Raw genomic sequence first — 48,641 nt, forward strand, 5'->3', positions numbered from 1 at the left:
CCGAGCGGAAGCGTTGCGCAGGGGGATGAGCGGCATGGATGCCGCGAGAGGCGTGTGGGGCCAGGGATGGCCCCTCACGCCGGGCCCCCGGCGCAATGATGGAGCGAGGGAAGTTTGGCGAAGCCAAACCCGGATGCAGGGGCAAGCGTTTTTGGTTTCTTTTTTGGCGACTGAAAAAAGAGACTCGCCGGGAGGCGAAACAGAAACTCGCAGCCCGCTCGACAATCAGCCTGGTTCAGGTGGTTCTAGCAACACTGAATGCAGACATAGCCACATGCTTTGCTAGGCGCTTGCGCCTTCCTCGATCACATAGCCGCCTGTTGGGCTTCGCTCAGCGCCAACCTACGGGAGTGCGTGGGTGTTTCGTGCAGGCAAGAAAAACCCGCCATCGAGGCGGGTCATATGGCGTCCAGTAGGATGGGGCTGCAGCACGGGCTCAGGCCTGCATCGCCCCGCCATGCACATCCATCGCCGCCTGGCGCAGGGCTTCGGAGCGGGTCGGGTGGGGGTGGCAGATCAGCGCGATGTCTTCCGCCGAGGCCGAGAATTCCATGGCCACGCAGTACTCGCCGATCATCTCGCTGACGCTCGGGCCGACCATGTGCACGCCCAGCACCTCGTCCGTGCGCTCGTCCGCCAGTACCTTCACGAAGCCCTCGGTCTCGTGGTTGATCTTGGCCCGGCTGTTGGCGGTGAAGGGGAACTTTCCGACCCGGTAGGGCCGTCCCTCGGCCTTCAGTTGTTCCTCGCTCTTGCCCACGGTGGCGACTTCCGGGCGGGTGTAGATCACGTTGGGAATCACGTTGTAGTTCACCTCGGCGCCTTGGCCGGCGATGCGCTCGATGCAGACGATGGCCTCGTCTTCGGCCTTGTGCGCCAGCATCGGGCCGGAGGTGACGTCGCCTATCACCCAGACCCCCGGCGCGCCGGTCTGGTGGCGATCGTTGGCGAGCATGCCGCGTGAGTCGGTGGCCAGGCCCACGGTCTCCAGGCCCAGGCCCTCGGTGTAGGGGCGGCGGCCGATGGCCACCAGTACGTAGTCGGCCCTGAGGGTTTCCGCCAGGCCGCCGGCGGCGGGTTCGATGGCGAGTTCCACGGCGTTCTGGTCGACCTTGGCGCTGGTGACCTTGGAGCTCAACTTGAAGCTCATGCCTTGCTTGGTCAGGGCGCGCTGCAGGGTCTTGCCGGTTTCGTCGTCCAGGCCCGGGCAGATGCGGCCCAGGTATTCCACCACCGTCACCTGGGCGCCCAGGCGGCGCCAGACCGAACCCAGCTCCAGGCCGATCACCCCGGCGCCGATCACCACCAGGTGCCTGGGCACTTCCGGCAGGGACAGGGCGCCGGTGGAGTCGAGGATGCGCTGGTTGTCGATGGTCACGCCGGGCAGTGGGGTGGGCTCCGAGCCGGTGGCGATGACGATATCCTTGGCCTCCAGGGTCTGCTGCTGGCCGTCGGCAGCGGTCACCACCACCTTGCCGGCGCCGTCGATGCGGCCCCAGCCCTTGATCCATTCCACCTTGTTCTTGCGGAAGAGGAATTCGATGCCCTTGGTCAGGGCCGTCACGCTTTCCGCCTTCTGCTTCATCATCTGCGCCAGGTCGAGGCTGGGTTTTACCTGGATGCCGAGGGTGGCGAATTCCTTGCCGGCGGCCGCCTCAAAGAGCTCCGAGGCGTGCAGCAGGGCCTTGGAGGGCATGCAGCCGACGTTGAGGCAGGTGCCGCCCAGGGTTTCCCGGCCCTCGACACAGGCCACCTTCATGCCCAGCTGGCCGGCCTTGATCGCCGCGTTGTAACCACCCGGGCCGCCGCCTATCACCACCACGTCGTATGCACTCATGGGATCTACCTCGATCGATAAGTCGAAAAGGGGAATGCAGAAGCCTAGTGGACAACCACCAGCCTTCCAGCCGGGCAACATCCTGCTTGGATTACGGTCGTAATATTATTGGGGTCATATTTCCCGTCAAGGGCGGGAGTGGAGAGGCGGGGCTTACCAGCCCAGGCGCAGGCGGCTTTCGAAGCAGCGTGGTTCGCCGCTGAGCGGGTCGTCGAAGGCCAGGCCCCGGGCCAGCAGCTTGAGGGGGCGCTGGTAGTCGTCCGGCTCGCCCTGGTCGGTGAGCCGCGGGTAAAAGCCGTCATTGCAGATGGGCGCGCCGAGGGCGGCGAGGTGCACGCGCAGCTGGTGCTTCTTGCCGGTGATGGGGTAGAGGGCGTAGCGCCAGAGGTCGCCGTTCTTCTCGATGACTTCGAGACGCGTGCGGCTGTTGGCGACGCCGTCCACCTCCTGCATGCGGAAGAACGGCTCGCTGGCGTCCAGGCGGGTTTCCCGCAGCAGCGGGAAGTCCAGGCCGGAAAGGGCGGGGGCTATGGCTTCGTAGCGCTTGTGCATCTGCCGCTCGCGAAACAGCGCCTGGTAGCGCCCGCGGCTGGCCGGGTTGGCGGAGAACAGCACCAGGCCGGCGGTGTGCCGGTCGATGCGGTGCAGCGGCACCAGGTGCGGATTGCCCAGGCGTTTGGTGAGGCGCGCCTGCAGCGTCTCCTCGACGTATTCGCCGGCCGGCATCACCGGCAGGAAGTGCGGCTTGTCGGCCACCACCAGGTGGTCGTCGACATGCAGCACGCTTTCCTCGAAGGGAATCGGCTTCTCGTCCTTCACCTCGCGGAAGTAGTGCACCCGCAGGCCGATCCGGTAGGGGTGGTCTGGGCCCAGGGGCCGGCCCTCGGCATCCAGCACCCGGCCACGCGCCATGCGTTCCAGCCAGGTCTCGCGGGAGATGGCGGGAAAGTGGGCGCAGAGGCAGTCGAGCAGGGTCGTCCAGTCGCCCTGGGGCAGGTGCAGGGTACTGGGGCGGATGTTCGGCGCGCTGGACATGGAATGTATCGACGAGTTTCAAAGGCAGGGCATTAGGCCGCAGCTAACTGACCCGAGTCAAAGGCAGAGGATAGAATGCACCGGTCGTGTGCCGGCGGGCAGGAGCCCCGCTGCGATGGGAGGCCCATCGCAGGCACACGAAAGGACATTCGTTCAAGAGAGGACCGTTGTATGTACGTCAAGCCGATTTCCCTCAGTCTCGCCCTGGCCGGCCTGCTCCTTGCCGGCTGCAGCTCGACCGACAAGCCCGCGGCGCCCGCCGCCATCGCCCCGGCCGCCGCCGAGGAAACCTCCAGCGCTGCTGCACCATCCGGCTCCTGCGATTCGGCGGCCGTGGCTTCGCTGGTGGGCAAGACCGCCAATGTCGCCCTGGTCGAGCAGGCCAAGCGCCAATCCGGCGCCGAGACTGCGCGCGTGCTGCGTCCCAACGACGTCATGACCATGGACTACAACTCCCGTCGCCTGAATATCGACGTGAATGAGACCGACGTAGTCAAGCAGTTCACCTGCGGCTAGAGCAGCCGGAGCAGCACGACGCCCAGGGCGATGACCCCGCAGGCCAGCAGACGGATCGGCGGCAGTGGTTCCTTGAGGACCAGCGCGCCGATCAGCAGGGCGAACAGCACGCTGGTTTCCCGCAAGGCGGAGACCAGCGCCACCGGGGCCCGGGTCATGGCCCAGATGGCGATGCTGTAGGCCGCCAGCGACATCGCCCCGCCCGCCAGACCCCCGCGCCAGTGCGGACCCAGCTGCAGAAAGGTGCGCGGGCCGCGGGTCAGGGCGACCACCAGCGTCATCACCAGGGCATTCACTGCGAACAACCACATCGAATAGGACAGCGCATCGCCATTGCGCCGCGCGCCGGTGGCATCGGCCAGTGTGTATCCGGCGATGAACAGCGCGGTCATCAGGGCGCAGCCCAGCAGCGAGCTATTGATGCGCGCGGCACCCCGGCCGCCACGGACCGCCATCAGCCAGATGCCGCTGACCAGCACCAGCAGTCCCAGCAACTCGCCACCGCTTAGCCTGTCTTCCAGCAGGGCCACCGACAATCCTGCCACCAGCAGCGGAGAACTGCCGCGCGCCAGCGGATAGACCTGGCCCAGGTCACCATGCTGGTAGGCACGGGCCAGGTAGCTGTTGTAGCCGATGTGGAGGAGGGCAGAGAGTCCGATCCATGGCCAGGCCGCCAGCTTGGGTGGGGCCACGAAGGGCAGCAGCGCCAGAGCGACGACCCCGGCGGCGATCTGGATCAGGGCGGCGGTGAGGAGCCGGTCCAGGCCGATCTTCAGCAGGGCATTCCAGCCGGCATGCAGCGCGGCGGCGGTGATGACCAGGAGAAAGACCGGGGTTTCCACTGTGAGGGCTGTCCTTGTGCTCTCGACGCAGGTGCGGGGAATACCGCCACATGATCGTAGGGTGCGCTGTGCGCACCGAAGTCTCCGTGCGTTGCCTGGTGCGCGCGGCGCACCCTACGCGAACACCTCCCCGCCATGGACATAAAAATGACCACGACACAGGTAAGGGCCTAGGACGCCTGCTGCATCGTGGTCACCGGGGCCTAGCACGACCCCTGAACTAGAGTTGCTTGAGCATTTCCTCCAGGTGCACGTAGTCCATATGGTGGGCCGCGGCGACGCTGCCGTTGGTGAGGCGCCCCTTGGCGACGTTGAGGCCGTGGCGCAGGTGCAGGTCATCTTCGAGGGCCTTGCGCGTGCCTTTCTGCGCCAGGGCGATGACGAAGGGCAGGGTTGCGTTGTTCAGCGCCAGGGTCGAGGTACGCGCCACGGCGCCGGGCATGTTGGCCACGCAGTAGTGCACCACGCCATCGACCACATAGGTGGGTTCGGCGTGGGTGGTGGCCCGCGAGGTTTCCGCGCAGCCGCCCTGGTCGATGGCCACGTCCACCAGCACCGCGCCGTCCTGCATCCGCGCCACCATTTCAGCGGTGACCAGCTTGGGTGCCGCCGCGCCGGGGATGAGCACGCCGCCGATGACCAGGTCCGCCGCCAGCACCTGCTCGCGCACCGTGCCATGGGTGGAATAGAGGGTGGTAATGCGGTTGCCGTAGAGAGAGTCCAGGCGGCGCAGGGCATCCACGCTCTTGTCCAGCACCGTGACGTCGGCGCCCAGGCCCACGGCCATGGCCAGGGCATGGGTGCCCACCACGCCGCCACCGAGTATCACCACCTTGCCGGGGGCAACGCCGGGTACGCCGCCGAGCAACACGCCGCGGCCGCCCTTAGCTTTCTCCAGGCAGCTGGCGCCGGCCTGAATGGACATGCGCCCGGCCACCTCGGACATGGGCGCCAGCAGTGGCAGGCGGCCATGGCTGTCGGTGACGGTTTCGTAGGCGATGCAGGTGGCGCCGGAGGCGATCAGCTCTTCGGTCTGGGGCCGGTCGGGGGCCAGGTGCAGGTAGGTGAAGAGGGTCTGCTCGGGGCGCAGGCGTGCACGTTCCTGGGTCAGCGGTTCCTTGACCTTGACGATCAATTCGCCTTTCTCGAAGACCTCGGCGGCGCTGCCGGCCACCTTGGCGCCGGCCGCCAGGTAGTCCTCGTCGGCGAAGCCGATGGCCGCCCCGGCCCTGGTCTCCACCCAGACTTCATGCCCCAGGCGGGTCAATTCGGCCACGGATTGCGGGGTCAGTCCGACCCGGTACTCGTGGTTCTTGATCTCCTTCGGCACTCCGATACGCATGGCGACCTCCAGGGTTCTTGTGTCCTTTCAACAAGTGTAGAAACCCGGCCACCGCGCCCCCGCCGAATAGTGGCGGCTTTTCAGGGAATCTCCCTGAAAAGGTCGAGGGAAACAGGGGGTCGCGTTCCCGGATTCAGCCTTCCTGGTCCTTTTGCTTGCCCCTGTGGACGCCGCCGAGCAAGTCCACTGGCAGGGGAAAGACGATGGTGGTGGTCTTGTCGTTGGCGATGGAGCCCAGGGTCTGCATGTAGCGCAACTGCATGGCGCCGGACTGACGGCTGAGCATTTCCGCGGCCTGCATCAGTTTCTCCGAGGCCTGCAGCTCGCCTTCTGCGTGGATGACCTTGGCCCGCCGCTCCCGTTCCGCCTCGGCCTGGCGGGCGATGGCACGGACCATGGATTCATTGATGTCGACGTGCTTGATCTCGACGTTGGAAACCTTGATGCCCCAGGCGTCGGTCTGGGCGTCCAGGGCATGCTGGATATCGACGTTGAGCCGTTCGCGCTCGGCCAGCATCTCGTCCAGTTCGTGCTTGCCGAGCACCGAGCGCAGGGTGGTCTGGGCCAGTTGGCTGGTGGCCATGAGGAAGTTCTCTACCTGGATGATGGCCCTTTGCGGGTCGATGACACGGAAGTAGACCACCGCGTTGACCTTCACCGAGACGTTGTCGCGGGAGATCACATCCTGGGGCGGCACGTCCAGCACCACGGTGCGCAGGTCCACCCGCACCACCTGCTGGATGGCCGGGATGATCAGCACCAGCCCCGGTCCCTTGACCTTCCAGAAGCGTCCGAGCTGGAACACCACGCCGCGCTCGTATTCGCGGAAGATGCGGATGGCCGACACCGCCAGCACGATCAGCAGGAACAGAAGGGTGGCGAAGCTCAGCGGAAAGGCCATGTTCAGTCTCCTTGGGGCGGGCGTTCGTCCGCCGTCACGTCCAGCATCAATCCATTGCGCGCCAGCACGCGCACGCGCTGGCCGCTCCTCAGGGGGGCTTCGCTGCGTACCTGCCAGCGCTCGCCCTGCAACTGCACCCAACCGCTGTATGGGTCGTTCGCGACCAGGTCGAGCAGGGTCGCCTGGCTGCCCACCAGCATGGCATCGCCGCTGACCAGCGCACGCCGGCGGGCGCGGACGGCCATGGCGATGATGCCGAAGATCAGCAGCGCACTGGCAACCGCTGTGGTGATGATCACCGACAGCGGGATGCCGAAGCCTGGCACCTCGGTGTCGATCAGGATCACCGCGCCCACCACGAAGGCGGCGATGCCGCCGAAGCCGATCACGCCGAAGCTGGGCATGAACGCCTCGGCCGCCATGAATAGGATGCCGAGCAGGATCAGGGCGATACCGGCGAAGTTCACCGGCAAGAGCTGCAGCGCATAGAGGGCGAGGATCAGGCAGATGCCGCCGATCACGCCGCCGACGCCGCTGCCGGGGTTGGAGAACTCGAAGATCAGCCCGTAGACACCGATCATCATCAGGATCAGCGCCACGCTGGGATTGGTGATTACCGCCAGTATCTGCGCCCGCCAGTCCGGCTCGCGCTGGATCAGCGGGGCACCGACGGTGGCCAGAGTGAGTTTCTGCCCGGCGATCTCGATGGTCTTGCCGTCCAGTTGCCGGAGCAGGTCGTGGACGTCGTGGGCCAGCAGGTCCACCACTTTCAGCCGTTGCGCGTCGGTGGCCGAGAGGCTGACGGACTCGCGTACCGCACGCTCCGCCCACTCGGCGTTGCGCCCACGCATCTGCGCCAGGCCGCGGATATAGGCGGCGGCGTCATTGACCTGTTTGCGGGTGAGGGTTTCCTGGTTGCTGGACTGCTCTGCCTTGTCGTCCTTCGTCTCGTCCTTGCCGCCGCTGGGCTTGTCGCCCTCCGGCTGGCCGGGCATGCCACCAATCTGCACCGGCGTCGCCGCCCCCAGGTTGGTGCCCGGTGCCATGGCAGCGATATGGCTGGCGTAGAGGATGTAGGTGCCGGCGCTGGCCGCCCGCGCGCCGCTGGGGGCGACGAAGCTGGCTACCGGCACCGGGCTGGCGAGGATCGCCTTGATGATGCTGCGCATGGAGGTGTCGAGGCCGCCGGGCGTGTCGATCTGCAGCACCACCAGTTGCGACTTGTCTTCCTCGGCGCGCTCGATGCCGCGGGTCAGGTAGTCGGCGGTTGCCGGACCGATGGGACCATCCACCGTCAGCACCGAAACGCTGCCTGCGGCCAGCAGCGTACCGGGCGACAGCAGGGCCAGGCACAGGAGCCTGCGCAGCAGACGGCGGATCATGGGGGCCTCCCGCTATGCCGTGTTCACTTACAGCATAGTTGAGGGCCTAGGTCGGGAATTTTGCTGCCTTGATGAGACTGCCCTTTGTGGGAGCGAATTCATTCGCGATGGCCGGTGGCCGGCAGGCGGCCTCTTTCGCGAATGAATTCGCTCCTACAGGGTTCCTTCCCGCAAGGTTGCTTACAACGCCGCGCGGAACAGCGGCTTGCACGCCTTGGCGATCTGCTCGATATGGCGCTGGTCGGTACCACAGCAACCACCCATCACATTCAGGTGCGGCAGGCGGTGACGCAGCTGCGCGTACTGGGCACCGAGTTCCTCGGGGTCGCCGCTGTCCAGGGCGACGGCTTCATTGAGTTCGGCGTGGCTCTTGCGCGAGGCGTTGGCGCGCAGCCCGTGGATACGTTGGACCCAGCGGCTCCCCGGCAGCAGGACATCCTCGAAGTGGTCGGGGTGGGCGCAGTTGATCATGTAGTAGGCGGGGTAGGCGGCGGTGGCGTTGTCCACTTGTTCGATGGCTTCCTTCAGTCCCTGGCCGGTGGGCAGCTTGCCGTCGGTTTCCAGGGTGAAGGAAATCGCCACCGGCATCCGTGCCTCGCGGGCCGCCAGTACGATGCCCAGGGCTTCCTCCACGTAGTTCATGGTGATGGCCGTGACCATGTCTGCGGCGGTCCCGGCGAACAGCTCGATCTGCTCCCGGTGGTACTGCTGGGCCTGGAATTCGTCCATGGCTTCATCCGGCACGTAGCCATCGCCGCGTGGGCCGATGCAGCCGCTGATGACCACTGGCGTGCGACCGCTTTCCACTTCCGCGCGCAGTTCCTCCAGCAACTGGATGGCCAGGCGATTGATCTCGGCCAGCCCCTGGGGGGTGAAGCCGAGGTGGCTGGCCCAGTCCGGGTTGGCGCGCCAGGTGGGGCTTTCCAGGATCAGGCCGGTGCCGTAATGGCTGGCGATGGCACAGTAGGCGCGGAAGTACTTGCGCAGGGCTTCCTGGCCGTCGGGGTAGTTGAGCAGGACAAAGGCGGCGAAGTCGGGCAGGGCGATGCCCTCGTGGAAAACCAGGGTGGTCTCTATGCCGCCATCAGTAAGGAACAGTTCGCCCTCCAGCTGGGGCAGGGCGCTGCGATATTGGGCCATGGCATTGCTCCGTGACCTGTGAACGTTCGCTGTCCGGAGTGACCTTGGGTCGAAGGCAGGGCGGGCAGCCGGATTGGCCTCGGGCTGGTTCCGCATTTGTTCGGGGGTGGCCCGCAGGCGCTGCGCCGGGCGGGGTTTTGCGCCCAGTGCGTAAGGAAAAAGGCTAGCACCGGAGTGGGGCTTGGCAGGGGTGGGCTGATGGGTGGGGATTCTTACTTGTGGGGGCGATTTCAATCGCTGAGCGGGACGAAGTCCCGCCCGCCGGACTTATCAGGGGCAGCTGCGCTGCCCAAAGCGAATGAATTTGCCCCCACAGGATAGGACCGGGCCGCCCGTCACTGCTCGGCGGACGCCCCGTTGCGCTGATGCCGATACGCGCTCACCGCCTCGTACACCGCCTTGCGCAGGCGGTTGATGCCACCGATGGGGCGGTGCTCGGGCAGGCCATGCCAGGGGTTGAAGGAGAGGTTGTCGCAGGCGAGGTTCTGTTCGCGGCTGTCGAAGTCCTGGGCCGGCACCTTGATCCTGGCCAGGGTCACGAAGGGCGAAATGTCCTCGTCCCATTCGACGCTGGTGTCCTCGATCGGCATGTAGTGTTCGGGGTTCTGCTGCTGCACCTGGAGGGCGAAGCAGGCCGGTACGCGGTCCAGGGACAATTGCTGGTAGAGGGCGTTGCGCAGGAAGTTGGGCAGCGCGGTGTTCTGCCCGGGCAACTGATAGGGAGGGCAGCTCTGCGGGTCGGGGATGACCCGGTATTTGATGTTCGCCTCGCCCAGCTTGTAGGGCGAGATGGAGCTGTAGGTCGTGTTCACCAAGCTATCCGGTGCGGGCGCCAGGGTCTTGAGGGCGATGATCAGGTGGCGGATTTCCCAGCTGCGCGGGTCCCAGCTGGGGAAGAAGGCGGTGACCTTCTCGCCATTGGACTGGGCGTTGAAGTTCTGCCGGTACTCGGCCACGTCGCGGACGAAGAACACCGGGTGGTTGAACATCACGAAGTCCTGTTCCCCCGTGTGCGCCGGGCTGGTCATCAGCTTCGTGCCTGGCACGTCGAGCAGCTTGATGGCCATGCCGCGGGCGTCGCGCACGCGGTCGAATTGCGGGAAGGCGTTGCCGTTGGACAGGCGCATCCAGGCCTGCCAGGTCTTCCCCGGCTCGGCGAAGACACCCGCGCGCAGGTCGCCAGCGATCTCCGGAAGCACCGTCACCTCGGCCTTCACGCAGCCGTGGGACTTGGCGTGGGCATCGCGCAACACGCGGGTGTTGTCGCGGTGCTGTTCGACGATGCGGATGGCGTCGTTGATGATGGCCTGGGTTTGCGCGGCCTCACCGGCGGGTATCACTTCGTCGGTGGACACCGGGCCGGAGAATTTCCAGCCGTAGTAGGCCTCGCCCGCCAGCCAGCCGAGCAGGCCGACCGCCAGGAGGACGAGGAGGAGCTTGCCGAGTACTCGGCCGAACCAGAGCCAGAAGCGCTTGAGCATGGGGGCGTGGGTCCTTTGTCTGCTTCAGTGGGGGCGAGCGCTCAGCCTTCGCAGGCCGGGCCGGGCGTCCACGGCCGGGCTTCGACCTGGGTTAGCTGACCTTCCAGCTGCGGGTTGCCCAGCACCTTGAGGTATTCGATCAGCGCCAGGCGCTCGTCTGGCTGCAGGAAGCGGCCGATCACACCGCCCTTGCGACAACCGTCGCGGAACTCGTGGCCCTGGTTGCCGTTGCCCTTGATGGAGGTGTCCAGCAGGAAGCTGCCGGGGAAGGCGGTCGTCTGGAAGCCGACGAATTTCGGATCGTACTCGAAGCTGCCGACATGGAACTGGCTCGCCCGTTCGGTGACCGGCGAGAACAACTGGAACAGGCTCGGCACCGAACCGTTGTGGAGGAAGGGCGGGGTGGCCCAGATGCCGTCCAGCGGGCGCGCCTTGTAGCCACGCTTCTCCTGCACGCCGATGGCCAGGCCGAAACCGTCCATGGCGGCACGCTCTTCAGCGGCAATTCCAGCCTGCTTGTAGGCCTGGTCTTCGACGAAGGCGGTGATGTACGCAAGGCCCTTGGCGCTGGAGATGTTGCTGAAATCCACCTGTTCCAGGCTGGTGCCGAACAGCTTGACGTCCAGCTTGGCCAGTTGCTCCCGGGTCCAGCCCAGCTTGCTGATATCGAAGCGGTGATCGGCGATGTTGTCGGCAGTGGTGGAGTCGGTGCCGACTATGTCGACGGGCACTATGCGCATGTGCCATTCCGGGGCGCGGCCGGGGGCCATGCGTTGCTCCGGCGGCACCACATTGGGCGCGTGGCAGTAGGCGCAGTTCTCGACGAACAGGGCGCGGCCCTGGCTCGCACGGGCCAGGTCCACCTTGCCGAGGACCGCTTCGGGCCAGGTCGGCGGGGTCAGGCGCTTGAGGGTTTCTTCCAGGGTGTGGAGGTCGCGCACGCGCACGCTCGAGGCGTAGCGATCGCCTTCCGGCACGGTGACGCCGCCGGGCTGGAACAGGTGCAGGGTGGCGCCCACGCCCAGGGCCTCGCCGATATTGCGCGCCATGGGCTGCATGGCCGAGCCGTTCCACTGCACCCAGTCGAACTTCCAGATTTCCCAGAGGTGCGGGTAGCTCACCGGGGCGTCGGCGACCCGGTAGTTGGACGGGCTGATGGCGTCGCCATAGACGCTGTTGGCGATACGGCCGAACGCGTCGGTACGGCCGAAGCCTTCCTCGGTGGGGTAGAGGCCGCGGTGGGTATCGTTCCAGGCCGTGCCCAGCAGGCGGTCGAGGACCTGCTTGAAGTCGGTGCGCAGCTGTTTCTTGCCCTCGGGGTAACGCTCGCCCAGCACCGCCTCGGCGAAGCGGCTGAACTTGAGCGGATTGTAGTAGGTGAAGGCCATGCTCATGCCCAGCGCCTGGCCGAAGCTGCCGCCGCGCAGGGTGGGCACGGTGGACGCGAGGGAGTGCAAGGCGGCGCCGCCGTCGATGCGCACGGCCTGGCCCTGGAAGCGCAGCTCGCCGGTGTGGCAGGCGGCGCAGCTGATGTCGAGGTAGTGCGTGCCGGTCTTGGCGTCCTGGTGGCGGGTCAGGCCCACGGGCAGGTTGCCGGGATTCTGCGGTGTGGCTTTCTGCTGCGGGTCGACAAGGAATCCGAAGCGCGCCAGGTACTCGGGGCGGGCGAACTTGTCGCGGGAAAAGGGCAGCTCCAGTGCAGTGAACCAGTCGTAGCGCAGGCCCTTAACCAGGGTGCCCTGGGGCGTGTAGTAGTAGGTCTGGCGCTCCTGTTCGCCCCACTGCTCGAGGTAGTGCAGCTGGCTTGGCGACTGGTAGGCGGGCAGGTTGGGGTTGGCGATGTAATAAAGGACGATCGCCAGGCCTGCCAAGAGCAGGAAGAGCGCCAGCAGAAGGACACGACGTAGGGCGCGCATCAGATACATCCTTGTAGCTTGTTTGAAATTTCCTACCTTATGCCAATCAGACTGGGTATTGGCAAGGTGCCATTACAAAAATGTCTTAAGACCTTGTGTAGAGCACCACGGCCGCGCGCTGCTTGCCCTGGCCGAACCGGCTGATGCGTTCGAACTCCCGATGGGTGACCGGCACATGTTGGCAGTCCTGCGGGCGACGCAACAGGCTGCGCTCGGCATTGGGGTCGTGGAGGTAGACGAACGTGCGGTCATAGTCGGTGACCAGCACCCAGTGGGGCGCGCGGCTGCGGCTGCGGCGGTGACCGTCCACCAGGACCAGGGGTTGTCCGCCGGCCTCCAGCAACGGCGCCAGGTCCAGATCGTCGCCGAGGTGCTGCTCTATGTCCGTATCCTGCAGCGCGTTGCAGAAGTCCTCGTGGGCCTGGCGGATGATCTCCCGCTTGCCAGGGTTGCGCACGCTTTCGAGGAACAGGGGCTCCTGCTGGCTCAGGTGCAGCCTGACCCGGTAGCCCCGGCGCCAGGCCGCCAGGGCCAGGCCGTGAGGGCTGCAGCCGCCATGTCCGCCAGGCATATGCACGCTGCTGGCTTCGCGCCAGAGGCGCACCTCGTCCTGGTGATTGCCCGGGGGGCCGCCATCCAGAGCACCCATGGCCATCATCAGGCAGGCCGGGCCGCAGGTGAATTCGGTGGTCTGGTGGTAGTAGGGGACATGCCGTTGCAGGGCCTGGGGATGGCGCGCCACGCGCTTCTCGAAGCGCAGGGCTTCGCGGTGGTCGGGGAAGAAATCCTGCAGCAGGCCCAGGTTGTTGTAGCCGTTGCGCTCGAACAGCGCCACGGCCGGGCGATGGTCGGGGCAGACCTCCAGCCGCAGGTAGGCGCATTGATGCTCGTGGGCGCTGGCTTCGGCCGCTTCCAGCAGGCGCTGGCCGATGCCGTTGCCACGGGCGCGTGGGTCGGTGGCGATGGAATGGAGCCGGGCGAAGGTACTGTCCTGGCGGAACAGCACCAGGGCATAGCCGAGGATGCGGCCGTCACCCTCGGCCACGGTCAGGCTGGCATTGGCCTCGACCATCATCCAGCGGAACTGCTGCCGGCCCAGGCGGGTGGCCTCGAAGCAGCGGCCCTCGAGCTCCGCCAGCGCCGACAGGTCGTCGAGCGTGGCGGGACGCATAAGCAGGTTCATGGCAGGTCCTGCAAGGCAGGGAAGGAATCGCCCGAGTATTGGCCCGGATTGCAACGCTGTCGAGACGTTTGCCCGGTACAGGAGCCCCGCTAAAGCTCGAAGAGGAATTGGCCTTATAGAGAAACGTTCCAAAGAACGTCAAAGTTCTTGCTAGCGTTACAAATGCCTGTTCCAACCTATTGTTTTAATTGATAAATCAAATTTTTGACGTCAAGGAAGGTTAATCTTGGAAGCCATTCCGTCCGCACCGCGACGTCTCCTGCTGGTGGATCCTTGCGACCACTGCCGGTTGATCCTTCCCCACCTCGAGGAGGCTGGCTGGTCGGTCTCCAGCCAGAGCCTGGACCAGGCCTTGGCGGCGAGCTACGACATCGGCCTGCTGCGCTTGCGCGGCGAGCACCTGGAACGCCCTGAAGGGGTCAAGCACCTGATCAGCCGCAGCGGCACCGAATGGATTGCCCTGATCGACCCGGCGAACCAGTCGGGCCCGAGCCTGGACGAATTCATCGGCGAGTGGTTCTTCGATGCCCTGGCCGTGCCGGTGGATCTGCCGCGGCTGCAGGGCCTGCTCGGCCGCGCGTTTGGCATCGCCCGCCTGCGTGGTATCGGCAATCGCCGTGGCGACCAGCACGAGCTACTGGGCCAGAGCCGGCCGTTGCGGGATCTGCGCAAGCAGCTCGCACGCCTGGGGCCGAGCGACAAGCCGGTGCTGATCCACGGCGAAAGTGGCAGCGGCAAGGAGTTGGTGGCGCGCACCCTGCACCGTATGTCGCGACGGGTGGCTGGCCCATTCGTCAGTTTCAACTGCGGCGTTCTGCCGGAACAGGAAACCAGCAACCTCCTGTTCGGGCACCAGGGCAAGCTGGCTTCGGCAAACGGCGGCACCCTGTTCCTCGATGCCATCCACGAACTGCCCTTGGGCCAGCAGGAGCGCCTGCTCGCCTGCATGCGGGGCAAGGTACTGCACCATGCCGACGGGGAAGCGGTGCCGCTGGATGTGCGAGTGCTGGCTTCCAGTCGGGAAGAGCTTGGCGATCTGGTCGAGCAGAGGTGTTTCGATCCTGGTCTGCGCCAGTGGCTGGAGCAGAACCGGCTGGTGATTACGCCCCTGCGCAAGCGCCAGGGGGATATCGCCCTGTTGGCCAGCTATTTTGCCGACCTCTACAGCCTGGAGGCCGGGCGCCGGCCCAGCCACTTCAGCGAGGAAGCCCTCGCCGCCATGTCGCGTCATCGCTGGCCGGGCAATGTGCGCGAGCTGGCCAGCCGGGTGCGGCGCGGTTATGCCCTCGCGGAATGCGGGCAGATCAAAGCGGACGACCTGGGCCTGCAGAGTGCGCCGGTGGAGGGCGCCCCGCTGGGCACGCTGGAAGACTACAAGCGGCGGGCGGAATATCAGGCGCTGTGCGATGCGCTGGCCCACTACAGCAGCAACCTCAGTCATGCCGCCAGGGTTCTGGGCGTGTCACGGCCGACCTTCTACCGGCTGCTGCACAAGCATCAGTTGTTGTAGGTGGCCCTTCTTCCTGTGGGGGCGAATTCATTCGCGAAGGGCGGCAAAGCCGCCCCATGGAAGTCCACAGGGCAGGACTTCGTCCTGCTTTGCGATTGAAATCGCCCCCACAATCTCAAGACAACAGATGCCTTTGGCTCACATCCCGTTGGCGAAGGCCGGGATGCTCATGTCGATGGCTTCGCGCACCGGCTTCAGCGCGTCAGCGTAGCGGGCGAGGATATCCAGGTCGTAGTCCATGCGCGCGCGGATACGCTGGTCGTCTTCGCTCACGGCGTCCGCTTCGTTCAGTACCTTCTCCACACCGCGGATGATCAGGTGCTCCGGCAGGTAGCAGAGGCGGCAGTTCTTGTAGCTGGACGCGCGCAGTTCGCTGATGGGGTAGCCGCCGCCGATGCCGGAGGACACGCCCACCAGCAGGCCCGGCTTGTGGGCCAGTTCGGCCTTGCTGGCGAAGATGAAGAAGTTCTTGATGGCCGGGCAGGCCATGCCATTCCACTCGGGGGCGATCACCACCACCGCATCGGCGTCTCGCAGCTGCTGCTGGTACCCGGCCCAGGGGCCGGTGTCTTCGGCCGGCCACAGGGGCAGCGGTCCCTGGCCGAGGTCGATGATGCTGCAGGAGCTGGGGCTGGCCTTGTCGAGGTCGATCAGGCGCTGGCGGATGAAGCGGGCGACCTTGCCCGATTGGCTGTTGGCGCGGCTGGAGCCGGCGATCAGGACGATGTTCAGCATCTTTGGGTTCCTTGTTGAGACCGCGGGCAGGCTAGCTGGCCGATTGCGGCTCGGCAAGGGCATGGGCGCCAGGGTGGGATAGGGACCACAGAGGATAAGAAACAGGTGATGGGCTGGCCGGCCGGCTCGGAGGGGCCGGCGCGGGTCACCCCTCTCCCGCTTGCGGGAGAGGGGCTGGGGGAGAGGGTCGCGGACCTACGCGCGGAACTGGTCCATCAACCCCTGCTGGTGGTTGGCCAGGCGGTTGAGGGCCTGGCTGACCTGGGCCGATTCCTCGGCCTGGCCGGAGAGCGACTCGGTGACGTCGCGGATGGCCGCCACATTGCGGTTGATCTCCTCGGCCACCGCGCTCTGCTCTTCGGCGGCCGAGGCGATCTGCAGGTTCATGTCGGTGATCACCGTCACCGCATCGCCGATGCGTTGCAGGGCGGCGACCGCCTGCTCCACCTGCTCGACGCTGCCCTGGGCCTGGCGGTGGCTGCTGTGCATCGAGCCGACCACTTCACGGGTGCCGTGCTGCAGGCCTTCGATCACCTGGCGGATTTCCTCCACCGAGTCCTGGGTACGTCGGGCCAGGTTGCGTACTTCGTCGGCCACTACCGCGAAGCCGCGCCCGGCCTCGCCGGCACGGGCCGCCTCGATGGCGGCGTTCAGGGCCAGCAGGTTGGTCTGCTCGGCGATGGCGCGGATCACTTCCAGCACCGAGCCGATCTGCTCGCTGCTGGCGGCGAGGCTCTGCACCTCGTCCATGGCCGCGCTCATCTCGCTGGCCAGTTGGTCGATGGCGCTGGTGGTTCGGCCGATCACGCCGAGCCCCTCGCGGGTGGCGTGGTCGGCGCCACGGGCGGCTTCGGCGGCCTGGGCGGCGCTGCGCGCAACGTCCTGGGCGGTGGCGCTCATCTCGTTGGAGGCGGTGGCCACCTGGTCCACTTCGCGGTACTGCTGCTGCATGCCGGCGCTGGTCTGGCTGGCGATGGCGGCGGACTGGTCGGCGGTGCTGCGGGCGTCCTGCACCGAGCGTTTGACGTCGGCGATGACCGGCTGCAGCTTGTCGAGGAAGCGGTTGAACCAGCCGGCCAGTTCGCCCAGCTCGTCCTGGCGGACGTAGTCCAGGCGCCGGGTCAGGTCGCCTTCGCCGCTGGCGATGTCCTTGAGCATGCCGGCGACGGCCAGGATCGGCCGGGTCACGCCCCGGGCGGTGAGCCAGATCAGCAGGAGGCCGGCGATGGCCGCGACGAGGCCGATCAACAGGCCCACCAGGTTGGCGGTCTGGTTTTGCTGGTCGAGCTTCGCTTCCAGTTCAAGGGCCGGCGCCAGCAGCACTTTTTCGGGTACTTCCAGCAGCACGCTCCAGGGCGCGGCAGTGGGGATCGGCTTGAACGGCTCCATCACCCGCAGCATGCCGTCGTGCTCCATCTGCACGGACTTGCCGGCCTGCAGGTTGCCGGTCAGTTCGCCGGCCTTGTCGCCGAAGGCCTTGTCCAGCTTGGCGCTGAGCCGGGTGGTGTCGCGGCTGTGGCCGGCGAGCAGGCCGGCGGGGCTGATGATGCTGACGTGGCCATTGCCATCGAACAGTTCGCGGTTCCCGGCCAGGCTCAGTTGCTGCAGGCTTTCCAGGCTGATGTCCAGGCCCATGACGCCCACGGTCTTGCCGTTCAGTTGCAGCGGGAAGGCGATGCTGGTCATCAGGGTCTGCTTGCCGCCGACGTTGTCGAAGTAGGGATCGAGCACACAGGCCTGGCCGGTCTTCATCGGGCAGGTGTACCAGGCGTTGTAGGGGGCGCCGCTGGGGCCGGTGCTGCTGTCGGCGAGCAACTCCTCGGTCATGGATTCGGACTCGAGCTTGCCGGGTGAGGGTTGCGACCAATAAAGGGAGAAACGGCCCTTGTCGTTGCTGCCCATCTCGGCCTGGCCTTCGAAGAGTTCGTCCTTGCCGTCCAGGGCGTTGGGTTCGAATACCAGGTAGAGACCGAGGATCTCCGGGTTGGCCTCCAGGCTGGTGCGCACCTGGCGGGTAAGGTCCTCGCGCAGGTCGAAGGCATCGAGGAAGCGCTTTTCCGCCTGCTCCTTGAGGAACAGTACCTGGCGCGAGAAGCCCTTGCCGTACTGGTAGTTGTCCATGAAGTAGCGCTGGATGCGGATCGCCTGCAGCTCCGCCCGGGCCCGCAGGCGCAGGCGCGCGCTCTGGTCGAGCATCTGGCTGCTGTCGGCTTTCACCAGCCCGGCGCTGCGCTTGGACTGGTAGAGGGACGAGCCGACCAGCAGGGTCACGATGGCCAGCAGGCAGAGGCCGGCCAACAGGGTGATCTTCCACTGGATGGACAGGCGAGTGAACGGCATGGAGTTTTCCTTCTGTCTCGTCGGAACTTCATTCGTTGTCGGCATCAGTGGCGATCTCTTGACGCAAAGACGACGAATAGCCGTGCGGAATGCACGAGGGTGCAATTTGCAGGCAAGAATTATGCACAGTCCGCCCAATATTCCGAACGCTTTTGACAGGGGGCCTCGGTTTCGGCAGAGTGCGCGCTTTTTTTCCGCGGCAGGGCCGCGGGCGGCGTGATCGGGAAACCTGAGGAGAGGCGATGAATGCGGTAGTGGCGGCGGTGGGGATAATGCTCGTCCTCAGCCTGTGCCGGGTACATGTGGTGGTGGCGCTGATCGTTGGCGCACTGGCGGGCGGACTGGTCGGCGGCCTGGGCGTGGAAGCCTCGCTGGCGGCCTTCAACAAGGGCCTCGGCGGCGGCGCCACCGTGGCGCTGTCCTACGCGCTGCTGGGCGCGTTCGCGGTGGCCATCGCGCGCTCCGGCTTGGCCCATGCCCTGGCGGACAAGGCCCTGGCGCTGGTGGGCCGGCAGGAAGCCAACGGCGGCGGCGCGCTGAAATGGCTGCTGGTCGCCCTGTTGCTGTGCGTGGCCATTGCCTCGCAGAACATCCTGCCCATCCACATCGCGTTCATCCCGCTGCTGGTGCCGCCTCTTCTATATGTACTGACGCGCCTGTCGATCGACCGCCGGCTGATCGCCTGCGTGATCACCTTCGGCCTGATCACCCCCTACATGTTCCTGCCGGTGGGCTTCGGCAATATCTTCCTGAACGAGATACTGCTGGCGAATGTGGTGAAAAGTGGCGGCGACGTTACCGGTGTGAGTGTCACCCAGGCCATGTTGATACCGGCCCTGGGCATGGTGTCCGGCCTGTTGATCGCGCTCTTCAGCTATCGCCGCAAACGCAGCTATGACCTGGAGCGTATCGCCCAGGCCGAGCAGGTGAGCGTGGCCTACAACTCGATGAGCCTGGGGGTGGCCGGCGTGGCAATCCTGGTGGCCTTCGCGGTGCAGCTGTGGCTGGACTCGATGATCATCGGCGCGCTGCTGGGCTTCGTGATCTTCTCGCTGTCGGGCGTGGTGCGCTGGAAGGAAGCCGACGACCTGTTCACCGAGGGCATGAAGATGATGGCCATGATCGGCTTCATCATGATCGCCGCCTCCGGCTTCGCCGAGGTGATGCGCGAAACCGGCCAGGTGGCGACCCTGGTGGAGACCTCGGCCGGCTGGATCGGCCACAGCAAGGCACTCGGTGCATTGCTGATGCTGCTGGTGGGCCTGCTGGTGACCATGGGCATCGGCTCGTCCTTTTCCACCGTACCCATCATCGCCGCGATCTTCGTGCCGCTCTGCCTGCAACTGGGCTTCAGCCCGCTGGCCATCGTCAGCATCGTCGGTACCGCCGGTGCCCTGGGCGACGCCGGCTCGCCGGCTTCCGACTCGACCCTGGGTCCGACCGCGGGCCTGAACGTCGACGGTCAGCACAACCATATCTGGGACACGGTGGTGCCCACCTTCCTGCATTACAACCTGCCGCTGCTGGCCTTTGGCTGGGTCGCGGCCATGGTGCTCTGATCCGCGCCGCATCTGGCGCGCCTGGTGGATTGCCTGGGCGGGCTGGTGAAGCAAGTATCTGATCGGCGATCCGCCTCTGTAGGAGCGAGCTTGCTCGCGAAGCTGTTCGCGAGCAGCACGGAGGGTGGATCGGCGAAGCGCCATACACCCTCGCCCCGACCCGCGCCATGCCGCGCCGAAAACACTTCGCACTTTCCCAGGCACCCCGCGGACTAACCCAGTAGGTCCCCAACACCCGTGGCCCCGCCATGGCCTCTCAGCGCCAACTGGAAAACCGCACCCTGATCCTCCTGCTGGTGGTGGTATCCCTGGCCTTCTGCTGGATACTCCTGCCCTTCTACGGCGCCGTGTTCTGGGCCGTGGTGCTGGCGGTGATCTTCTCCCCTCTGCAGCGCGAGCTGGCCCTGCGCCTGGGTGGGCGCGGCAATCTTTCGGCGATGGTCACCCTGGCCATCTGCCTGTTGGTTGCGGTGCTGCCGGTCCTGCTGATCGGCCTGCTGCTGGTGCAGGAAGGCGCGGACTTCTATCACCGGGTCGAGTCCGGCGAGCTGGATATCGGCGCCTACGTCAACCAGTTCAAGGACCTGTTGCCGAATTTCCTCCAGCGCCAGCTGGACCGCTTGGGGATCGACAACGTCAATGGCCTGCGCGATCGCATCGTCAGCGGCATGCTGCAGGGCAGCCAGTTCCTCGCCACCAAGGCGTTCGCCATCGGCCAGAACACCTTCGAGTGGGTGGTGGGCTTCTTCGTGATGGTCTACCTGCTGTACTTCTTCCTGCGCGACGGTTTCGACGTGGCGCGCAATGTGCGCATGGCGGTTCCCCTCGGCGAGCAGCACAAGCGCCGGCTGCAGATCAAGTTCACCCGTGTGGTGCGCGCCACGGTGAAGGGCAACATAGTGGTCGCCATCGCCCAGGGAGCGCTGGGCGGCCTGGTGTTCTGGGTACTGGAGATTCCCAGCCCGGTGTTCTGGGGTGTGATGATGGCCTTCTTCTCCTTGCTGCCACTGGTGGGCGCCGGGTTGATATGGGGGCCGGTGGCGCTGTTCTTCGTGATCAACGGCGCGCTCTGGCAGGGCGTGGGGTTGGCGCTCTTCGGCATCCTGGTGATCGGCCTGGTGGACAACCTGCTGCGGCCGATCCTGGTGGGCAAGGACACGCGAATGCCCGACTACCTGGTGCTGATTTCCACCCTCGGCGGGTTGGCGCTGTTCGGCCTCAACGGTTTTGTCATCGGCCCTCTGATCGCCGCGCTCTTCGTGGCGAGCTGGGACCTGTTCACCGAGACTCGCGGCAAGGTGCAATTGCCGCCGTGAGGCACAGGCGCCACCCTGGAAAACACCCGCCCACAAAAAACCCGGCGCCTGGCCGGGTTTCTTGTTTCTGCAGTGCTGCCTCAGTTGGCCAGGGCCACCAGGCCGGAGTGATGGACCAGGTCCAGCAGCGGCTGCGGGTAGACGCCGAGGAAGAACGCCAGCAGGGCGACGAACAGCAGCATGATGCCGCCGGCGCGCTGGGCCCAGTGCAGTTCCGCGTCGTGGCGGCGCAGGTTAGGCTCGACCAGGAACAGGGTCACCATGACGCGCAGGTAGTAGAAGATGCCGATCGCGCTGCCCAGGACCAGGGCGCCCAGCAGCCACCAGAGGCCGGATTCGACACCGGCGGCAATGACGAAGAACTTGCCGATGAAACCTGCGGTGAGCGGGATACCGGCCAGCGACAGCATCATCACGGTGAGCACGGCGGTCAGGTACGGACGGCGCCAGAACAGGCCGCGGTACTCGTACAGGGCGTCACAGTCACGGCCGCTGTAAGGAGTGGACATCAGGGTCACCACGCCGAAGGCGCCAAGGCTGGTCAGCACGTAGGTGGCCAGGTAGACGCCGATGGCTTCCACGGCCAGGCCCTTGCTGGCGATCAGCGCCACCAGCAGATAGCCGAAGTGGGCGATGGACGAGTAACCCAGCAGACGCTTGATGTTGTTCTGCACCAGGGCCAGCAGGTTGCCGAACAGGATCGAGGCGATGGCGATCGCAGTCAGCAGGTCGTTCAGCCAGCCGCCGGCAGTGGCCGGGGAGAGCTGGTACAGGCGCAGCAGCACGGCAAACACCGCGACCTTGCTGACAGTGGCCAGGAAGGCCGCCACCGGCGCCGGGGCGCCTTCGTACACGTCCGGGGTCCAGAGGTGGAAGGGCACCAGGGACAGCTTGAACGCCAGGCCGATCAGCATCATGCCGATGCCGAGCTGGGACAGAACGCTGGAGCTGCCGGCGGCGGCCAGCTGGCTGAAGCTCAGGCTGCCGGCGTCGGCGTAGAGCAGGGCCATGCCGAACAGCAGGAAGGCGGAACCGGCGGCCGAGAGCACCATGTACTTGATGCCGGCTTCCAGGGAGCGCTTGTTGAAGAAGGCGTAGGCCACCAGGCCGAAGATCGGTACCGAGAGCAGTTCCAGGCCGATGAACAGGCCGGCCAGGTGCTGTGCGGTGACCAGCACCAGGCCGCCGGCGGCGGCCAGGAGGATCAGTAGGTACATCTCTTCGCGGTTGCCCGGGTAGCCCTTGCCGGACTCACCACCCAGGTAGGCGTGGATCAGGGTGACGCAGGCGAGGGTGCCCGCCAGGACCAGGGCCATGTAGTAGGCGCCGAAGTTGTCCACCATCATCAGCGGGGTCACCTCCAGCGGGGCGACCTTGAGGGCAGGGAGGATGGAAACCAGGGCCAGGTTGAGACCGATGACCGAGAGGCCGAAGGTCCAGGAGTGGTGACGCTTCCAGGCGATGGCCAGCATGACCACCACTATGGTGGCGCAGGTGACCAGCAGCGGCAGCAGGGCGATCAGGTGTTGAGTCGTGAATTCCATAACCTACTTACCGGGCAACGAGTTGATTGACGGCGGAATCCAGCCACTGGTGCACGCCATGCATGGTCGCAGCAGAGGTATCCAGCACCGGTTGCGGGTAGATGCCGAGCAGGACCAGCAGGCCGGCGAGGCCCAGGACCATGGTCAGCTCGCGGTATCTCAGGCCTTCGTAGACGCTCTCGGTCTTGGCCGGGCCGAAGTAGGCGCGGTGGATCATGATCAGCGAGTAGACCGAACCGAACACCAGGCCAGTGGAGGCCAGTACGGCGATCCAGGGCACTTGCTGGAAGGCGCCGATGAGGATCAGGAACTCGCCGACGAAGTTGCCGGTGCCGGGCAGACCCAGCGCGGCGGCGGCGAAGAACAGGCTGACGCCCGGCAGGTAGGGCATGCGGCTCCAGATGCCGCCCATCTCGCGCATGTCGCGGGTGTGCAGGCGCTCGTAGAGTTGGCCGCACAGGATAAAGAGTGCGGCGGCGGAGAGGCCGTGGGCGATCATCTGCACGATGGCGCCCTGCAGGGCGATCTGGCTGCCGGAGTAGATGGCGATCAGCACGAAGCCCATGTGGGACACGCTGGAGTAGGCCACCAGGCGCTTGATGTCGGTCTGGGCGAAGGACAGCAGGGCACCGTAGACGATGGCGAACACGCCGAGCCACTGGGCGATCGGCGCGAACTCGGCCGAGGCGTTGGGGAACAGTGGCAGGGCGAAGCGGATCATGCCGTAGGCGGCGGTCTTCAGCAGGATGCCGGCCAGGTCCACGGAACCCGCGGTCGGCGCCTGGGCGTGGGCGTCGGGCAGCCAGGAGTGCACCGGCACCACCGGGAACTTCACCGCGAAGGCGGCGAAGAAGCCGAGCATCAGCAGGTACTCGGTACCGGGCGCCAGTTCGGCCTTCAGCAGGTCGGCGTAGTTGAAGGTGAATACGCCGGTGTTGCTGTAGTTCACCAGCACCAGGCCGAGGATCGCCACCAGCATGATCAGGCCGCTGAACTGGGTGTAGATGAAGAACTTGGTGGCGGCGTTGATGCGCGACTTGCCCTTGCTGCCACTATGACCCCAGAGCGCGATGAGGAAGTACATCGGCACCAGCATCATTTCCCAGAAGAAGAAGAACAGGAACAGGTCGATGGCGAGGAACACGCCGACCACGCCGCCGAGGATCCACATCAGGTTGAGGTGGAAGAAGCCGACGCGGTTCTGGATCTCGCGCCAGGAGCACAGCACGGACAGCACGCCGAGCAGGCCGGTGAGGACGATCATCAGGATGGAGATGCCGTCCAGGGCCAGGTGGATGGTGATGCCGAAACGCTCGATCCACTGCACCTTGAACTCTTCCGCCCACACCGGATCGGTACCGGGGGCAGGGGCCAGGGTGAAGTCGCTGGTCGCCCACAGCCAGAGGCCGAGGACGAACAGCAGGGTCATGGTCAGCAGGGCGATCCAGCGGGGCAGGGTGGTGCCGAAGCGCTCACCTTGCCAGCAGAGCAGGCCGCCGATGAAGGGAATCAGGATTAGCCAGGGCAGAATCATGACGGGCTCAATTCCTTAAGTAGATTCAGGTCAGCAACACGGCGCCGAGCACGAGCACGGCCCCGCCGACTATGGATACGGCGTACCAGCGCAACTGGCCGGTCTGGCTGCGGCTGAGCGCGCTGTTGCCACCCCTTACCACGCGCGGGATCAGGCCGATGCTGCCGTCGATGGGATCGCGGCGGAGCAGGCGGCAAGCCAGCAGGTACGGTTTGACGAACAGCAGGTCGTAGAGCCAGTCGAAGCCCCAGGCGGCGAACCACCAGGCACCGAGGAAGCGGCCCGGGGCGCTCTGGGCGACGGCAGTGACGAAGCGGCGCTTGCCGAGGAAGAGCATGGCGGCCAGCAGGATACCCGCCAGGGCGATGGCGCCCGAGGCGATTTCCAGGCTGTGCTTGGCCTCGCCACCGGCATGGCCGACGCTCTCGGGCAGCACACCGGCCAGCGGCGGAGTGATCAGCGCGCCGACGAAGGTGGAGAGCACCAGCAGCACCACCAGCGGCAGGCTGTGGGCGATGCCGTGGCCGGCGTGGGCCTCGGTCCTGGCCTCACCATGGAAGACGATGAAGATCAGGCGGAAGGTGTAGATCGAGGTCAGGAAGGCGCCGGCCAGGCCCGCGTAGAGCAGGGCGGAATGGCCACTGGCGAAGGCTTCCCAGAGGATCTCGTCCTTGGAGTAGAAGCCCGCGGTGACCAGCGGCAGGGCCGCCAGGGCCGCACCACCCACCAGGAAGCAGGCGTAAGGCAGCGGCAGCTTCTTCCACAGGCCGCCCATCTTGAAGATGTTCTGCTCATGGTGAAGGGCGTTGATCACCGCACCGGAGGCAAGGAACAGCAGGGCCTTGAAGAAGGCGTGGGTCATCAGGTGGAAGATCGCCGCGTCCCATGCACCCACGCCCAGGGCGAGGAACATGTAGCCGATCTGGCTCATGGTGGAGTAGGCGAGGATGCGCTTGATGTCCGTCTGCACCAGGGCGGCGAAGCCGGCCAGGACCAGGGTCACGCCGCCGACGATGCCGACCAGTTCGTGGATCTCCGGGGTCAGCAGGAACAGGCCGTTGGTACGGGCGATCAGGTAGACGCCCGCGGTCACCATGGTGGCCGCGTGGATCAGCGCGGAGACCGGGGTCGGGCCGGCCATGGCGTCGGCCAGCCAGGTCTGCAGCGGCAGCTGGGCGGACTTGCCCACTGCGCCGCCGAGCAGCATCAGGGTGGCGACCCAGAGCCAGGCGTCACCGGCCTGGTACTTCTGCGGGGCCAGCACCATCAGCTCCTGGATGTTCAGGGTGCCGAGGTGGAAGAACAGGATGAACAGGCCGATGGCCATGAACACGTCGCCGACGCGGGTGACGATGAAGGCCTTCAACGCCGCGTTGCCGTTGGGCGTGTGCTGGAAGTAGTGGCCGATCAGCAGGTAGGAGCACAGGCCTACGCCTTCCCAACCGAAGTAGAGGAACAGCAGGTTATCGCCCAGTACCAGGAACAGCATGCTGGCGATGAACAGGTTGGTGTAGGCGAAGAAGCGCGAGTAGCCCTCGACACCGCTCATGTACCAGGACGCGAACAGGTGGATCAGGAAGCCGACGCCGGTGACCACGCCGAGCATGGTCAGGGACAGGCCGTCCAGGTAGAGGGTGAAGCTGGGGGCGAAGCCCGCCACGCTCATCCACTGCCAGAGCGTCTGGGTGTAGACGCCACCCGGGGGCGGGGCGACGTTGAACTGCCAGATGATCGAGGCGGCAACCAGGGCGGACAGGCCGACCGAGCCGACGCCGATGACGGCAGCGGTATTCTCCGAAAAACGCCCGCGGGAGAAGGCCAGGATGAACCAGCCGAGCAGTGGGAACAGGCAAGTGAGGAATAGAAGGTTCATCCGCGCATCTCGCTGGCAGCGTCGATATCGAGGGTATGGAAGCGGCGGTACAGCTGCAGCAGGATCGCCAGGCCGATGCTGGCCTCGGCGGCTGCCAGGCTGATCACCAGAATGAACATGATCTGGCCGTCAGGCTGGGCCCAACGGGCGCCGGCGACCACGAAGGCGAGGGCGGCGGCGTTCATCATGACTTCCAGGCTCATGAGCACGAAGAGGATGTTGCGCCGTACCATCAGGCCGATCAGGCCGAGGCAGAACAGCACGCCGGAGAGCGCCAGGCCGTGTTCCAGTGGGATTCCAGTCATGGCGTTACTCCTTTGCTTCGTGGCGGCCGAGGTGGAAGGCGGCGACCAGGGCTGCCAACAGCAGCATGGAGGCCAGTTCCACGGCCAGCAGATAGGGGCCGAACAGGGCGATGCCGACCGTCTTGGAGTCCACGGTGGTATGGCCGATGGTGGCGCCGCTGGCATTGCCGAACAGCACATACAGCAGCTCGACCAGCAGGGCGGCGGAGAGCAGGGCAGGGCCGGTCCAGATGCCGGGCTTGAGCCACTTCTTCTCTTGCTCGGCGATGGCCGGGCCGAGGTTCAGCATCATCACCACGAAGACGAACAGCACCATGATGGCGCCGGCGTAGACGATGATCTCCAGGGCGCCGGCGAAGGGCGCGCCGAGGGTGAAGAAGCACATCGACACCGCCAGCAGCGAGACGATGAGGTTGAGCAGGGCATGCACCGGGTTGGTGTTGGTGACCACCAGCAGGGTGGAGGCCACCGCCACGGCGGCGGCGAAATAGAAGGCGAATTCCACGCACGTCTCCTTAGGGCAGCAGGCTCTTCACGTTGATCGGCTCGGCCTCGTTCTGCGCGGCGCCTTTCGGCTTGCCGGCAATGGCCATACCCGCCACGCGATAGAAGTTGTAGTCCGGGTTCTTGCCGGGACCGGAGATCAGCAGGTCTTCCTTCTCGTACACCAGGTCCTGGCGCTTGAACTCACCCATCTCGAAATCCGGGGTCAGCTGGATCGCGGTGGTGGGGCAGGCTTCTTCGCACAGGCCACAGAAGATGCAGCGGGAGAAGTTGATGCGGAAGAACTCGGGGTACCAGCGACCGTCTTCGGTCTCGGCCTTCTGCAGGGAGATGCAGCCGACCGGGCAGGCCACCGCGCAGAGGTTGCACGCTACGCAGCGTTCCTCGCCATCGGGGTCGCGGGTGAGGACGATGCGGCCGCGGTAGCGCGGCGGCAGGTACACGGGCTCTTCCGGGTATTGCAGGGTGTCACGCTTGCGGAAGGCATGGCTGAAGATCATCACCAGGCTTCGCAGCTGGGTGTAGGTGCCATGCACGACGTGGATGATTTCTTTGATCATGGTGTTTCTCCTTACTGGGCCGCCAGCACGAACGCGCCGGTCACCAGCAGGTTGATCAGGGTCAGCGGCAGGCACACCTTCCAGCTGAAGGCCATCACCTGGTCATAGCGCGGGCGCGGGATGGAGGCGCGCAGCAGGATGAACAGCATGATGAAGAAGGCGGTCTTGAGCGCGAACCAGATGAAGGGGATCTGCGGCAGGATGCCGAACGGGCCATGCCAGCCACCGAAGAACAGGGTCACCAGCAGGGCGGAGATCAGCACGATGCCGATGTACTCGCCCACGAAGAACATGCCCCATTTCATGCCGGCGTATTCGATGTGGTAACCGTCGGCCAGTTCCTGTTCCGCTTCCGGTTGGTCGAACGGGTGACGGTGGGTCACGGCGACGCCGGCGATGATGAAGGTACAGAAGCCGAAGAACTGCGGAATGATGAACCACAGGTGCTGGGCCTGGTATTCAACGATGTCGCGCATGTTGAAGGAACCGACCTGGGCCACGATGCCCATCAGCGACAGGGCCAGGAACACCTCGTAGGAGATGGTCTGGGCCGAGGCGCGCAGGCTGCCGAGCAGGGCGAACTTGTTGTTGCTCGACCAGCCGGCGAAGAGCACCGCGTACACCGCGATACCGGCCATGGCGAAGAAGAACAGCACGCCAATGTTGAGGTCGGCCACGCCCCAGGTGGGGGTGACCGGGACTACGGCGAACGCGATCAGCAGGGCACTCATGGCGATGATGGGCGCCAGGGTGAAGATCAGCTTGTCGGCGAACGGCGGGGTCCAGTCTTCCTTGAAGAACATCTTGATCATGTCCGCGCCCAGCTGGAAGGCGCCGAAGGGGCCGACCCGGTTCGGGCCGTAGCGGTCCTGCCAGAGACCCAGCAGGCGACGCTCCACCCAGGACAGCAGCGCACCGCTGACCACCACGGCCAGCAGGATGACGATGGCCTTGATGACGGCGATGACGATGTCGATCAGTTCGGGCGTCAGCCAGCTCATTGCGCGGCCTCCTGTACGGCGGTGACGACGGCGCCGGCGATGGCGGCCGGAATGCCCGGCAGGCCGGCGGGCAGGCCGACCAGGCCGATACCCAGTTCTTCCTTGACGGCCAGCGGCAGACGCAGGGTCTGGCCGTTGACGGTCAGGGCGAGCAGGGCGCCGTCATTGACGCCGAGGCGGTCGGCTTCGTCCTTGGCCATGGCCACGTAGGCCTGCGGGATGCGCTCCTGCACCGGGGCGGCGCGGGAGCTGTTCTCCTCGCTACCGAACAGGTGGTGCAGCGGCACGGCCTGCCAGGTGCCCTGGGCCGGGTTGAAGGCGGCATTGACGCTGAACCAGGGAAGGGCTGCGCCCTTGGCCTCGATCAGACGCACGCCCGGATCGCCGGCGCGCAGGTGGCCGCCCACTTCGTCCTGGAACTTGTTCCAGGCTTGCGGCGAGTTCCAGCCCGGGGACCAGGCGAAGGGGATCTGCTGACGAGGCTCGACGCTGCCGGCATAGCCTTCCATGGAGAAGGCGAAGGGCGAGTCCTTGTCCTGCGGCTGGCGCGGCTCGTGCACGCTGATATCGGCGCGCATGGCGGTGCGGCCACTGTAGCGGTGCGGTTCGCGGGCGAGCTTCATGCCCTTGATGCGGAACGAGGCGCTCGGCGCGGCATCGCGGATGGTGGCCAGCAGCGGGCTGCTGTCGGCGCAGGCGGCGGTGACCTGGTCCAGCTGGGTCCAGTCGACGGACTTGCCCTGCAGGGTGCTGTGCAGCGCGTGCAGCCAGCGCCAGCCCTCGCGGACCAGGATGCTGTCGTCGTAGTAGCTCGGGTCGAAGACCTGGAAGAAGCGCTGGGCGCGGCCTTCCAGGCTGACCAGGGTGCCATCGCCTTCGGCGAAGCTGGCGGCCGGCAGCACCAGGTGGGCGCGCTCGAGGGTGGCGGTCTGCTGGTGGTCGGCAACGATGACGACCTTGGCGGCGGCCAGGGCGGCGTCCACCTTGGCGGCGTCGGCGCGGCGGTACAGGTCGTTCTCGAGGATGACCACGGCGTCGGCCTTGCCGGAGGTCAGCGCCTCCAGTGCGGCGTCGAGGGACTCGCCACCGAACAGGGCCAGGCCCAGGCTGTTGGCTTCCGGCACCACCAGACTGAGGGAACCGTTCTTCTCACGGTTCTTCAGGGCGCTGGCGATGTTGGCGGCGGCTTCGATCAGGGCCTTCTCGCCCAGGGACGCGCCGGAGACGACCAGCGGGCGCTTGGCGGCCAGCAGGGCATCGGCGATGCGCTTGACCAGTTCGGCCGCTTCGCTGTCCAGGCCATCAACGGCAGGGGAGCTCGGGTCGATGGCGTGGGCTACGGCGAAGCCGATGCGGGCGAGGTCGGCCGGGGCGGCGTGGACGCTCTCGGCGGCGACGTCATCCAGGCGGGTGGCAGTGACGCTGGCGATGAACAGCGGGTTCAGCGCGTCCTGGGCGACGTTCTGCACGGCGGCCATGTGCCAATCCTGGATCTTCATCGAGGCGGCGATATCGGTGGCCTTGCCCTTGACCGCCTGGCGCAGGGCGAGGGCCATGCGGGCGGCGGTCTGGGTCAGGTCTTCGCCGAGGACGAAGATCGCGTCGTGCTTCTCGACGTCGCGCAGGGTGGGCACCGGCAGCGGGCCGTTCTGCAGGATGTCGCGGATCAGGCGCAGGTTGGCGAGCTCGGCGGCGGCGATGCCGGAATAGTAGTTCTCGGTGCCGACCAGCTCACGCAGGGCGAAGTTGCCTTCCAGGCTGGCGCGGGGCGAGCCGATGCCGATCACGCGCTTGCCTTTCAGCAGTTCGGCAGCCTTGTCGAGGGCGGCGTCCAGGCTCAGCTTCTGGTTGCCCAGCAGCGGCTGGCGCGGACGGTCTTCGCGGTTGACGTAGCCGTAGCCGAAGCGGCCGCGGTCGCAGAGGAAGTACTGGTTCACCGAGCCGTTGAAACGGTTCTCGATGCGGCGGATCTCGCCGTAGCGTTCACCGGGGCTGATGTTGCAGCCGCTGGAGCAGCCGTGGCAGATGCTCGGGGCGAACTGCATGTCCCACTTGCGGTTGTAGCGCTCGGAGTGGGTCTTGTCGGTGAACACGCCGGTCGGGCAGACCTCGACCAGGTTGCCGGAGAATTCGCTCTCCAGGGTGCCGTCTTCGACGCGGCCGAAGTAGACGTTGTCGTGGGCGCCGTAGACGCCGAGGTCGGTGCCGCCGGCGTAGTCCTTGTAGTAGCGCACGCAGCGGTAGCAGGCGATGCAGCGGTTCATCTCGTGGGAGATGAACGGGCCGAGCTGCTGGTTCTGGTGGGTACGCTTGGTGAAGCGGTAGCGACGGGCGTTGTGGCCGGTCATCACCGTCATGTCCTGCAGGTGGCAGTGGCCGCCTTCCTCGCACACCGGGCAGTCGTGCGGGTGGTTGGTCATCAGCCATTCGACGACGCTGGCGCGGAACTGCTTGGCCTCTTCGTCGTCGATGGAAATCCAGGTGTTGTCGGTGGCGGGAGTCATGCAGGACATGACCAGGCGACCGCGTTTGTCGTTCTCGTCGGTGTACTGCTTCACCGCGCACTGGCGGCAGGCGCCGACGCTTCCGAGCGCCGGGTGCCAGCAGAAGTAGGGGATGTCGAGTCCGAGGGACAGACAGGCCTGCAGGAGGTTGTCTGCACCATCGACTTCGAGCGTCTTGCCGTCTACGTGGATAGTGGCCATGGTTCAGTCTTCATCTGCCCGTGTGACCGGGCTTTGGCTAATGGAATCAGTGTGCGCACGGGGCCGGGTGAGCGGCCGCCATGGCGAATTCTTCTGCTCAGGCGCCGACGGGGATCGGTCGCGCTGCCGGGATCTCGCGGGCGATGCCTGCTTCGAACTCCGGACGGAAATACTTCATCGCACTGCCCAGCGGCTCGACGGCACCCGGTGCGTGGGCGCAGAAGGTCTTGCCTGGGCCGAGGAAGTTGACGAGCTGCTCCAGGGTCTCCAGGTCACCCGACTGGCCTTCGCCGCGCTCCAGGGAACGCAGGAGCTTCACGCTCCAGGGCAGGCCGTCGCGGCAGGGAGTGCACCAGCCGCAGGACTCGCGGGCGAAGAACTCTTCCATGTTGCGCAGCAGGGAGACCATGTTGATGCTGTCGTCCACGGCGAGCGCGAGGCCGGTACCCATACGGGTGCCCACCTTGGCGATGCCGGCGGCGTACATGGGGGCGTCCAGGTGCTCGGGGAGCAGGAAGCCGGTGCCGGCGCCGCCTGGCTGCCAGGCTTTCAGCTTGTAGCCGTCACGCATCCCACCAGCGTAGTCCTCGAACAGCTCACGAGCCGGAACGCCGAAGGGCAGTTCCCAGAGGCCGGGGTTCTTCACCTTGCCGGAGAAGCCCATGAGCTTGGTGCCCATGTCTTCGCTGCCCGGGCGGGCGAGGGTCTTGTACCAGTCCACACCGTTGGCGACGATCGCCGGCACGTTGCACAGGGTCTCGACGTTGTTGACGCAGGTGGGCTTGCCCCAGACGCCGACGGCGGCGGGGAAGGGCGGCTTGGAGCGCGGGTTGGCGCGGCGGCCTTCCAGGGAGTTGATCAGTGCGGTCTCTTCACCACAGATGTAGCGGCCGGCGCCGGTGTGGACGAAGAGCTCGAAGTCGAAACCGCTGCCGAGGATGTTCTTGCCCAGCAGGCCGGCGGCCTTGGCTTCCTCGATGGCGCGGTTGAGGTTGTTCGCCGCGTCGACGTATTCGCCGCGCAGGAAGATGTAGCCGCGATAGGCCTTGAGGGCGCGGGCGCTGATCAGCATGCCTTCCACCAGCAGGTGGGGCAGCTGTTCCATCAGCATGCGGTCCTTCCAGGTGTTGGGTTCCATTTCGTCCGCGTTGCACAGCAGGTAGCGGATGTTCATGGATTCGTCAGCCGGCATCAGGCCCCACTTCACGCCGGTGGGGAAGCCCGCACCGCCGCGGCCCTTGAGGCCGGAGTCCTTGACCTGCTGCACGATGTCGGCCTGGGCCATTTCGGTCAGGGCCTTGCGTGCGGCGGCATAGCCGTTCTTCTGCTGGTATTCGTCGAGCCATACCGGCTGCGCGTCTTCGCGCAGGCGCCAGGTCAGCGGATGGGTTTCTTCGCTGCGGGCGATACGGTTGGCCGGGCCGATGGAGGTGAGGGTCTTCATTGATAGGCCTCCAGCAGCTGGGCAACGCCGTCAGGCTGGACGTCGCCGAAGGTGTCGTCGTCGATCATCACCGCCGGGGCCTTGTCGCAGTTGCCCAGGCAGCAGACCGGCAGCAGGGTGAAGCGGTTGTCGGTGGTGGTCTGACCGAGGCCGATGCCGAGCTGCTTCTGCATTTCGGCGACGACGGACTCATGGCCGCCGACGTAGCAGGTCATGCTGTCGCACACGCGGATCACATGGCGGCCGACCGGCTGGCGGAAGATCTGGCTATAGAAGGTGGCCACGCCTTCGACGTCGCTGGCGGGGATGCCGAGGATCGCGCCGATGGCGTCGGCGGCGCCGTCAGGCACCCAGCCACGCTCCTTCTGGACGATCTTCAGGGCTTCGATGGACGCCGCGCGCGGGTCCTCGTAGTGATGCATTTCGTGCTCGATGGCCGAGCGCTCGGTTTCGCTGAGGGCGAAACGGTCGGTCTGGATAAGGGTGCTCATGTCAGCGGTCCACGTCAGCCATTACGAAGTCGATACTGCCCAGGTAGGCGATCAGGTCTGCCACCATGCTGCCGCGGATCACCGAGGGGATCTGCTGCAGGTGGGGGAAGCTGGGCGTCCGGATCCGGGTGCGGTAGCTCATGGTGCTGCCGTCGCTGGTGAGGTAGTAGCTGTTGATGCCCTTGGTCGCCTCGATCATCTGGAAGGCTTCGTTGGCCGGCATGACCGGGCCCCAGGAAACCTGCAGGAAGTGGGTGATCAGGGTTTCGATGTGTTGCAGCGTGCGCTCTTTCGGCGGCGGCGTGGTCAGCGGGTGGTCTGCCTTGTACGGGCCTTCGGGCATGTTCTTCAGGCACTGGTCGATGATGCGGATGCTCTGGCGCATCTCTTCAACGCGGACCATGCAGCGGTCGTAGGCGTCGCCGTTGTGGGCCAGCGGAACCTCGAACTCGAAGTTCTCGTAGCCGGAATAGGGGCGGGCCTTGCGCAGGTCGAAGTCGCAGCCAGTGGAACGCAGGCCGGCACCGGTGACGCCCCACTCGAGGGCTTCCTTGGTGTTGTACTGGGCGACGCCGACGGTACGGCCGCGCAGGATGCTGTTCTTCAGGGCGGCCTTTTCATATTCATCGAGGCGCTTGGGCAGCCATTCGACGAATTCCTTGACCAGGCCATCCCATCCACGGGGCAGGTCGTGAGCGACGCCGCCGATGCGGTACCAGGCCGGGTGCAGGCGGAAGCCGGTGACGGCCTCGATCACCTTGTAGGCGCGCTGGCGGTCGGTGAAGGTGAAGAACACCGGGGTCATGGCGCCCACGTCCTGGATGTAGGTACCCAGGAACAGCAGGTGGCTGGTGATCCGGAAGAACTCGGCCATCATCACGCGGATGAAGTCGACGCGCTGCGGCACCTTGATGCCGGCGAGCTTCTCCACCGCGAGGACGTAGGGCAGGTTGTTCATCACCCCGCCGAGGTAGTCGATGCGGTCGGTGTACGGAATGAAGCTGTGCCAGGACTGCCGCTCGGCCATTTTCTCGGCGCCGCGGTGGTGGTAACCGACTTCCGGCACGCAGTCGACGATCTCTTCGCCGTCCAGTTGCAGGATGATGCGGAAGGCACCGTGGGCGGAGGGGTGGTTCGGGCCGAGGTTGAGGAACATGTAGTCCTCGTTCTCGCCGTGGCGTTTCATGCCCCAGTCTTCCGGGCGGAAGCGCGCAGCTTCTTCTTCGAGCTGGTGCTTGGCCTGGGTCAGGCTGAAGGGATCGAATTCGGTGGCGCGCGCCGGGTAGTCCTTGCGCAGCGGGTGACCTTCCCAGGTGTTGGGCATCATGATCCGCGACAGGTGCGGGTGGCCGGCGAAGGTAATGCCGTACATGTCCCAGACTTCCCGCTCGTACCAGTTGGCGTTCGGCCAGATACCGGTGACGGTGGGCAGGTTGAGGTCGCCCTCGGACAAGGCCACCTTGATCATTACGTCACTATTACGCTCCAGCGACATCAGGTGGTAGAACACCGTGAAGTCGGCGTTCGGCAGGCCGCGGCGCTGGGTGCGCAGGCGCTCGTCGACGCCATGCAGGTCGTACAGCATGACGTAGGGGCGCGGCAGGTTGCGCAGGAATTTCAGGACGTCGATCAGCTTGTCGCGGCCGACCCAGATCACCGGCATGCCGGTGCGGGTCGACTGGATGGTGAAGCTTTCGGCGCCGAAGCGGGAATTCAGTTCTACGACGACGTCTTGGTCGTCTGCCTTGTAAGGCGGAATGGACAGAACGGTGTCTGCAGTCATGGTCTCGGTCGCTATTCGTCAACGTAAAGAATGAGCCTGGGGGCTTCCGGGGAAGAACAGGCTCAGACTTCGTCGGGGCTGCGCAGGTTTGTGACCTGAATACGCTGTTCGCGGCGCTTTTCCCGCTCGGAGGGCATGTCGGCACGGTAGATGCCTTGGTCCCCCACGACCCAGGATAGCGGCCGGCGCTCCTGGCCGATGGATTCCTGCAGCAGCATCAGGCCTTGCAGGAACGCCTCGGGGCGGGGCGGGCAACCGGGAATGTAGACGTCCACGGGGAGGAACTTGTCCACGCCCTGAACGACCGAGTATATGTCGTACATGCCGCCGGAGTTCGCGCACGAACCCATGGAGATCACCCACTTGGGCTCCAGCATCTGCTCATAGAGGCGCTGGATGACCGGTGCCATCTTGATGAAGCAGGTCCCGGCGATGACCATGAAGTCCGCCTGGCGCGGTGATGCACGAATGACTTCCGCACCGAAGCGCGCGATATCGTGCGGCGCGGTGAAGGCGGTGGTCATCTCCACGTAGCAGCAGGAGAGGCCGAAGTTGTACGGCCACAGGGAGTTCTTGCGACCCCAGTTGACTGCGCCGTTGAGAACATCCTCGAGCTTGCCCAGGAAGATGTTCTTATGCACCTGATCTTCTAGCAGCGGGTCGGAAACGGTCTCCCGTTCGCCGATCGGATACTGCTCGTAAGTCGCATCCGGATCGATCCGAGTAAGTTTGTATTGCATTGCCAAAGCCTCATTGTTTTAGCTTCGCCTGCCGCTTGCGACGACCTTCGGGAGCCCAATCGAGCGCCCCGATGCGCCAAAGGTAGACAAGACCTGCCAACAGAATTGCTATGAAAATGGTTGCTTCGATGAAACCGGCCCAGCCGCTTTCGCGGACGGAGACGGACCAAGCGAAGAGAAAGAGGGCTTCGACGTCGAAGATCACGAAGAGCATCGCGACCAGATAGAATTTTGCGGAGAGGCGGAGGCGGGCGGTGCCGGTGGGGAGCATGCCGGATTCGAAGGGGTCGTTCTTGCTACGACCGATGGCCTTGCTGCCCAGCAGGCTCGAGACCCCGATCATGAAAGCGCAGAGGCCGACGACGCCCAGCAGGAAAATGGCGAAACCCCAGTTGTGGGACATGATGGCAGTAGCTTCCGACATGCCGGAACTCCTTAAGACAAGGAACGGCGTTCACTCGTGTTTATAGGTTTAATGCCGGGTATCAATGATTGCCCGGCAATCGATTCCGACAATTTTATGCCTGACCGGGTGTACAAGTAAATTTTTCAGGCCAAAAAATTGCCCGCGCAGCCGGATCTCGCGCCTGCATCTCCCTTGTAAGCCACGAATGGCAAGGCTTTCAGCGTTTTGTTAGGCCTTGGTCGGATTGCGGCCTTATGTCGCAGTGGGGGCCCGTCAGAGCTAGTAATGATAGGCATTAGCATTTGATTGGTGGTTAATTAGTCACTACACGGAATTTATCCGCTGGAACTAAGAAACTGCCTAATCAAATATGCTTCCGGTCCTCCTAAGTTGTTCCATGAGTCCTTTCATATTTGCGACAAATCCATCTGTTTTTAGTACTTAGTGCTTTTCCTGGGTGAAGAAAAAAGGCCGACCATCGCTGGTCGGCCAAGAGCTTCGAGGGGGATTCAGAGCAGCCTGTGGCCGTCCTCGCGGGTGATGACCACGGTCGAGGAGCGCGGGCGCTTGCCCGGGCCGTCCGGCCAGGTGCTGAGCAGGTTGGTGGCGGTTGAGCCTTCGCCCGGGTGCTGGATATTGATGAACAGTGTGCGGAAGTCCGGCGTCGCCGTAATGCCGGTCACCTCAGCGCCCAGCGGGCCCACCAGGAAGCGCTTCAGTTCGCCGCTGCGCGGGTCAGCGACGAGCATCTGGTTGTTGCCGAACGGGCCGGCGCTCAGCTGGCTGCCGCTCATGTCGGTCTGGATCCACAGGCGACCTTCATCGTCGAACCAGAGGCCGTCCGGGCTGGCGAGGATGTTCTGCGCGCCCAGGGCGTTGCCATTGGGGCCGCGGCTGTCGCTTTCCGGGCCGGCGAGGAGGAAGAGGTTCCAGTCGAAGCGCCTGCCGCTGTGGTCGCGGCTGTTTTCGCGCCAGCGGATAATGTGGCCGTAGGTGTTGGCCGGGCGCGGGTTGGCGGCGTCGGCGGTGGTGCGTGCGGTGTTGTTGGTGAGGGTGAAGTAGACCTCGCCGTTGTCCGGGTTCACCGCACCCCATTCAGGGCGGTCCATGCGGGTGGCGCCGACGATGTCGGCAGCGAGGCGGGTATTGATCAGCACCTCGCCCTGGTCGGCGAAACTGACACCGGCGGCCTGGCAGGCCTTGAGGAAGTTGCTGTCGTTGAGGTCCAGGGCCAGCCAGTCGCCGCTGCCGTCGGCGTTGAAGCGCCCGACGTAGAGGGTGCCTTCGTCCAGCAGGCGGCCGTTGGCTTGGCCGGGGCGGTACTTGTCGCGGCTGACGTACTTGTAGATGTATTCGTTCTGCGAGTCATCGCCGGAATAGCAAACCACCGGGCGGCCCGATTTCACCGGGGCGAAGATCAGGCCTTCGTGGGCGAAGCGGCCGAGTGCGGTGTGCTTGACCGGGGTGGACTCCGGGTCGAAGGGGTCGATCTCGACTATCCAGCCGAAGTGGTTGGGTTCGTTGCGGTAGTCGCCCTTGGCGTCGGCCGCCTTGCGGGTGGCGTCGAAGCGCTCGAACTCGTCGCCGGTGAGGGTTTCCCAACCGAAGCGGCTGGCATTGCGCAGGCCATAGCGCTTGAGTTCGCGGGGCAGGTCGGCGTCGCGGGTAGCGAAGTAGCCGGCCCAGTTTTCCTCGCAGGTCAGGTAAGTGCCCCAGGGGGTGAAGCCGTTCGAGCAGTTGTTCTGGGTGCCGCGGGTGGCGGTACCTTGGGGGCTGTAGCGGGTCTGCAGCAGATTGTGGCCGCGGGCCGGCCCGGTGATTTCCATGTGCGTCGCGGCAGTGATGCGGCGGTTGCGGCGGCTCGGCACCACTTCCCACTCGCCGCCTACATTGCGGCGGATCTCTACCACCGAGACGCCGTGAGCGTTGATTTCCTTGCGTACTTCCTCGGCGCTGGCGCGTTTGCCGTCCACCAGGGTCGCGCCGTTGGGATGCAGCAGCGGGGCGTCGATGTATTCATGGTTCAGCACCAGCAGCCCATGGTCCGAGCGCTTGCCCGGACCGCGGCGGGCGTCGATGGGGAAGAAGTGCATGCCGTCATGGTGCATGCCAATCTGCTCAGCCTGGTCCTGGGCGCTATTGCTGGCGTCATCGGCGAAGGCCGGGTAGCGCCCGGTGATGGGGGTGCCCCAGGGAATGAAGGCCGTGGCCTTGTAGCCCGGCGGCACCGTGATCGTGTCGGCGCGGCCGGTGGGGATTGCTTCGAAGGGCAGGCGCGAGCGGGGCTTGAAGGGGAAGCCCTTGGTCTCCGGGTCGGCTGCCAGGACTTGGCCTGGGATGGTTGCGCCGAGGAAGGCCAGGGTGCTCATGGCGGCACCGCCGATCAGCAACTGGCGGCGGTTGAGTCCACCGATCAGGTCGTTGATGTGCGGGTTGTCGGAGGTGTTGCTGGGCAACTCGTCGCCGTTGCCAAAGAGCACGGCATTGTCGTTTTGTTGGTTCAAGGCGGGTCTCCATACGGGCCAATCGACGGAGCCCTGACGCTAATGCCTGAAAGCGACGGAAGCATGACAAAGACGTGGACATGTTGTTGCGAGGGAGGCGGCACGCATATCGCCATGCTTCAGTTGCGCACCAGTGCTTGGGTCCGCTGGTCGATGGCGAAGATCAACGCACCGCCGGCCAGCGCTTCGATCACCTTGTCGCGATCGGCGCTGGCCAGGACCAGGCAGCCGTAGCTGCGGCCTGGCACGCCGTGGCGGCGGATGAAGTCGTCCTCCATATAGGCGTTGGCGTGGACGACGATGGCGCGCTCTTCGGCGTTGCTGTTGCTTGGCGACAAGCCTGCCAGCCGCATGGAGAGACCATGGCCGGGCTCGTCGCTGTCGAATACCTGGGTGGTGCGAAAGAGACCGAGGGAGGTGGCGCGGCTGCCGAAAGCGTTGGAGAAACTGTCGGCCTGGCCGTCGTGGTCCGGGTCAGAGCCTTTGCCGTGGGCGACGCGGAAGCTGCCCAGCAAGGCATGACTGCGGCTGTCGAAGAGATAGAAGCGCGGTAGCGTGGAGGGGCGGCCGTAGTCGACCACGGCGAAGCGAGGGTGCTGGTTCCTTTGCAACTCGCCGAGAATCTCATCCTGGGCGGGCTGGGCGATCAGCAGTTCCAGGTCGCCGGCGCGCAGGGCGGGGGAAATGAGCAGCAAGATCAGCAGCAGGGTTCTCGGCACGTCCGGTTCTCCATGGGTTACCCCGCTGATTGTAAGAGTGCCCGTACGCCTGGCAACTCGCCGCTGACGGCAGGGACAAAAGAAAACCCCGGCGCAAGCACCGGGGTTTCTCGACTCGCCATGTCCGGCCGATGCGTGGTCGGCCGGTGGCAGTTCCTCTTAGTGGAACTGGTTCATGGTGTTGTCTTTACCGCTCGCCTTCAGAGCAGCTTCGCCAGCGAAGTACTCCTTGTGGTTGTCGCCGATGTCGGAGCCAGCCATGTTCTGGTGCTTGACGCAGGCGATGCCCTGACGCAGTTCCTGACGCTGAACGCCTTTCACGTAGGCCAGCATGCCCTGGTCGGCGAAGTACCCTTTGGCCAGGTTGTCGGTGGACAGCGCGGCGGTGTGGTAGGTCGGCAGGGTGATCAGGTGGTGGAAGATGCCGGCGTGGGCCGAACCGTCGCGCTGGAAGGTGCGGATCTTCTCGTCTGCAACCTGGGCCAGCTCGGTTTCGTCGTACTCGACGCTCATCAGCTTGGCGCGGTCGTAGGCGGAAACATCCTTGCCTTCAGCAACGAACGCATCGAACACTTGCTGACGGAAGTTCAGGGTCCAGTTGAAGGACGGGCTGTTGTTGTACACCAGCTTGGCGTTCGGGATGACCTGGCGGATGCGGTCAACCATGCCCTTGATCTGGCCAACGTGCGGCTTCTCGGTTTCGATCCAGAGCAGGTCGGCGCCGTTCTGCAGCGAGGTGATGCAGTCCAGGACGCAGCGGTCTTCGCCGGTGCCCTTGCGGAACTGGAACAGGTTGCTCGGCAGGCGCTTGGGGCGCAGCAGCTTGCCGCCGCGGTTGATCACCACGTCGCCATTCTGCAGGTCGGCCGCGCTGATTTCGTCGCAGTCCAGGAAGGAGTTGTACTGGTCGCCCAGGTCGCCCGGTTGCTTGGTCACGGCGATCTGCTTGGTCAGGCCGGCACCCAGGGAGTCGGTACGGGCAACGATCACACCGTCGTCAACGCCCAGCTCGAGGAAGGCGTAGCGAACAGCGTTGATCTTGGCGAGGAAGTCTTCGTGCGGAACGGTCACTTTGCCGTCCTGGTGGCCGCACTGCTTCTCGTCGGAAACCTGGTTCTCGATCTGGATGCAGCAGGCACCCGCTTCGATCATTTTCTTGGCCAGCAGGTAGGTGGCTTCCGGGTTACCGAAACCAGCGTCGATATCGGCGATGATCGGTACCACGTGGGTCTCGTAGCCATCGATCTGGGCCTGGATCTCGTCCTGCTTGGCCTTGTCGCCAGCGGCGCGGGCAGCGTCCAGTGCGGTGAAGAGCAGGTCCAGTTCGCGGGCGTCGGCCTGGCGCAGGAAGGTGTAGAGCTCTTCGATCAGGCCGGAAACGGCGGTTTTCTCGTGCATCGACTGGTCCGGCAGCGGGCCGAAGTCGGAGCGCAGGGCAGCGACCATCCAGCCGGACAGGTAGAGGTAGCGCTTGTTGGTGGTCTTCAGGTGCTTCTTGATGGAGATCAGCTTCTGCTGACCGATGAAGCCGTGCCAGCAACCCAGCGACTGGGTGTAGACGGAGGAGTCGGCGTCGTACTCGGCCATGTCCTTGCGCATGATGGCCGCGGTGTACTTGGCGATATCCAGACCGGTCTTGAAGCGGTTCTGGGCGCGCATGCGGGCAACCGACTCGGGGTTGATAGCGCTCCAGCTGTTACCGTTCACTTCTTTCAGTGCGGCAATGGCCTTGATGTCGTTCTGATAAGCGGACATGGTCAATCCTTCAAAGTGTATATGTGGTTGAGCACCGACTTTCCCACTCAAAAACCTGCGTTCTGAAGGTTATTGCGGGTTGCTCACCGCAGTGCGTCGAAGGACTGGGACCGAAAGGGAGATGTAGCCGAGGGTAGGGTGACGAGTTGCACACTCGCGTGATCGACGGGGTGGTTTTGCGCTCTTCGATCACTTGCCGGTTCGTGGTAACCGATGGGCGATCTGCCGGGCACTGCCTTCGATCTTGCGGTTGTTGCTGACGCTTCCCCGTCCCTCAGGACAACTTCGTTCCAGTCGCAACCTTGTCGCACTGCCTTATGGGCTGTCACAACACGGATCGGCTCGGCTGGTTGGCTGGGAGCGCGACCCGGAGGCCCTTTCCAGGGCCCCTGGCTAGCGGGAGCGAGGCCATCATGCATCTTCAAACAAGCGCTCGTCAAACGTTTTGTAGTGTTTTTTTTGCACTACTACATAATACTTTCGGCTGAGACCGGTCGGTCAAAAAATGCTCGATCAGTCGACCGCGTCGACCTTGAGGCGCAGGGTCATGTCTTCATGGCCCTGGGTGGTGTGGCGGCGCAGGAATCCGCTCTGGTCGGACTGATTGTCCGCGTTCACTGCGCCGATGGTGATCCATTCGCCGAGTTGCCCGCTGACCTTGGTGTCGGTGCTCTGCACGTCGATCACGCCCGGCTGGCTGCTGTTCAGGCGATCGCGGTTGCTGCTGATGCTGACGTGCACCAGTTCACCGCTCAGGGTGGCGGTGACGTAGAAGCCGCGCGTGACGTTGCGGTATTCGGTATTGCTGTAGCGCTCGCCGTAGGCGCCACTGCTGGTGGTGGTGATGGGCACGCTCTGGCCGACCTGGATCAGCGCCGGGTAGCCCTCGGTGGTCTGTACCTGCTGTACGCCGCCGCCGCGGCTATCGGTGCTGCGGCGGATGATGCGCACCTGGTCGCGGCCATGCACTTCGCCGCGCCCGGCCTGGACGTCGACGCCGCCGACGCTGGCCGAACCGTTGACCGCATAGCCGCGATCGTCCTGGAAGTTGCTGTCGCTGGTGTCGACGCTGATCAGCAGCCGCCGCGGACGGGTGTCGAGCTGGTCGATCAGATTGCGCAGCTCATCGATCTTGGCCGGGCTGGCGTTGACGATCAGCTGGTTGCCATACGCGCTGACCCGGCCCTCATTGCCCAGCACCGACTGTGCCGTGGGCAGCATCTCGTCCGCCGTGCGATAGCGCAACTGGATGAGCTCCGTGGCCGCCTGCAGGGGCAGGCAGACCAGCAGGAGGAGGGCGGCGAGCAGGGCGCGCGAGGTCATAGCAGGAAGCTCCGCAAGTCGGGGTCGGTGGTGCTCAGGTCCCAAGCCTGGTCGAAGCGGGTCTGCTGCAGCCGGGTCCTTCCGGGGTCGTTGTACAGGGCGTAGCCGGCGATCTGATCGGGCACGGGGCGCACGAGCAGGCCTCGGTCGTCGGCGATCAGATAGGCGAGTTGTTCCGAGGGATAATCCGGATTGATCCGGCGGATCTGCAAGTTGCTGGGAATGCGCCGACTCAGGTTGAGCAGGCGGTGGCCTTCCTTCACGGCGCGACTCAAGTCGCGCACCAGGATGCGCAGCTGACATTTCGGATCGCTGATCAGGAGGCGGGTGCAGGCCTGCTGGATGGCGCTGTTGTGGTAGAGCCAGGGTTCCAGGTCAGGGCTGTACAGGCAGAGACTGCGGCGCGCCTGCTGCATGAGGGCCAGGGCATGGGCGCGGGCGTCTTCAGGGTTGCTGAAGCGCTCGAGCCGATCGTGGGTGCCGAGGATGAAGGGCGCGGGCTCCCAGCCCGGCGCTTCGGCCTGGGCTGGAGGCGGGTTGTGCACGCTGAAACGCCCCGGCGACTGGAATTCGATGGCCGGCAGTTCGACTTCGTTCTCAGCGGGTTCCGGGGCGTTTTCCTTCATGTCTGCCTCTATTGGCTCTCGCGCAGCATGTCTACGTGGGGGATGCCAGCCTCGAGGAACTCGCTGCTGACGATCTTGAAGCCGTGGCGTTCGTAGAACGCGGTGGCATGGACCTGGGCGGACAGCATCTGGCGCTTCAGGCCGCGGCGTTCGGCTTCGGCGATGGCCGCCTGCAGCAGGCGGTCGCCGACTTTCAGCCCGCGCCAGTCCTTGAGCACCGAAACGCGGCCGATATGGCCGTCGGGGAGCAGGCGGGCGGTGCCGATAGCATAGTCCCGCTCGAAGGCGAGAAAGTGCACGGCGTCCGCATCTTCAGCGTCCCATTCCAGTTCCGGCGCGACAGACTGCTCGGCGATGAATACGGCTTCTCGGATGCGGCGCAGGTCGGCATTGTCCTTCTGCCAGTCGGCAACACGGACGTGTATCTCACTCATCGGCAAACTCCAGACTTCCTTGCTTGACCAGTTCCAGAAGAAGCTTACGCCCCTCGTCATCGGCCAGCCATTGGCCGAGATTCTCCAGATGCAAAGCGTCGGCGGCGCAGATCAGCTTCAGCAGTTCGCGCAGGATGCCCGGCAGCAGGCGGCTCTGGCCGCTGGCGAACAGCACCAGGTCCGTGTCGACCTCGGACCAGGCCAGGCGCGCGCTGGGGTTGCGCACCAGTACCGCGCCGTCCTCGATGGCGCCGAGGAAATCCTCTTCCTCCACGTCGGCACCTGCCACCAGCTCCGGGTAGCGCGGCTCGGTCATGAACTGGCCGAACCAGGTGAGCAGCAGGCGCTCGTCGCTCATGTGTTCATTGAGCAGGGACTTCAGGCGGTCCAGGGCATCGTGCTGGATCTGGTGCGGGTCGCTCACGGGGGTGGCGCCAGCGTCGCTGTAGCGCTCCTCGTCCGGCAGGAACTGGGCGAGGAAGTCGGTGAAGTGGGTCAGCACTTCGGCGGCGCTGGGCGCACGGAAGCCCACCGAGTAGGTCATGCAGTCGTCTTCGGCGATGCCGAAATGCGCCAGGCGCGGCGGCAGGTAGAGCATGTCGCCGGGCTCCAGCACCCACTCGTCGGTCTGCTGGAAGTCGGCGAGGATGCGCAAGTCGGCATGGGGCAGCAGGGCGCTGTCGCCGTCGCACATCTGGCCTATCTTCCAGCGGCGGCGGCCGTGGCCCTGGAGCAGGAACACGTCGTAGTTGTCGAAGTGCGGGCCGACGCCGCCACCCGGGGTGGCGAAGCTGACCATGACGTCATCGATGCGCCAGCTCGGCAGGAAGCGGAACTGCTCGAGCAACTCGGCCACGTCCGGGACGAACTGGTCGACTGCCTGGACCAGCAGGGTCCAGTCGCGTTCGGGAAGGTTCTGGTAGGCGTCCTCGGCGAAGGGGCCACGACGCAGTTCCCAGGGGCGTTCGCCGTGCTCCAGCACCAGGCGCGACTCGACTTCCTCTTCGAGGGACAGGCCCGCCAGTTCATCGGGCGAGATGGGGCTTTCGAATTCGGGGATGGCCTGGCGGATCAGGAGCGGCTTCTGCTGCCAGTAATCGCGCAGGAAGTCGCGCGCGGTAAGGCCGCCCAGAAGTTGAAGAGGAGTATCAGGATTCATATCTAAGCCTTTGAAATAAAAACGCCCGGCACAGCCGGGCGTGCACTGGTTCACAACCAATCAGATGCGCTTGGCCTGGGCTACGGCATTACCGATGTAGCTGGCGGGGGTGAGTTTGCGCAGTTCGGCCTTGGCCTCGGCAGGCATATCCAGGCCGTCGATGAAAGTCTGCAGGGCTTCGGGGCTGATGCCCTTGCCGCGGGTCAGTTCCTTGAGCTTTTCGTACGGGTTTTCAATCGCGTAGCGGCGCATCACTGTCTGGATCGGCTCGGCGAGCACTTCCCAGCAGGCGTCCAGGTCTTCAGCAATGCGCTGAGCATTCAGCTCCAACTTGCTGATTCCCTTGAGGCTTGCTTCGTACGCAATCACGCTGTGGGCGAAACCTACGCCCAGGTTGCGCAGCACGGTGGAGTCGGTCAGGTCGCGCTGCCAGCGGGAGATCGGCAGCTTGCTGGCCAGGTGCTGGAACAGGGCGTTGGCGATCCCCAGGTTGCCTTCGGAGTTCTCGAAGTCGATGGGGTTGACCTTGTGCGGCATGGTGGACGAGCCGATCTCGCCGGCGACGGTCTTCTGCTTGAAGTAGCCGAGGGAGATGTAGCCCCAGACGTCGCGGTCGAAGTCGATGAGGATGGTGTTGAAGCGGGCGATGGCGTCGAACAGCTCGGCGATGTAGTCGTGCGGCTCGATCTGGGTCGTGTAGGGGTTGAACGCCAGACCCAGGTCGCCTTCGATGAATTCGCGGGCGTTGGCTTCCCAGTCCACCTGCGGGTAGGCGGAGAGGTGGGCGTTGTAGTTGCCGACGGCGCCGTTGATCTTGCCCAGCAGGGGCACGGCGGCGACCTGGGCGATCTGGCGCTCCAGGCGATAGACGACGTTGGCCATTTCCTTGCCCAGGGTGGTCGGCGAAGCCGGCTGGCCATGGGTGCGGGAGAGCATGGGCACGTCGGCGAAGCGCACGGCCAGGTCGCGGATGGCGTCGGCGAGCTGGCGCATCAGCGGCAGGATCACCTGGTCGCGGCCTTCGCGCAGCATCAGGGCGTGGGACAGGTTGTTGATGTCCTCGCTGGTGCAGGCGAAGTGGATGAACTCGCTGACCTTGGCCAGTTCCGGCAGCTTGGCGGCCTGCTCCTTGAGCAGGTATTCCACGGCCTTGACGTCGTGGTTGGTGGTGCGCTCGATTTCCTTGATGCGCTCGGCGTGCTCCAACTGGAAGTCTTCGGCCAGTTGGTCGAGCAGGGCATTGGCTTCAGCGGAGAAGGGCGCGACTTCCGGGATACCGGCATGAGCGGCAAGGCGCTGCAGCCAGCGGACCTCTACCTGGACGCGGCAACGGATCAGGCCGTATTCACTGAAGATCGGGCGCAGGGCGCTGGTTTTGCCGGCGTAGCGGCCGTCTACGGGGGAAACCGCGGTGAGCGAGGAAAGCTGCATGAGGGCGTTCTCGGACAATCGGTCAACGAAAAGGGGCGCACATCATACACGGAATTCGTCCCGCTCACCGCTTCCCCGCCATGGCCGTGCGACGCATGGCGCGTAGGACTCAGCCGCGCAGGAGCGGGTAGAGCTCGTTGAGCAGCTTGCGGCGGCTGAACAGCAGCTGCCAGCGGTTGCCGCCCAGCTGGCGCCAGAGGCGCGCGGCGCGGATGCCGGTGAGGAGCAGGGCGCGGATTTTCGCGGCATTGCTCGACTGCTGCAGGTGGCGCATGTCGCCGTGCACCTGAATGCGCTGGCGGAAGGTGCTGAGGGTGTCCTGGTAGAGGCTGGCGCAGGCGGCGATGACGTTGTCGTGGACCAGGCCGAAGTGCTGCACCTGCTGCTGGATCTGGTCCAGGCGGCTGCCGATGACGTCGAGCATGTCGCCGCGCTTGGCCAGCTGGCGCTCCAGGGTGAGCAGCGCCAGGGCGTAGCGCAGCGGTTCGCGTTGCAGGCTCGATGGGTCGCGCTCGAGGGCGCTGACCAGGGCCTTGTAGCCGTCGCGCAGGTTGATGTCGTCGCCACCGTAGACGTCGAGGGTGTCCTTCGGGTCGCGTATGAGCAGGCTGCCGAGCATGCAGCCCAGCGGCGGCTCGCTGATCTGGCCGGTCTTGGCGATTCGGTCCACTAGCGCGGCGGCCTCGAATACGGCGCCCAGGGCAACGAGCTGTTCGCGGGTCTGGTTCATGGGCGCTGTACTCCTGCATCCCGGGGCTCGGCGCTTTCTATCACGCCGCCGCCGAGGCAGATTTCTCCGTCGTAGAAGACCACCGACTGGCCCGGGGTGACAGCGCGCTGAGCCTCGTCGAACACCGCCACGTAGCCGTCAGCGGTTTTCTCCAGGGTGCAGGGCTGATCGCTCTGGCGATAGCGCACCTTGGCCTTGAGGCGGCGCGGCTGGTCGAGATCGATCGGGTTGACCCAGTAGATATCGGACGCCTTGAGGGCGCGGGAGTAGAGCCAGGCGTTCTCGTTGCCCTGGCCGACGATCAACACATTGCGCGCAAGGTCCTTGGCCAGGACGTACCAGGGATCATCGCTGGCGTCCTTCATGCCGCCGATGCCGAGGCCCTGGCGCTGGCCGATGGTGTGGTACATCAGGCCGTGGTGGCGGCCGATGACGTCGCCGTCGACTGTCTGGATCTCGCCGGGCTGGGCAGGCAGGTACTGCTTGAGGAAATCGGTGAAGCGGCGCTCGCCGATGAAGCAGATGCCGGTGGAGTCTTTCTTCTTCGCCGTGGCCAGGCCGTACTTCTCGGCAATGGCGCGCACTGCCGGCTTTTCCAGTTCGCCCACCGGGAACAGTGTGCGGGCGATCTGCTCGCCGCCGACCGCATGCAGGAAGTAGCTCTGGTCCTTGTTCGGGTCCAGGCCCTTGAGCAGCTCGGTGCGGCCGTCGATGTCCCGGCGGCGTACGTAATGGCCGGTGGCGATCAGGTCCGCGCCCAGGGACAGGGCGTAGTCCAGGAAGGCCTTGAACTTGATTTCGCGGTTGCAGAGGATGTCCGGGTTCGGCGTGCGCCCGGCCTTGTATTCGGCGAGGAAGTGCTCGAACACGTGGTCCCAGTACTCCGCCGCGAAGTTGGCGGTGTGCAGCTTGATGCCGATGCGGTCGCAGACGGCCTGGGCATCGGCCAGGTCCACTTTGGCGGTGCAGTACTCGGTGCCGTCGTCCTCGTCCCAGTTCTTCATGAACAGTCCTTCCACCTGATAGCCCTGCTCGAGGAGCAGGAGGGCGGAAACCGAGGAGTCGACGCCGCCGGACATGCCGACTATGACGCGGGTATTGGCTGGATCACGCATGGGAATCTGCACTGGCTGGTAAGCAAAAGCGGAATTCTAACAGGGCACGGGCCGGTCAGGCGACGCGGATCAGGCTGAGGGGGAAGCGCTCGCCGTCCAGGTAGTCGTCTATGCAGCGCAGGACCAGGTGGCTGCGCCAGCGGTCCTTCTCGGTCAGCAATTCGTCACGGGTCAGCCAGCGTGGGCCGATGATGCCTTTGTCCAGCTGCTGGTCCGGGTGGTGGCGCAGCGGTCGGGCAGCGAAGCAGACGCGCTGGTAGGTCACGCCGTTGCTGGGGGCGGTGTAGAGATAGATGCCGGTGACGGCAGTCAGTTCGACTTCCCAGCCGGTTTCTTCCAGCGTTTCGCGCAATGCCGCCTGAATCAGGCTCTCGTCGGCTTCCAGATGGCCGGCTGGCTGATTGAAAACCGCGCGGCCATCCGCCAGTTCCTCGACCAGCAGGAAACGTCCCTGGTCCTCGACGATGGTTGCGACGGTGATGTGGGGTTGCCAGCTCATCGGGAGCTCCAAGTGAAAACGCACATGATAAGGCGTCGGCGGCAGCAAAAAGAAAGGCTCTGTCTCCGTTAGCTGTTGCAGCACCGAATAGAAGTGTCTAGCACGGACCTTTCAGACCTGCGCACCGGCCTGACACATCCCTCTCCCCCGGCCCCCGCCCTGCGCCCCNGCCTGATCGCTTCGCGCTCAGTCGCTCATCGGCACCGGAAGCGGTGCTTCCGAAAGCGTGCCTCTTCGCCCCAGAGGTAGAGGGGTGACTCGCGCCTGACAGGACGCGGTAATCCTGACTCCTGGTCATTGCCTGAGCCTGTGCAGCAGAGGTGGGGCGGCGACTCTGCCCCGTCAGGAGGCCGAGCGAAAGCGTTGCGCAGGGGGTTGAGCGGCATGGATGCCGCGAGAGGCGTGCGGGGCCATGGATGGC

The 48,641-nt window shown here is 65.3% G+C and carries 40 protein-coding genes; 4 read left to right on the forward strand and 36 right to left on the reverse strand.

Features of this window, described 5'->3' with window-relative positions:
- Nucleotides 1-436: 436 nt before the first annotated feature.
- Both lpdA and E8F11_RS11515 read right to left on the reverse strand, forming a co-directional pair.
- A complete protein-coding gene (lpdA, locus tag E8F11_RS11510; RefSeq protein WP_280288965.1) occupies nt 437-1,837 on the reverse strand; it encodes a dihydrolipoyl dehydrogenase in 1,401 nt (466 codons plus the stop codon).
- A gap of 153 nt (nt 1,838-1,990) precedes the next feature.
- On the reverse strand, nt 1,991-2,872 hold the full coding sequence (locus tag E8F11_RS11515; RefSeq protein ID WP_280288966.1) for an RluA family pseudouridine synthase: 882 nt from the start codon (nt 2,870-2,872) through the stop codon (nt 1,991-1,993).
- A 171-nt stretch (nt 2,873-3,043) separates the two neighbouring features.
- Here E8F11_RS11515 and E8F11_RS11520 point away from each other — a divergent pair, with 171 nt between their 5' ends.
- Complete coding sequence (locus E8F11_RS11520; protein ID WP_280288967.1) at nt 3,044-3,388, forward strand: I78 family peptidase inhibitor; 345 nt, start codon at nt 3,044-3,046, stop codon at nt 3,386-3,388.
- Here the strand turns inward: E8F11_RS11520 and E8F11_RS11525 are convergent.
- The 8 genes from E8F11_RS11525 to E8F11_RS11560 form a co-directional block, all read right to left on the reverse strand.
- Entirely contained in the window at nt 3,385-4,230 is an 846-nt protein-coding gene (locus E8F11_RS11525) for an EamA family transporter (RefSeq protein ID WP_280288968.1), read from the reverse strand. The genes E8F11_RS11520 and E8F11_RS11525 overlap by 4 nt on opposite strands.
- 220 nt (nt 4,231-4,450) lie before the next feature.
- Nucleotides 4,451-5,572 (reverse strand): alanine dehydrogenase, encoded by a 1,122-nt coding sequence (ald, locus tag E8F11_RS11530; RefSeq protein WP_280288969.1) that lies wholly within the window; start codon nt 5,570-5,572, stop codon nt 4,451-4,453.
- 133 nt (nt 5,573-5,705) lie between these two features.
- Nucleotides 5,706-6,473, reverse strand: a complete 768-nt coding sequence (locus tag E8F11_RS11535; RefSeq protein WP_280288970.1) for a slipin family protein — start codon at nt 6,471-6,473, stop codon at nt 5,706-5,708.
- Nucleotides 6,474-6,475: 2 nt separating this feature from the next.
- Entirely contained in the window at nt 6,476-7,855 is a 1,380-nt protein-coding gene (locus E8F11_RS11540) for a nodulation protein NfeD (protein ID WP_280288971.1), read from the reverse strand.
- A gap of 180 nt (nt 7,856-8,035) precedes the next feature.
- Nucleotides 8,036-8,995, reverse strand: a complete 960-nt coding sequence (locus E8F11_RS11545; RefSeq protein WP_280288972.1) for a homocysteine S-methyltransferase family protein — start codon at nt 8,993-8,995, stop codon at nt 8,036-8,038.
- A 335-nt stretch (nt 8,996-9,330) separates the two neighbouring features.
- Nucleotides 9,331-10,476, reverse strand: a complete 1,146-nt coding sequence (locus E8F11_RS11550; protein ID WP_280288973.1) for a catalase family protein — start codon at nt 10,474-10,476, stop codon at nt 9,331-9,333.
- A gap of 41 nt (nt 10,477-10,517) precedes the next feature.
- Nucleotides 10,518-12,392, reverse strand: a complete 1,875-nt coding sequence (locus tag E8F11_RS11555) for a di-heme-cytochrome C peroxidase (RefSeq protein ID WP_280288974.1) — start codon at nt 12,390-12,392, stop codon at nt 10,518-10,520.
- Between the two features lie 85 nt (nt 12,393-12,477).
- The gene (locus tag E8F11_RS11560) at nt 12,478-13,575 is read right to left on the reverse strand and encodes a peptidase C39 family protein (RefSeq protein ID WP_280288975.1); all 1,098 of its coding nucleotides are present in this window, start codon (nt 13,573-13,575) and stop codon (nt 12,478-12,480) included.
- A 223-nt stretch (nt 13,576-13,798) separates the two neighbouring features.
- Between E8F11_RS11560 and E8F11_RS11565 the strand changes: the two genes are divergently transcribed.
- A complete protein-coding gene (locus E8F11_RS11565) occupies nt 13,799-15,085 on the forward strand; it encodes a sigma-54 dependent transcriptional regulator (protein ID WP_280289002.1) in 1,287 nt (428 codons plus the stop codon).
- A gap of 138 nt (nt 15,086-15,223) precedes the next feature.
- Here E8F11_RS11565 and E8F11_RS11570 read toward each other — a convergent pair whose 3' ends face one another.
- A complete protein-coding gene (locus tag E8F11_RS11570; RefSeq protein WP_280288976.1) occupies nt 15,224-15,820 on the reverse strand; it encodes an NAD(P)H-dependent oxidoreductase in 597 nt (198 codons plus the stop codon).
- A 195-nt stretch (nt 15,821-16,015) separates the two neighbouring features.
- Nucleotides 16,016-18,160, reverse strand: coding sequence for a methyl-accepting chemotaxis protein (locus tag E8F11_RS11575; RefSeq protein ID WP_280288977.1), 2,145 nt, complete (start codon nt 18,158-18,160; stop codon nt 16,016-16,018).
- A gap of 242 nt (nt 18,161-18,402) precedes the next feature.
- Between E8F11_RS11575 and E8F11_RS11580 the strand changes: the two genes are divergently transcribed.
- Both E8F11_RS11580 and E8F11_RS11585 read left to right on the forward strand, forming a co-directional pair.
- Complete coding sequence (locus tag E8F11_RS11580) at nt 18,403-19,719, forward strand: Na+/H+ antiporter NhaC family protein (RefSeq protein WP_280288978.1); 1,317 nt, start codon at nt 18,403-18,405, stop codon at nt 19,717-19,719.
- A 248-nt stretch (nt 19,720-19,967) separates the two neighbouring features.
- Nucleotides 19,968-21,035, forward strand: coding sequence for an AI-2E family transporter (locus E8F11_RS11585; protein ID WP_280288979.1), 1,068 nt, complete (start codon nt 19,968-19,970; stop codon nt 21,033-21,035).
- Between the two features lie 80 nt (nt 21,036-21,115).
- Here the strand turns inward: E8F11_RS11585 and nuoN are convergent, their stop codons facing one another.
- From nuoN to E8F11_RS11705, 24 genes are all read right to left on the reverse strand, one after another.
- Nucleotides 21,116-22,579 (reverse strand): NADH-quinone oxidoreductase subunit NuoN, encoded by a 1,464-nt coding sequence (gene nuoN / locus E8F11_RS11590; RefSeq protein ID WP_280288980.1) that lies wholly within the window; start codon nt 22,577-22,579, stop codon nt 21,116-21,118.
- A gap of 7 nt (nt 22,580-22,586) precedes the next feature.
- On the reverse strand, nt 22,587-24,113 hold the full coding sequence (nuoM, locus tag E8F11_RS11595; RefSeq protein ID WP_280288981.1) for an NADH-quinone oxidoreductase subunit M: 1,527 nt from the start codon (nt 24,111-24,113) through the stop codon (nt 22,587-22,589).
- Between the two features lie 25 nt (nt 24,114-24,138).
- A complete protein-coding gene (gene nuoL / locus E8F11_RS11600; protein WP_280288982.1) occupies nt 24,139-25,986 on the reverse strand; it encodes an NADH-quinone oxidoreductase subunit L in 1,848 nt (615 codons plus the stop codon).
- A complete protein-coding gene (nuoK, locus tag E8F11_RS11605) occupies nt 25,983-26,291 on the reverse strand; it encodes an NADH-quinone oxidoreductase subunit NuoK (RefSeq protein ID WP_069083527.1) in 309 nt (102 codons plus the stop codon). The genes nuoL and nuoK overlap by 4 nt, the downstream gene beginning before the upstream one ends.
- Before the next feature lie 4 nt (nt 26,292-26,295).
- A complete protein-coding gene (gene nuoJ, locus E8F11_RS11610; protein WP_280288983.1) occupies nt 26,296-26,796 on the reverse strand; it encodes an NADH-quinone oxidoreductase subunit J in 501 nt (166 codons plus the stop codon).
- Between the two features lie 10 nt (nt 26,797-26,806).
- The gene (gene nuoI, locus E8F11_RS11615) at nt 26,807-27,355 is read right to left on the reverse strand and encodes an NADH-quinone oxidoreductase subunit NuoI (protein WP_280288984.1); all 549 of its coding nucleotides are present in this window, start codon (nt 27,353-27,355) and stop codon (nt 26,807-26,809) included.
- 11 nt (nt 27,356-27,366) lie between these two features.
- On the reverse strand, nt 27,367-28,356 hold the full coding sequence (nuoH, locus tag E8F11_RS11620) for an NADH-quinone oxidoreductase subunit NuoH (RefSeq protein WP_280288985.1): 990 nt from the start codon (nt 28,354-28,356) through the stop codon (nt 27,367-27,369).
- Nucleotides 28,353-31,061 (reverse strand): NADH-quinone oxidoreductase subunit NuoG, encoded by a 2,709-nt coding sequence (gene nuoG, locus E8F11_RS11625; RefSeq protein ID WP_280288986.1) that lies wholly within the window; start codon nt 31,059-31,061, stop codon nt 28,353-28,355. Before nuoG ends, nuoH begins: the two co-directional genes overlap by 4 nt.
- Before the next feature lie 97 nt (nt 31,062-31,158).
- Nucleotides 31,159-32,505, reverse strand: a complete 1,347-nt coding sequence (nuoF, locus tag E8F11_RS11630) for an NADH-quinone oxidoreductase subunit NuoF (RefSeq protein ID WP_280288987.1) — start codon at nt 32,503-32,505, stop codon at nt 31,159-31,161.
- Entirely contained in the window at nt 32,502-32,996 is a 495-nt protein-coding gene (nuoE, locus tag E8F11_RS11635; RefSeq protein WP_280288988.1) for an NADH-quinone oxidoreductase subunit NuoE, read from the reverse strand. The genes nuoF and nuoE overlap by 4 nt, the downstream gene beginning before the upstream one ends.
- Before the next feature lies 1 nt (nt 32,997).
- Complete coding sequence (gene nuoC, locus E8F11_RS11640) at nt 32,998-34,779, reverse strand: NADH-quinone oxidoreductase subunit C/D (protein ID WP_280288989.1); 1,782 nt, start codon at nt 34,777-34,779, stop codon at nt 32,998-33,000.
- Between the two features lie 62 nt (nt 34,780-34,841).
- On the reverse strand, nt 34,842-35,519 hold the full coding sequence (locus E8F11_RS11645; RefSeq protein WP_028628745.1) for an NADH-quinone oxidoreductase subunit B: 678 nt from the start codon (nt 35,517-35,519) through the stop codon (nt 34,842-34,844).
- Between the two features lie 10 nt (nt 35,520-35,529).
- On the reverse strand, nt 35,530-35,943 hold the full coding sequence (locus E8F11_RS11650) for an NADH-quinone oxidoreductase subunit A (protein WP_280288990.1): 414 nt from the start codon (nt 35,941-35,943) through the stop codon (nt 35,530-35,532).
- A 491-nt stretch (nt 35,944-36,434) separates the two neighbouring features.
- Nucleotides 36,435-38,429: a PhoX family phosphatase gene (locus E8F11_RS11655; RefSeq protein ID WP_280288991.1), complete on the reverse strand. Its 1,995-nt coding sequence runs from the start codon at nt 38,427-38,429 to the stop codon at nt 36,435-36,437.
- Between the two features lie 119 nt (nt 38,430-38,548).
- Entirely contained in the window at nt 38,549-39,148 is a 600-nt protein-coding gene (locus E8F11_RS11660; RefSeq protein WP_280288992.1) for a murein L,D-transpeptidase catalytic domain family protein, read from the reverse strand.
- 159 nt (nt 39,149-39,307) lie between these two features.
- Complete coding sequence (locus E8F11_RS11665) at nt 39,308-40,903, reverse strand: isocitrate lyase (protein ID WP_280288993.1); 1,596 nt, start codon at nt 40,901-40,903, stop codon at nt 39,308-39,310.
- Nucleotides 40,904-41,416: 513 nt separating this feature from the next.
- Complete coding sequence (locus tag E8F11_RS11670) at nt 41,417-42,226, reverse strand: secretin N-terminal domain-containing protein (protein WP_280288994.1); 810 nt, start codon at nt 42,224-42,226, stop codon at nt 41,417-41,419.
- Nucleotides 42,223-42,852 carry a histone acetyltransferase HPA2 gene (locus E8F11_RS11675; protein ID WP_280288995.1) on the reverse strand — a complete coding sequence of 210 codons (630 nt, stop codon included), beginning with the start codon at nt 42,850-42,852 and terminating at the stop codon, nt 42,223-42,225. Before E8F11_RS11675 ends, E8F11_RS11670 begins: the two co-directional genes overlap by 4 nt.
- Nucleotides 42,853-42,860: 8 nt before the next feature.
- Nucleotides 42,861-43,286 (reverse strand): GNAT family N-acetyltransferase, encoded by a 426-nt coding sequence (locus tag E8F11_RS11680; protein ID WP_280288996.1) that lies wholly within the window; start codon nt 43,284-43,286, stop codon nt 42,861-42,863.
- Nucleotides 43,279-44,445, reverse strand: a complete 1,167-nt coding sequence (locus tag E8F11_RS11685) for a cupin domain-containing protein (protein ID WP_280288997.1) — start codon at nt 44,443-44,445, stop codon at nt 43,279-43,281. The genes E8F11_RS11680 and E8F11_RS11685 overlap by 8 nt, the downstream gene beginning before the upstream one ends.
- Nucleotides 44,446-44,505: 60 nt before the next feature.
- Nucleotides 44,506-45,876: an adenylosuccinate lyase gene (gene purB, locus E8F11_RS11690; RefSeq protein WP_280288998.1), complete on the reverse strand. Its 1,371-nt coding sequence runs from the start codon at nt 45,874-45,876 to the stop codon at nt 44,506-44,508.
- 109 nt (nt 45,877-45,985) lie between these two features.
- Nucleotides 45,986-46,606 (reverse strand): high frequency lysogenization protein HflD, encoded by a 621-nt coding sequence (hflD, locus tag E8F11_RS11695; RefSeq protein WP_280288999.1) that lies wholly within the window; start codon nt 46,604-46,606, stop codon nt 45,986-45,988.
- A complete protein-coding gene (gene mnmA / locus E8F11_RS11700; RefSeq protein ID WP_280289000.1) occupies nt 46,603-47,721 on the reverse strand; it encodes a tRNA 2-thiouridine(34) synthase MnmA in 1,119 nt (372 codons plus the stop codon). Before mnmA ends, hflD begins: the two co-directional genes overlap by 4 nt.
- Nucleotides 47,722-47,776: 55 nt before the next feature.
- Nucleotides 47,777-48,220 (reverse strand): NUDIX hydrolase, encoded by a 444-nt coding sequence (locus E8F11_RS11705; protein ID WP_280289001.1) that lies wholly within the window; start codon nt 48,218-48,220, stop codon nt 47,777-47,779.
- Between the last annotated feature and the right edge of the window lie 421 nt (nt 48,221-48,641).

It is taken from the genome of Pseudomonas sp. BN417 (genome assembly GCF_029871205.1).
GTDB lineage: Bacteria > Pseudomonadota > Gammaproteobacteria > Pseudomonadales > Pseudomonadaceae > Metapseudomonas.

What these genes read in the sequence shown, in the direction of transcription:
- E8F11_RS11550 (WP_280288973.1), bottom strand. Translation starts at nt 10,476, where the DNA reads ATGCTCAAGCGCTTCTGGCTCTGGTTCGGCCGAGTACTCGGCAAGCTC.
- E8F11_RS11650 (WP_280288990.1), bottom strand. Translation starts at nt 35,943, where the DNA reads ATGTCGGAAGCTACTGCCATCATGTCCCACAACTGGGGTTTCGCCATT.
- E8F11_RS11540 (WP_280288971.1), bottom strand. Translation starts at nt 7,855, where the DNA reads ATGATCCGCCGTCTGCTGCGCAGGCTCCTGTGCCTGGCCCTGCTGTCG.
- E8F11_RS11670 (WP_280288994.1), bottom strand. Translation starts at nt 42,226, where the DNA reads ATGACCTCGCGCGCCCTGCTCGCCGCCCTCCTCCTGCTGGTCTGCCTG.
- nuoF (WP_280288987.1), bottom strand. Translation starts at nt 32,505, where the DNA reads ATGAAGACCCTCACCTCCATCGGCCCGGCCAACCGTATCGCCCGCAGC.
- E8F11_RS11575 (WP_280288977.1), bottom strand. Translation starts at nt 18,160, where the DNA reads ATGCCGTTCACTCGCCTGTCCATCCAGTGGAAGATCACCCTGTTGGCC.
- nuoN (WP_280288980.1), bottom strand. Translation starts at nt 22,579, where the DNA reads ATGGAATTCACGACTCAACACCTGATCGCCCTGCTGCCGCTGCTGGTC.
- E8F11_RS11570 (WP_280288976.1), bottom strand. Translation starts at nt 15,820, where the DNA reads ATGCTGAACATCGTCCTGATCGCCGGCTCCAGCCGCGCCAACAGCCAA.
- nuoM (WP_280288981.1), bottom strand. Translation starts at nt 24,113, where the DNA reads ATGATTCTGCCCTGGCTAATCCTGATTCCCTTCATCGGCGGCCTGCTC.
- nuoH (WP_280288985.1), bottom strand. Translation starts at nt 28,356, where the DNA reads ATGAGCTGGCTGACGCCCGAACTGATCGACATCGTCATCGCCGTCATC.
- E8F11_RS11675 (WP_280288995.1), bottom strand. Translation starts at nt 42,852, where the DNA reads ATGAAGGAAAACGCCCCGGAACCCGCTGAGAACGAAGTCGAACTGCCG.
- E8F11_RS11665 (WP_280288993.1), bottom strand. Translation starts at nt 40,903, where the DNA reads ATGTCCGCTTATCAGAACGACATCAAGGCCATTGCCGCACTGAAAGAA.
- E8F11_RS11705 (WP_280289001.1), bottom strand. Translation starts at nt 48,220, where the DNA reads ATGAGCTGGCAACCCCACATCACCGTCGCAACCATCGTCGAGGACCAG.
- nuoL (WP_280288982.1), bottom strand. Translation starts at nt 25,986, where the DNA reads ATGAACCTTCTATTCCTCACTTGCCTGTTCCCACTGCTCGGCTGGTTC.
- E8F11_RS11560 (WP_280288975.1), bottom strand. Translation starts at nt 13,575, where the DNA reads ATGAACCTGCTTATGCGTCCCGCCACGCTCGACGACCTGTCGGCGCTG.
- E8F11_RS11685 (WP_280288997.1), bottom strand. Translation starts at nt 44,445, where the DNA reads ATGAATCCTGATACTCCTCTTCAACTTCTGGGCGGCCTTACCGCGCGC.
- nuoG (WP_280288986.1), bottom strand. Translation starts at nt 31,061, where the DNA reads ATGGCCACTATCCACGTAGACGGCAAGACGCTCGAAGTCGATGGTGCA.
- E8F11_RS11555 (WP_280288974.1), bottom strand. Translation starts at nt 12,392, where the DNA reads ATGCGCGCCCTACGTCGTGTCCTTCTGCTGGCGCTCTTCCTGCTCTTG.
- E8F11_RS11645 (WP_028628745.1), bottom strand. Translation starts at nt 35,519, where the DNA reads ATGCAATACAAACTTACTCGGATCGATCCGGATGCGACTTACGAGCAG.
- E8F11_RS11545 (WP_280288972.1), bottom strand. Translation starts at nt 8,995, where the DNA reads ATGGCCCAATATCGCAGCGCCCTGCCCCAGCTGGAGGGCGAACTGTTC.
- E8F11_RS11535 (WP_280288970.1), bottom strand. Translation starts at nt 6,473, where the DNA reads ATGGCCTTTCCGCTGAGCTTCGCCACCCTTCTGTTCCTGCTGATCGTG.
- E8F11_RS11580 (WP_280288978.1), top strand. Translation starts at nt 18,403, where the DNA reads ATGAATGCGGTAGTGGCGGCGGTGGGGATAATGCTCGTCCTCAGCCTG.
- purB (WP_280288998.1), bottom strand. Translation starts at nt 45,876, where the DNA reads ATGCAGCTTTCCTCGCTCACCGCGGTTTCCCCCGTAGACGGCCGCTAC.
- hflD (WP_280288999.1), bottom strand. Translation starts at nt 46,606, where the DNA reads ATGAACCAGACCCGCGAACAGCTCGTTGCCCTGGGCGCCGTATTCGAG.
- mnmA (WP_280289000.1), bottom strand. Translation starts at nt 47,721, where the DNA reads ATGCGTGATCCAGCCAATACCCGCGTCATAGTCGGCATGTCCGGCGGC.
- E8F11_RS11515 (WP_280288966.1), bottom strand. Translation starts at nt 2,872, where the DNA reads ATGTCCAGCGCGCCGAACATCCGCCCCAGTACCCTGCACCTGCCCCAG.
- E8F11_RS11585 (WP_280288979.1), top strand. Translation starts at nt 19,968, where the DNA reads ATGGCCTCTCAGCGCCAACTGGAAAACCGCACCCTGATCCTCCTGCTG.
- E8F11_RS11520 (WP_280288967.1), top strand. Translation starts at nt 3,044, where the DNA reads ATGTACGTCAAGCCGATTTCCCTCAGTCTCGCCCTGGCCGGCCTGCTC.
- nuoK (WP_069083527.1), bottom strand. Translation starts at nt 26,291, where the DNA reads ATGACTGGAATCCCACTGGAACACGGCCTGGCGCTCTCCGGCGTGCTG.
- lpdA (WP_280288965.1), bottom strand. Translation starts at nt 1,837, where the DNA reads ATGAGTGCATACGACGTGGTGGTGATAGGCGGCGGCCCGGGTGGTTAC.
- ald (WP_280288969.1), bottom strand. Translation starts at nt 5,572, where the DNA reads ATGCGTATCGGAGTGCCGAAGGAGATCAAGAACCACGAGTACCGGGTC.
- nuoC (WP_280288989.1), bottom strand. Translation starts at nt 34,779, where the DNA reads ATGACTGCAGACACCGTTCTGTCCATTCCGCCTTACAAGGCAGACGAC.
- nuoI (WP_280288984.1), bottom strand. Translation starts at nt 27,355, where the DNA reads ATGATCAAAGAAATCATCCACGTCGTGCATGGCACCTACACCCAGCTG.
- nuoE (WP_280288988.1), bottom strand. Translation starts at nt 32,996, where the DNA reads ATGAGCACCCTTATCCAGACCGACCGTTTCGCCCTCAGCGAAACCGAG.
- E8F11_RS11680 (WP_280288996.1), bottom strand. Translation starts at nt 43,286, where the DNA reads ATGAGTGAGATACACGTCCGTGTTGCCGACTGGCAGAAGGACAATGCC.